54 protein-coding genes are annotated in these 55,426 nt (G+C 72.0%); 23 read left to right on the plus strand and 31 right to left on the minus strand.

Going from position 1 to position 55,426, the window contains the following annotated elements; all coding sequences use genetic code 11:
- Positions 1-361: 361 nt before the first annotated feature.
- The 3 genes from ACZ499_RS35870 to ACZ499_RS35880 form a co-directional block, all read right to left on the minus strand.
- Entirely contained in the window at positions 362-604 is a 243-nt protein-coding gene (locus tag ACZ499_RS35870; protein ID WP_468680851.1) for a chaplin, read from the minus strand.
- A 169-nt stretch (positions 605-773) separates the two neighbouring features.
- Positions 774-1,415 carry a response regulator gene (locus tag ACZ499_RS35875; RefSeq protein WP_468680852.1) on the minus strand — a complete coding sequence of 214 codons (642 nt, stop codon included), beginning with the start codon at positions 1,413-1,415 and terminating at the stop codon, positions 774-776.
- Complete coding sequence (locus ACZ499_RS35880; protein ID WP_468680854.1) at positions 1,408-2,553, minus strand: GAF domain-containing sensor histidine kinase; 1,146 nt, start codon at positions 2,551-2,553, stop codon at positions 1,408-1,410. The genes ACZ499_RS35875 and ACZ499_RS35880 overlap by 8 nt, the downstream gene beginning before the upstream one ends.
- A 229-nt stretch (positions 2,554-2,782) precedes the next feature.
- Between ACZ499_RS35880 and ACZ499_RS35885 the strand changes: the two genes are divergently transcribed.
- From ACZ499_RS35885 to ACZ499_RS35895, 3 genes are all read left to right on the plus strand, one after another.
- Complete coding sequence (locus ACZ499_RS35885; protein ID WP_468680856.1) at positions 2,783-3,481, plus strand: SDR family NAD(P)-dependent oxidoreductase; 699 nt, start codon at positions 2,783-2,785, stop codon at positions 3,479-3,481.
- Positions 3,482-3,509: 28 nt separating this feature from the next.
- The gene (locus tag ACZ499_RS35890) at positions 3,510-4,640 is read left to right on the plus strand and encodes an S-adenosylmethionine:tRNA ribosyltransferase-isomerase (RefSeq protein WP_468680857.1); all 1,131 of its coding nucleotides are present in this window, start codon (positions 3,510-3,512) and stop codon (positions 4,638-4,640) included.
- Between the two features lie 274 nt (positions 4,641-4,914).
- On the plus strand, positions 4,915-5,622 hold the full coding sequence (locus ACZ499_RS35895; protein WP_468680859.1) for a transglycosylase SLT domain-containing protein: 708 nt from the start codon (positions 4,915-4,917) through the stop codon (positions 5,620-5,622).
- A gap of 74 nt (positions 5,623-5,696) precedes the next feature.
- On the opposite strand, the gene ACZ499_RS35900 is transcribed toward ACZ499_RS35895, so the two are convergent.
- On the minus strand, positions 5,697-8,276 hold the full coding sequence (locus ACZ499_RS35900) for an ABC transporter ATP-binding protein/permease (RefSeq protein WP_468680861.1): 2,580 nt from the start codon (positions 8,274-8,276) through the stop codon (positions 5,697-5,699).
- Positions 8,277-8,544: 268 nt separating this feature from the next.
- Between ACZ499_RS35900 and ACZ499_RS35905 the strand changes: the two genes are divergently transcribed.
- The gene (locus ACZ499_RS35905; RefSeq protein ID WP_468680863.1) at positions 8,545-10,122 is read left to right on the plus strand and encodes a streptophobe family protein; all 1,578 of its coding nucleotides are present in this window, start codon (positions 8,545-8,547) and stop codon (positions 10,120-10,122) included.
- 683 nt (positions 10,123-10,805) lie between these two features.
- Positions 10,806-12,062, plus strand: coding sequence for a phosphoserine phosphatase SerB (gene serB / locus ACZ499_RS35910; RefSeq protein WP_468680864.1), 1,257 nt, complete (start codon positions 10,806-10,808; stop codon positions 12,060-12,062).
- A 210-nt stretch (positions 12,063-12,272) separates the two neighbouring features.
- Here the strand turns inward: serB and ACZ499_RS35915 are convergent, their stop codons facing one another.
- The 4 genes from ACZ499_RS35915 to ACZ499_RS35930 all read right to left on the minus strand — a co-directional run bounded on the left by ACZ499_RS35915 (position 12,273) and on the right by ACZ499_RS35930 (position 14,662).
- Positions 12,273-12,791 carry a SixA phosphatase family protein gene (locus ACZ499_RS35915; protein WP_468680866.1) on the minus strand — a complete coding sequence of 173 codons (519 nt, stop codon included), beginning with the start codon at positions 12,789-12,791 and terminating at the stop codon, positions 12,273-12,275.
- 77 nt (positions 12,792-12,868) lie between these two features.
- On the minus strand, positions 12,869-13,075 hold the full coding sequence (locus ACZ499_RS35920; RefSeq protein ID WP_468404903.1) for a hypothetical protein: 207 nt from the start codon (positions 13,073-13,075) through the stop codon (positions 12,869-12,871).
- Between the two features lie 167 nt (positions 13,076-13,242).
- Entirely contained in the window at positions 13,243-13,359 is a 117-nt protein-coding gene (locus tag ACZ499_RS35925; RefSeq protein ID WP_257582640.1) for an SGM_5486 family transporter-associated protein, read from the minus strand.
- A gap of 4 nt (positions 13,360-13,363) precedes the next feature.
- Positions 13,364-14,662, minus strand: a complete 1,299-nt coding sequence (locus tag ACZ499_RS35930) for a CynX/NimT family MFS transporter (RefSeq protein WP_468680869.1) — start codon at positions 14,660-14,662, stop codon at positions 13,364-13,366.
- A gap of 92 nt (positions 14,663-14,754) precedes the next feature.
- Between ACZ499_RS35930 and ACZ499_RS35935 the strand changes: the two genes are divergently transcribed.
- The gene (locus ACZ499_RS35935; RefSeq protein WP_468680871.1) at positions 14,755-15,429 is read left to right on the plus strand and encodes a FadR/GntR family transcriptional regulator; all 675 of its coding nucleotides are present in this window, start codon (positions 14,755-14,757) and stop codon (positions 15,427-15,429) included.
- A gap of 67 nt (positions 15,430-15,496) precedes the next feature.
- Here ACZ499_RS35935 and ACZ499_RS35940 read toward each other — a convergent pair whose 3' ends face one another.
- From ACZ499_RS35940 to fabG, 3 genes are all read right to left on the minus strand, one after another.
- The gene (locus tag ACZ499_RS35940; protein ID WP_468680935.1) at positions 15,497-15,907 is read right to left on the minus strand and encodes a hypothetical protein; all 411 of its coding nucleotides are present in this window, start codon (positions 15,905-15,907) and stop codon (positions 15,497-15,499) included.
- Positions 15,908-16,100: 193 nt separating this feature from the next.
- Complete coding sequence (fabI, locus tag ACZ499_RS35945; RefSeq protein WP_371651849.1) at positions 16,101-16,868, minus strand: enoyl-ACP reductase FabI; 768 nt, start codon at positions 16,866-16,868, stop codon at positions 16,101-16,103.
- A 4-nt stretch (positions 16,869-16,872) separates the two neighbouring features.
- Positions 16,873-17,589, minus strand: coding sequence for a 3-oxoacyl-[acyl-carrier-protein] reductase (gene fabG, locus ACZ499_RS35950; RefSeq protein ID WP_385540871.1), 717 nt, complete (start codon positions 17,587-17,589; stop codon positions 16,873-16,875).
- 146 nt (positions 17,590-17,735) lie between these two features.
- Between fabG and ACZ499_RS35955 the strand changes: the two genes are divergently transcribed.
- From ACZ499_RS35955 to tyrS, 3 genes are all read left to right on the plus strand, one after another.
- On the plus strand, positions 17,736-19,298 hold the full coding sequence (locus ACZ499_RS35955) for a TldD/PmbA family protein (RefSeq protein ID WP_468680874.1): 1,563 nt from the start codon (positions 17,736-17,738) through the stop codon (positions 19,296-19,298).
- Positions 19,299-19,413: 115 nt separating this feature from the next.
- Complete coding sequence (locus tag ACZ499_RS35960; RefSeq protein ID WP_468680875.1) at positions 19,414-20,811, plus strand: metallopeptidase TldD-related protein; 1,398 nt, start codon at positions 19,414-19,416, stop codon at positions 20,809-20,811.
- 56 nt (positions 20,812-20,867) lie between these two features.
- A complete protein-coding gene (tyrS, locus tag ACZ499_RS35965; RefSeq protein ID WP_468404913.1) occupies positions 20,868-22,136 on the plus strand; it encodes a tyrosine--tRNA ligase in 1,269 nt (422 codons plus the stop codon).
- A gap of 63 nt (positions 22,137-22,199) precedes the next feature.
- On the opposite strand, the gene ACZ499_RS35970 is transcribed toward tyrS, so the two are convergent.
- On the minus strand, positions 22,200-22,475 hold the full coding sequence (locus ACZ499_RS35970) for a GlsB/YeaQ/YmgE family stress response membrane protein (protein ID WP_067157421.1): 276 nt from the start codon (positions 22,473-22,475) through the stop codon (positions 22,200-22,202).
- A 212-nt stretch (positions 22,476-22,687) separates the two neighbouring features.
- Between ACZ499_RS35970 and ACZ499_RS35975 the strand changes: the two genes are divergently transcribed.
- Positions 22,688-23,062, plus strand: a complete 375-nt coding sequence (locus ACZ499_RS35975) for a DUF3099 domain-containing protein (RefSeq protein WP_385540879.1) — start codon at positions 22,688-22,690, stop codon at positions 23,060-23,062.
- Between the two features lie 177 nt (positions 23,063-23,239).
- Complete coding sequence (locus tag ACZ499_RS35980; protein ID WP_101387680.1) at positions 23,240-23,488, plus strand: hypothetical protein; 249 nt, start codon at positions 23,240-23,242, stop codon at positions 23,486-23,488.
- On the opposite strand, the gene moaA is transcribed toward ACZ499_RS35980, so the two are convergent.
- The 3 genes from moaA to ACZ499_RS35995 all read right to left on the minus strand — a co-directional run bounded on the left by moaA (position 23,471) and on the right by ACZ499_RS35995 (position 26,609).
- Positions 23,471-24,460, minus strand: coding sequence for a GTP 3',8-cyclase MoaA (gene moaA, locus ACZ499_RS35985; protein ID WP_468680880.1), 990 nt, complete (start codon positions 24,458-24,460; stop codon positions 23,471-23,473). The two genes, ACZ499_RS35980 and moaA, sit on opposite strands and share 18 nt — an antisense overlap.
- Before the next feature lie 152 nt (positions 24,461-24,612).
- Entirely contained in the window at positions 24,613-26,247 is a 1,635-nt protein-coding gene (locus ACZ499_RS35990; protein ID WP_468680882.1) for a solute symporter family protein, read from the minus strand.
- Positions 26,244-26,609, minus strand: a complete 366-nt coding sequence (locus ACZ499_RS35995) for a DUF485 domain-containing protein (RefSeq protein ID WP_468680884.1) — start codon at positions 26,607-26,609, stop codon at positions 26,244-26,246. Before ACZ499_RS35995 ends, ACZ499_RS35990 begins: the two co-directional genes overlap by 4 nt.
- A 300-nt stretch (positions 26,610-26,909) precedes the next feature.
- Between ACZ499_RS35995 and ACZ499_RS36000 the strand changes: the two genes are divergently transcribed.
- Together ACZ499_RS36000 and ACZ499_RS36005 are read left to right on the plus strand one after the other, a co-directional pair.
- Positions 26,910-28,430: a S8 family peptidase gene (locus ACZ499_RS36000; RefSeq protein ID WP_468680887.1), complete on the plus strand. Its 1,521-nt coding sequence runs from the start codon at positions 26,910-26,912 to the stop codon at positions 28,428-28,430.
- Positions 28,431-28,504: 74 nt separating this feature from the next.
- On the plus strand, positions 28,505-30,043 hold the full coding sequence (locus tag ACZ499_RS36005; RefSeq protein WP_468680889.1) for a S8 family serine peptidase: 1,539 nt from the start codon (positions 28,505-28,507) through the stop codon (positions 30,041-30,043).
- Positions 30,044-30,181: 138 nt separating this feature from the next.
- On the opposite strand, the gene ACZ499_RS36010 is transcribed toward ACZ499_RS36005, so the two are convergent.
- Positions 30,182-31,225 (minus strand): zinc-dependent alcohol dehydrogenase family protein, encoded by a 1,044-nt coding sequence (locus ACZ499_RS36010; RefSeq protein WP_468680892.1) that lies wholly within the window; start codon positions 31,223-31,225, stop codon positions 30,182-30,184.
- A gap of 191 nt (positions 31,226-31,416) precedes the next feature.
- On the opposite strand from ACZ499_RS36010, the gene ACZ499_RS36015 reads away from it, so the two are divergent.
- The gene (locus tag ACZ499_RS36015; RefSeq protein WP_468680895.1) at positions 31,417-34,503 is read left to right on the plus strand and encodes an NACHT domain-containing protein; all 3,087 of its coding nucleotides are present in this window, start codon (positions 31,417-31,419) and stop codon (positions 34,501-34,503) included.
- Between the two features lie 3 nt (positions 34,504-34,506).
- Here the strand turns inward: ACZ499_RS36015 and ACZ499_RS36020 are convergent, their stop codons facing one another.
- From ACZ499_RS36020 to ACZ499_RS36040, 5 genes are all read right to left on the minus strand, one after another.
- A complete protein-coding gene (locus tag ACZ499_RS36020) occupies positions 34,507-35,229 on the minus strand; it encodes a VIT1/CCC1 transporter family protein (RefSeq protein ID WP_468680896.1) in 723 nt (240 codons plus the stop codon).
- Positions 35,230-35,254: 25 nt separating this feature from the next.
- Positions 35,255-36,484 carry an amidohydrolase family protein gene (locus ACZ499_RS36025; protein WP_468680898.1) on the minus strand — a complete coding sequence of 410 codons (1,230 nt, stop codon included), beginning with the start codon at positions 36,482-36,484 and terminating at the stop codon, positions 35,255-35,257.
- Positions 36,481-37,785 (minus strand): amidohydrolase family protein, encoded by a 1,305-nt coding sequence (locus ACZ499_RS36030; RefSeq protein WP_468680900.1) that lies wholly within the window; start codon positions 37,783-37,785, stop codon positions 36,481-36,483. Before ACZ499_RS36030 ends, ACZ499_RS36025 begins: the two co-directional genes overlap by 4 nt.
- A 99-nt stretch (positions 37,786-37,884) precedes the next feature.
- Positions 37,885-38,769 carry an SDR family NAD(P)-dependent oxidoreductase gene (locus ACZ499_RS36035; protein ID WP_468680901.1) on the minus strand — a complete coding sequence of 295 codons (885 nt, stop codon included), beginning with the start codon at positions 38,767-38,769 and terminating at the stop codon, positions 37,885-37,887.
- Complete coding sequence (locus ACZ499_RS36040; RefSeq protein ID WP_468680903.1) at positions 38,769-39,566, minus strand: acetoacetate decarboxylase family protein; 798 nt, start codon at positions 39,564-39,566, stop codon at positions 38,769-38,771. The genes ACZ499_RS36035 and ACZ499_RS36040 overlap by 1 nt, the downstream gene beginning before the upstream one ends.
- Before the next feature lie 183 nt (positions 39,567-39,749).
- Here ACZ499_RS36040 and ACZ499_RS36045 point away from each other — a divergent pair, with 183 nt between their 5' ends.
- The 6 genes from ACZ499_RS36045 (at position 39,750) to ACZ499_RS36070 (ending at position 45,313) form a co-directional block, all read left to right on the plus strand.
- A complete protein-coding gene (locus tag ACZ499_RS36045) occupies positions 39,750-40,391 on the plus strand; it encodes a TetR/AcrR family transcriptional regulator (protein WP_468680905.1) in 642 nt (213 codons plus the stop codon).
- 41 nt (positions 40,392-40,432) lie between these two features.
- Positions 40,433-41,419, plus strand: a complete 987-nt coding sequence (locus ACZ499_RS36050; RefSeq protein WP_468680906.1) for a DEDDh family exonuclease — start codon at positions 40,433-40,435, stop codon at positions 41,417-41,419.
- A gap of 53 nt (positions 41,420-41,472) precedes the next feature.
- Complete coding sequence (locus ACZ499_RS36055) at positions 41,473-41,706, plus strand: hypothetical protein (RefSeq protein ID WP_067160707.1); 234 nt, start codon at positions 41,473-41,475, stop codon at positions 41,704-41,706.
- Between the two features lie 187 nt (positions 41,707-41,893).
- Positions 41,894-42,682, plus strand: a complete 789-nt coding sequence (locus tag ACZ499_RS36060) for an SURF1 family cytochrome oxidase biogenesis protein (RefSeq protein ID WP_468680907.1) — start codon at positions 41,894-41,896, stop codon at positions 42,680-42,682.
- 89 nt (positions 42,683-42,771) lie between these two features.
- Positions 42,772-44,553, plus strand: a complete 1,782-nt coding sequence (locus ACZ499_RS36065) for a glycoside hydrolase family 15 protein (protein ID WP_468680909.1) — start codon at positions 42,772-42,774, stop codon at positions 44,551-44,553.
- Between the two features lie 4 nt (positions 44,554-44,557).
- Positions 44,558-45,313 (plus strand): SDR family oxidoreductase, encoded by a 756-nt coding sequence (locus tag ACZ499_RS36070; protein ID WP_468680911.1) that lies wholly within the window; start codon positions 44,558-44,560, stop codon positions 45,311-45,313.
- Here ACZ499_RS36070 and ACZ499_RS36075 read toward each other — a convergent pair.
- The 6 genes from ACZ499_RS36075 to ACZ499_RS36100 form a co-directional block, all read right to left on the minus strand.
- A complete protein-coding gene (locus tag ACZ499_RS36075; RefSeq protein WP_468680912.1) occupies positions 45,296-45,880 on the minus strand; it encodes a hypothetical protein in 585 nt (194 codons plus the stop codon). The genes ACZ499_RS36070 and ACZ499_RS36075 overlap by 18 nt on opposite strands.
- A gap of 23 nt (positions 45,881-45,903) precedes the next feature.
- Positions 45,904-46,482: an alkaline shock response membrane anchor protein AmaP gene (gene amaP, locus ACZ499_RS36080; protein WP_468680914.1), complete on the minus strand. Its 579-nt coding sequence runs from the start codon at positions 46,480-46,482 to the stop codon at positions 45,904-45,906.
- A gap of 3 nt (positions 46,483-46,485) precedes the next feature.
- Positions 46,486-47,226 carry a DUF6286 domain-containing protein gene (locus ACZ499_RS36085; RefSeq protein WP_468680915.1) on the minus strand — a complete coding sequence of 247 codons (741 nt, stop codon included), beginning with the start codon at positions 47,224-47,226 and terminating at the stop codon, positions 46,486-46,488.
- Positions 47,223-47,603, minus strand: a complete 381-nt coding sequence (locus ACZ499_RS36090; RefSeq protein ID WP_468680937.1) for an Asp23/Gls24 family envelope stress response protein — start codon at positions 47,601-47,603, stop codon at positions 47,223-47,225. The genes ACZ499_RS36085 and ACZ499_RS36090 overlap by 4 nt, the downstream gene beginning before the upstream one ends.
- 99 nt (positions 47,604-47,702) lie before the next feature.
- Positions 47,703-47,900 (minus strand): hypothetical protein, encoded by a 198-nt coding sequence (locus ACZ499_RS36095; protein ID WP_468404957.1) that lies wholly within the window; start codon positions 47,898-47,900, stop codon positions 47,703-47,705.
- Positions 47,901-47,951: 51 nt separating this feature from the next.
- Positions 47,952-48,452: an Asp23/Gls24 family envelope stress response protein gene (locus ACZ499_RS36100; RefSeq protein ID WP_468680917.1), complete on the minus strand. Its 501-nt coding sequence runs from the start codon at positions 48,450-48,452 to the stop codon at positions 47,952-47,954.
- A 94-nt stretch (positions 48,453-48,546) separates the two neighbouring features.
- Here ACZ499_RS36100 and ACZ499_RS36105 point away from each other — a divergent pair, with 94 nt between their 5' ends.
- The gene (locus ACZ499_RS36105) at positions 48,547-49,149 is read left to right on the plus strand and encodes a nucleopolyhedrovirus P10 family protein (protein ID WP_468680919.1); all 603 of its coding nucleotides are present in this window, start codon (positions 48,547-48,549) and stop codon (positions 49,147-49,149) included.
- Positions 49,150-49,826: 677 nt separating this feature from the next.
- Here ACZ499_RS36105 and ACZ499_RS36110 read toward each other — a convergent pair.
- The 4 genes from ACZ499_RS36110 to ACZ499_RS36125 form a co-directional block, all read right to left on the minus strand.
- Positions 49,827-50,618 (minus strand): enoyl-CoA hydratase/isomerase family protein, encoded by a 792-nt coding sequence (locus tag ACZ499_RS36110; protein ID WP_385540567.1) that lies wholly within the window; start codon positions 50,616-50,618, stop codon positions 49,827-49,829.
- Between the two features lie 119 nt (positions 50,619-50,737).
- Positions 50,738-50,959, minus strand: a complete 222-nt coding sequence (locus ACZ499_RS36115; protein ID WP_067157635.1) for a helix-turn-helix domain-containing protein — start codon at positions 50,957-50,959, stop codon at positions 50,738-50,740.
- A 347-nt stretch (positions 50,960-51,306) separates the two neighbouring features.
- Complete coding sequence (locus ACZ499_RS36120) at positions 51,307-52,905, minus strand: ABC-F family ATP-binding cassette domain-containing protein (protein ID WP_361389500.1); 1,599 nt, start codon at positions 52,903-52,905, stop codon at positions 51,307-51,309.
- Positions 52,906-53,112: 207 nt separating this feature from the next.
- Entirely contained in the window at positions 53,113-53,799 is a 687-nt protein-coding gene (locus ACZ499_RS36125; protein WP_468680921.1) for a hypothetical protein, read from the minus strand.
- 98 nt (positions 53,800-53,897) lie between these two features.
- Here ACZ499_RS36125 and ypfJ point away from each other — a divergent pair, with 98 nt between their 5' ends.
- Positions 53,898-54,791: a KPN_02809 family neutral zinc metallopeptidase gene (ypfJ, locus tag ACZ499_RS36130; RefSeq protein ID WP_468680923.1), complete on the plus strand. Its 894-nt coding sequence runs from the start codon at positions 53,898-53,900 to the stop codon at positions 54,789-54,791.
- A gap of 117 nt (positions 54,792-54,908) precedes the next feature.
- Positions 54,909-55,298 carry a VOC family protein gene (locus ACZ499_RS36135; RefSeq protein ID WP_468680925.1) on the plus strand — a complete coding sequence of 130 codons (390 nt, stop codon included), beginning with the start codon at positions 54,909-54,911 and terminating at the stop codon, positions 55,296-55,298.
- Positions 55,299-55,426 lie beyond the last annotated feature (128 nt).

A 55,426-nucleotide genomic window follows, 5' to 3' on the forward strand; every position in this document is an offset into this window, starting at 1 on the left:
GCCTCCCCTCCTGCCTCCGTGGGGGGGGGTGGGGGCCTCGTCCCTCCTCCGCTGCCCCGCCCCCCCCTTCACCCCTGTTGGGGGCCCCCCCCCCCCCCCCACCCCGCTTCGGGGCTCCGCCCCGGACCCCCGTTCGTCTGCAGGGCGTCTGTGGCTGGTCGCGCAGTTCCCCGCGTCCCTGAAGACCGGCACCTCCAGCCCCTCCGGCGTTCGAGGAGTGGGGTGCCCCTTTAGGGGCGCGGGGCTGTGACATTGCGCGGCCCCGCCGCGTGGGCGCGACCAGCCCCCACCGGGCCCGCAGACAAACACGGGGGCCGGGGCGCAGCCCCTGGCGGGGTGGGGGCACACGAGCGCTTCGCGGTCAGGAGTTGGAGGACTCGTTACCGAAGGCCGGGTTGAGTACGCCGATCACGTTCACCGAGTTGCCCGTGGCGTTGACCGGGACCTGGACCGGCGCCTGGATCAGGTTGCCGGAGACCACGCCCGGGGAGCGCTCGGCCTTGCCGTCCGCGTTCGCTCCGTGCGCGGCGGCGGCACCGGCACCGGCTGCGACGATTCCTCCGGCGACCATGGCGACGGCGGCGGCCTTCTTCAGGTTCTTCACTTCAGGTTCCTCCTGGTCTCGCTGCGACGGTCCGCCGCAGCACGTCCTGGAGAACGCCCACCGGTCGCCGGGGATACGCCGGATGGGTGACATATACCCGATGGTATGAATCTCTCACTGGAGCGTGACGATCCGTATTTACGGACCTTCACCTTTATCCGGCGCCCCGTCAGTCCGTCAGGCCGTGGCGGACCGCCCACAGGGCGGCCTGGGTGCGGTCCGCCAGGTCCAGCTTCATCAGGATGTTGGAGACGTGTGTCTTCACCGTCTTCTCGGAGAGGACGAGTGCTCGGGCGATCTCCCGGTTCGAGCGGCCGTCCGCGATCAGGCCCAGGACCTCGCGCTCGCGCTCGGTGAGCGAGGTGCCCCGGCCCTGGCCGCCGCCCGCGTCGTCCTGGGAGAGCAGCGCGCCCGCGACCTCGGGCTGGAGCAGCACGTGTCCCGCGTGCACCGAGCGGATCGCGCCGGCCAGTGCCTCCGGGTCGACGTCCTTGTACACGTAGCCCGCCGCGCCCGCCCGCAGCGCGGGCACCACCGTGCGCTGCTCGGTGAAGCTGGTGACGATCAGCACCTTCGCCGGGTTGGCCAGCGCGCGCAGCTTGCGCAGCGCCTCGATGCCGTCCATGCCGGGCATCTTCACGTCCATCAGGACGACGTCCGGCTTCAGCTCCTCGGCGCGGGCGACCCCCTCGGCCCCGTCGGCGGCCTCACCGACGACCTCTATGTCGTCCTGGACCTCCAGGAACGTCCGCAGGCCGCGGCGGACCACCTGGTGGTCGTCGACCAGGAGGACTTTGATGCTGTCAGCCACCTGGCACCTCCATCTCGATCGTGGCGCCCTCTCCGGGCGCCGATTTCACGATGAGCCGGCCCCCGACGCCGCTCGCCCGGTGCCGCATCGACACCAGGCCGAGGTGACGGCCGGCGCGGCGGACCGCACGGGGTTCGAATCCGCGGCCGTCGTCGACGATCCGCAGGGCGGCGCCCTGGCCGCGTCGTATGAGGACGACCGAGACGTGCTCGGCGTCCGAGTGGCGCAGGGCGTTGTGCAGGGCCTCCTGGGCGACGCGCAGCAGCGCCTCCTCCTGCGCGGGCGGCAGTGCCCGTACTCCACAGTTCTCGAAGGTGACCTCGGCGCTGTGGGCGCGGTCGAGGACCTGGATCTGGGTGCGCAGGGTGTTGACCAGGCCGTCTTCTTCCAGGGCGGCCGGGCGCAGTTCGACCACGGCCGCGCGCAGTTCGTCGGCGGCCTCGGCGGCGAGCGCGGCGACCTGCTGGAGCTCGTCCTTGGCGCGCGCGGGGTCACGGTCCACGAGGGCGGTGGCGGCCTGGGCGGTGAGCCGGAGCGAGAAGAGCTTCTGGCTGACCGCGTCGTGCAGCTCGTGGGCGAGGCGGGTGCGCTCCTCGGTGATGGTGAGCTCGCGGCTGCGCTCGTAGAGCCGGGCGTTGGTCAGGGCGATCGCCGCGTGCTGGGCGAGGATGCCGAGCAGTTCGGCGTCGTCCTCGGTGAAGCCGCAGCCGCCCTCCGGCTTGGGGCAGCGCTTGTTGGCGAGGAAGAGCGTGCCCAGCGTCTCTTCGCCGTCGCGGATCGGCACGCCCAGGAAGTCGGACATGTCGGGGTGCGCGGCGGGCCAGCCGCCGAAGCGGGGATCCTTGCGGACGTCGGCGATCCGCTCCGGCTTCTGTTCGTTGAGCATCGCCGCGAGGATGCCGTGCTGGCGCGGCAGCGGGCCGATCGCCTTCCACTGCTCGTCGCTGACGCCGTCGACGACGAACTGCGCGAAGCCGCCGTGGTCGTCGGGGACGCCGAGTGCCGCGTACTCCGCGTCGAGCAGGTCGCGGGCCGACGCGACGATCGTCTTGAGGACGTCGCGCACCTCCAGATGCCTGCTCATCGCGAGCAGTGCGGTGCTCACGGCGGCGAGGCCGGAGCTCGGTCGGTGGCTCATGGGATCACCGTACCCGTGGGTTGTGACGGCCCGTATCCGCCTGTGGACGGCGGTCGGCTGGGTCCCGGGGACTAGGTCGAAGTGCCTTGGGCGGCTGGGGCGGGCGGCTGAGGCGGCGGGGGCGGGCGGGGAGTGACGCTGGGGCTGTCGGCGGACCTCGGCTCGCGCGGCCGACGCGCACCGCCGACGCGGGACAGTGACGCAGCGGACTGCGAGGGGACGGAACATCATGCCGGTAGCGATCATCACGGGGGCTTCGAAGGGACTCGGGCGGGCGCTCGCGAGGGCACTGGCCGCACGCGGCTGGGACCTCGTCCTGGATGCCAGAACGGCGTCCGTACTGAAGGAGACCGCCGACGCGCTCGACGGACACGGGACGAAGGTCGTGGCGCTCGCCGGGGACGTGACGGACGCCGTGCACCGCCGGGCGCTGGTGGCGGCGGCCGGGGAGCTGGGCGGGCTCGATCTGCTGGTGCACAACGCGAGCGCGCTCGGCGCCGAGCCGCTGGTGGCGCTGGAGCGGCAGAGCCTGGACGGGTTCCGGGTGGCCCTGGAGACCAATGTGGTGGCGGCGCTCGGGCTCGTACAGGAGTCGCTCGGTCTGCTGCGGGGCTCGGGGGCGGGGGCGGTGCTGGCGGTGAGTTCGGACGCGGCGGCCGAGGCCTATGCGTCCTGGGGAGGGTACGGGGCGTCCAAGGCGGCGCTCGACCAGCTGGCGGCCGTGCTCGCGGTGGAGGAGCCGGGGCTGCGGGTGTGGGCGGTGGACCCGGGCGATATGCGGACTGATCTGTACCGGGCGGCCGTGCCGGGCGACGAGGAGGAGCGGCCGGAGCCGGAGACGGTGGTGCCCGGATTCCTGAGCCTGATCGAGCGCCGCCCCGCGAGCGGGCGGTACGCGGCTCCCGCGCTGGTGGAGGTTGCCAGGTGAGGCGGAGCCCTGGCGGAACGGGGCCGCGATGACGGCGGACAACGCCATCCGGGTGCCCGAGGAGCTGATGGCCTCGGTGCCCGCCGAGGTGCGCGGCTCGGGGCGGGACGACGTGCGGCTGCTGGTGTCGCACGGCACCGAGGTCTCCCATCACGCGTTCCGGGAGCTGGCCGGGCAGCTGCGGGCCGGGGACGTCCTGGTCGTCAACACGTCGGCGACCATGCCGTCGGCCGTGGACGGCACGGTGGCCGGCGAGCGGGTGGTCGTGCACTTCTCGACGCTGGGCCCGGACGGGCGCTGGTCGGTCGAGCTGCGCACCCCGGAGCCGTCGGGCAGCACCCGCCGGCGGACCGGTACGCGCGCGTGGACGACGGTGGCGCTGCCGGGCGGGCGGTGCCTGGCCCTGGAGGAGCCGCTCAGCGCGGCCGGGGACCGGCTGTGGTGGGCCCGTACGGACACCCCGGACGTGCCGCGGCTGCTTGCGCGGTACGGGCGGCCGATCCGGTACGCGTACACCTCGGGCGACCAGCCGCTCTCCGCGTACCAGACCGTCTTCGCGCTGCCCTCGCCGGACGGGGTGGGCTCGGCGGAGATGCCGAGCGCGGCGCGGCCCTTCACGGTGGAGCTGGTCGCGGAGCTGGTGCGGCGCGGGGTGCGGTTCGCGCCGATCACCCTGCATACGGGGGTGGCCTCGGCGGAGGCGCACGAGCCGCCGTATCCGGAGCGGTTCGAGGTGCCGGTGTCCACTGCACGGCTGGTGAACGAGGCCCGGGCGGGGAGGAAGCGTGGCACGCGAAGCGCTTCCTTGAAAGGGCGGTGGCGGGCGACGGGTGGGCGGATCGTGGCGGTGGGGACGACCGCGGTGCGGGCCCTTGAGTCGGCCGCCGGGGTGGACGGGGTGGTGCGGCCCGCGTCGGGGTGGACGGATCTGGTGGTGACGCCCGGGCGCGGGGTACGCGTGGTGGACGGGCTGCTGACCGGGCTGCACGAACCGGAGGCCTCGCACCTATTGATGCTGGAGGCGCTCGCGGGGCGGGCGGCGACAGGCGCCGCGTACACCCAGGCGCTGAGCGGGCTCTACCTCTGGCACGAGTTCGGCGACGTCCACCTCATCCTTCCGGACGAGGGTCGTCACACACCGAATTGCTCCTGCAACTGATGGTGAGACTGTTGTGTGGCCGATGTGAGCCCGCGCATAGGACGCACATCACTTACGAAGCGGCGTAGTGGATCCATAAAGGCCCTGTGAGCGGGGTGAGCGGGGGCGGGAGGCGCTTTTTTCCGGCCCCTGATCCACTATCCAGGTTCGTACGTCACACCTTTGCCACAGGATTTTGCGGCCGCTAAGAATGGCTCCCGTCGCACAGCGCTGCGGCTCCCCGCCGCGGCGCTTTCGTGTGCCGTCCCCGTCATTCGGAAGAGGTCCCACAACCATGCCCGAGTCCAGCAACCCTGGTCCCAGTCGTCTGAACAAGACGCACAAGATCTCGATTGCCGGTGTCGCCGCTCTCGGCGCCGCCGCCCTCGCCTTCTCGGTCCTGCCGGGCAGCGGCGAGTCGGGTACCGCCGTGGCCGCCGAGCCCGTCGCCTTCTCCGTGACCGCCGCCGGCACCAACGCGAAGGCCGTCGAGGCGAGCGTCGCCAAGCAGCACGTCACCGCCGTCAAGCAGGCCAAGGCGAAGGCCGCGGCCGACGCGAAGGCCAAGGCCGAGGCGGAGGCGAAGGCCAAGGCCGCGGCGAAGGCCAAGGCCGCGGCCTTGGCGAAGAAGCGCGCGGCCGACGCCGCCGCGAGCCGCGCCGCCGCCCGCAAGCCGGTGTACACCAACAACCTGGACGGCTGGATCAAGCAGTCCCTGGACATCATGAAGTCCAAGGGCATCCCGGGTTCGTACAACGGTCTGTACCGCAACATCATGCGCGAGTCGACCGGCAATCCGAACGCGATCAACGGCTGGGACATCAACGCCATCAACGGCGTCCCGTCGAAGGGCCTTCTTCAGGTCATCCAGCCGACGTTCAACGCGTTCCACGTGTCCGGCACGTCGACCAACATCTACGACCCGGTCGCCAACATCACCGCCGCGGCGAACTACGCGGCCGACAAGTACGGCTCGATCGACAACGTCAACAGCGCCTACTGACAGACGCCGACGGCACACGAAAGGGCGGCACCCCGTGCGGGGCGCCGCCCTTCGGCGTACGTGCGGGGCCCGCGCTACTTGCGCATGACCTCCGGCTCGTGGCGGCGCAGCAGGCGCGCGACCGCGAAGCCGCAGATGACACCGAGGGCGATCAGCACGGTGATGTTGATGCCCCACTGGGCCACCGAGTGCTTCCACAGCGGGTCCAGGTCGGTGGGGTTGTTCTGGTCCCACGGCGGCATCAGGTGCGCGAGGTCCAGGGTCGTACCGGCGCCCGCGATGGCCCAGCGGGAGGGCATCAGCCAGGCGAACTGCTCCAGGCCGATCGAGCCGAAGACCTTGAAGAGGATGCCGGTGAAGACGACCTGCACGATCGCGAACATGACCAGCAGCGGCATGGTCTTCTCGGCGGTCTTCACCAGCGAGGAGATGACCAGGCCGAACATCATCGAGGTGAAGCCGAGGGCGATGACCACCAGGCAGATCTCGATGGCCGGCGGCATGATCAGGCCCTCCTTGGGGAGGTCCCGGGTGGAGAAGCCGATGCCGCAGATGATGACGCCCTGGATGGCGGTGATCACGCCGAGCACGATGACCTTGGACATCAGGTACGCCGAGCGGGAGAGGCCGGTGGCCCGTTCCCGTTCGTAGATGACCCGTTCCTTGATCAGCTCTCGTACGGAGTTGGCCGCGCCCGAGAAGCACATGCCGACCGCGAGGATCAGCATGATCGTGCCCGCGTCGCCGTTGAACTTGCTGGACCCGGTCGGCGGGGCGAGGCCGAACTTCGCCGGGATGACCACGCTGACCGCGCCGAGGACGGCGGGCAGGATCACCATCAGGCCCAGGAAGCCCTTGTCGGAGGCGATGACCGACGAGTACCGCCGGATCAGCGTCCACAGCTGGGCGCCCCAGCTCTGCGGCTTGGGCGGGCGCATCTGGTTGGGCGCCGGCATCTGGACCGACTGGGCGGCCACGGCGTCGATGTCCGCGGCGTACATCTGGTAGTGCTGCGAGCCCTTCCAGCGGCCCGCCCAGTCGTAGTCGCGGTAGTTCTCGAAGGCGGAGAAGACGTCGGCCCAGGTGCCGTATCCGAAGAAGTTCAGCGCCTCCTCGGGCGGACCGAAGTACGCCACCGAGCCGCCCGGCGCCATCACCAGGAGCTTGTCGCAGATCGCCAGCTCGGCCACCGAGTGGGTGACGACGAGGACGGTGCGGCCGTCGTCGGCGAGCCCGCGCAGCAGCTGCATGACATCGCGGTCCATGCCCGGGTCGAGGCCGGAGGTCGGCTCGTCCAGGAAGATCAGGGACGGCTTGGTCAGCAGCTCCAGGGCGACGGAGACGCGCTTGCGCTGGCCACCGGAGAGGGAGGTGACCTTCTTCTCCTTGTGGATGTCCAGCTTGAGCTCGCGCAGCACCTCGTCTATGCGCTGCTCGCGCTCGGACTCGGTGGTGTCGGCGGGGAAGCGCAGCTTGGCCGCGTACTTCAGCGCCTTCTTGACGGTCAGCTCCTTGTGCAGGATGTCGTCCTGCGGGACCAGACCGATGCGCTGGCGCAGCTCGGCGAACTGCTTGTACAGGTTCCGGTTGTCGTAGAGGACGTCGCCCCGGTTGGCGGGCCGGTAGCCGGTGAGCGCCTTGAGCAGGGTGGACTTGCCGGAACCCGAGGGGCCGATGACCGCGATGAGGGACTTCTCCGGGACGCCGAAGGAGACGTCCTTGAGGATGTCCTTGCCGCCGTCGACCGTCACCGTGAGGTGGCGGGCCGAGAAGGAGACGTCACCGGTGTCGACGAACTCCTCAAGGCGGTCGCCGATGACGCGGAAGGTGGAGTGACCGACGCCGACGATGTCGTTCGGGCCGAGCAGCGCGGAGCCGCCCTTGGCGATCGGCATGCCGTTGACGTACGTGCCGTTGTGCGAGCCGAGGTCGCGGATCTCCGTGCGGCCGTCGGGCGTCGAGTGGAACTCGGCGTGGTGGCGCGAGACCTGGAGGTCGGAGACGACCAGCTCGTTCTCCAGCGCACGGCCGATGCGCATCACCCGGCCCAGCGCCACCTGGTGGAACGTGGTGGGGCTGCGGTCGCCGTAGGCCGCCGACGCGCCCGCTCCCTGGCCGGGGCCCTGCTGCTGCGGGACCTGGGCCTGCGGGGCCTGCTGCTGCGGGACCTGGGCCTGCGGGGCCTGCTGCTGCGGGGCCTGCTGCCACGCCTGCTGCGGGACCTGCTGCTGCGGCGCCTGCTGCTGGGGCTGCTGCGGCGCCCAGCCGCCCGCTTGGGGCTGCTGCTGCGGCGGGGCCTGCTGCGGTGCCTGTTGGGCGGCGGGCGCGCTGTACGCGGCCGCTCCGGCCGGGGCCGCCGCGGCGGACCCGGTGAGATTCAGCCGCGGGCCGTCCGTCGCGTTGCCCAGGTGCACCGCGGAACCGGGGCCGATTTCCATCTGGTGGATCCGCTGACCCTGCACATAGGTGCCGTTGGTGCTGCCGTGGTCCTCGATGACCCAACTACGCCCGCCCCAGCTGATCGTGGCGTGCCGCCACGAGACCCTGGCGTCGTCGATCACCATGTCGCCCTGCGGATCACGTCCGAGGGTGTACGACCGGGACGCGTCGAGCGTCCAGGTCCTGCCATTCAATTCCAGTACGAGTTCCGGCACTCCATGCCCCACTTTTTGTCCCCCGAGCAATCCCCCGATACAGGGAGTCTAGGGATGGCGAACATCGTGGGGAACTATTTCAGGCCCGGGCTCGTATCCGAAACCCGGCCCTTGTGAATAACGTGCACAGACCTGTTGCAGTCGAGCAACAGGTGTGTACGCGCGCGCCGTTGACTCAGGAGAAACGCGCCCGGAAAGTAGTAAGCACCCATGACTGCCTATGGATCATGCGTGAATGGGACAACTTGGACCAATCCCGGGGGGCCTGATGAGCATGGGCGACAGGGGCGGGAAGAGGGTCTCCGGGGGGCTCGGGACCCCGGGTGCGACCGAGGCCCGAGGGGCGCCCGGCGGCATTGCCTGGACCGATGTACTGCTGGCTTCGATCGCCTCGGTCAGCTGGGCGCTGGTCGGGATGGCGGGCGTGGCGGCCCTGGGGCTGCATCTGCTCGGCGCCGACGCGGCCGGGGCGCTGGGCCCGATGACGGCCGCCGTCGTGGTGCTCGGGGCGGGCGGATCCGTCACCCCGTCAGGCGATGTCTCGGCGTTCGGCCTCACCGGCGCGCAGGCGAAGACGGCCGTCGAAATCACGCCACTGGGGGTGTCGCTCGCCGGGGCCGTGCTGCTCGCCTTCTTCTTCCTGCGCTCACTGCGGGCAGCGGGCGCGGTCCTGCCCGGGGCGGAGCTCGCCGCGCGGGCGGGCGGCGTCGTGGTGCTGTTCGTCGGGGTGGTGGCGGGGCTCGCCTGGGCCGGCCACGACCTGGTCACCATCGACGGGGGCTCGCTCGGCCTCGACACGGGGAAGTCGCCGGGCGGCGGCGGGGTGTCCATCCCCGGGCTCGGCGACCTGGGCGATCTCGGGGACATCGGCGGGCTGCTGCCGGACCGGCTCGGCAAGCTCGTCGACGCCAAGGCGCAGGTCGGCTTCACCGTGAACACGGCGGACTCGCTGGCGGGGGCGGTGCTCTGGGTGCTCGGGGTGCTGCTGATCGCGCTGCTCGCCTCGCGGCACTCCCCGCTGCCGCGCGGCTGGGAGTGGGTGCACCGGGTGGTGCGGCCGGCCGCGTCGGCGCTGGTCGCGGTGGCCCTGGTGGCGGTCGTGGCGGGGCTCGCGGCGGCCGCGTACGCGATGGTGGGCGACGGCCATCCGGGGCGCATCGCGGGCGCCGCGCTGCTCGGTGCGCCGAACGGGGTGTGGCTGGCGCTTCCACTCGGCCTGTTCGTCCCGTGGAACGGTCATGCCACGGGGGCGCTGGTGAAGGTGCTGCCGGACCCGCTGGACAAGCTGCTCGGCTTCAAGGACGACCAGCGCGTGAGCCTGGGGCGGCTGGCCGAACTCGACGGGCGCGTATGGCTGTTGGCGGTCGCCACGGGCGTGTTGATGCTGTACGCGGGGGTGCTCGCGGCGGCGCGCACGCCGGTGCGGGGGCTGTCGGCGGGCGCGTTCGCGGTGCGGTGCGCGGTGGCGCTCGGGGCCGTGACGGCGGTCGCGCTGCCGCTGATGGTGTGGCTGACGGGGGTGTCGGCGGACGCGTCGCTGTCCGTGCTGGGGTTCAACGCGTTCGGGGCGGGGGTGGAGCTGCACGGCAACGCGGGGCTCGCGGTGGTTCTGGGGGCGGGGTGGGGGGCGGTCGCGGGGGGCGTGGGGGGGCTTCTGGCGTACGGGGTGGGGGCTGCGGGGCGGCGGGTGGGCGTGCTGGCCGGGCCCGCGCCCGTTTCGGGGCCGGGGCCTTCTGCGGATGAGGTGTACGGGCGGGCGGGCCCCTACAGCCCCTCCCCCGTGTACCGGCCGTCGCACGAGGAGACGAATCCGTATTTGCGGGGGCCGGGGGATGGGGTGGGGTGAGTTGCCTGGTGGGCTGCCCCTCCCCGCCCCTTCCCCGAGCCCTCCGGGGGTGGGGGGAGGGCTGGGGTGGGTGGGTTTCCCTGGGGGCTGCGCCCCCGGCCCCCTCGCGGGGCCCCCGGCCCCTGCACCCCGCTTCGGGGCTGCGTCCCGGACCCCCGGCACGGGGTTGGGTGGGTTACCGGGGCGGCGCCCCCGCACCCGCCTTCGGGGCTGCGCCCCGGCCCCCCGTTCGTCTGCGGGCCGTCTGTGGCTGGTCGCGCAGTTCCCCGCGCACCTGAAGGGGCCCGCACCTCAAACGCCGGGGGCGGCTGAATGTGCGGGTCCCGCTCCTCGCACGCCCGGGCGGCCGGGCGGCCGGAGTTACCCAAGGGGCGCGGGAAACCGTGCGACCAGCCCCCACCGGCCCACAGACAAAGCCCACACCTCCCGAAGGGCTCCGCGGGGAACTGCGCGACCAGCCCCCACCGGCCCGCAAACGAAGCCCGCACCCCCCCGAAGGGCTCCGCGCGGCCAGCTCCTTCCCACCCGCAGACGAACCCGCAACCAATCCAACCCCCACCCCACCCCTGAGTGACCACCAGGTTTCGCTCCGCTGTCAATTTGGGCCGGGGCCGTGACACAGCTGTCCGGTGGGCGGGACAGGGGGTCGGGGCCCGGCGGCGGGCCTATACGGTGGGAGCACCATGAGCGCTTCTCAGCCCCCTCGCCCCGCTGGTCACAGCGGTGACGCCCCCCTCCCGGGCGCGGACATGCCGACCCTGCTCGTCAAGATCTTCGGGAAGGACCGGCCCGGGATCACCGCCGGGCTCTTCGACACCCTGGCCGCCTACTCCGTCGACGTCGTCGACATCGAGCAGGTCGTCACCCGTGGCCGTATCGTCCTGTGCGCGCTCGTCACCGAGCCGACCGTGAGCACGGAGGGCGAGCTGCGGGCCACCGTGCACAGCTGGGCGGAGTCGCTCAGGCTCCAAGCCGAGATCATCTCCGGTACCGGCGACAACCGGCCGCGCGGCAGCGGGCGTTCGCACGTCACCGTGCTCGGGCACCCGCTCACCGCCGAGTCCACGGCGGCCATAGCGGCCCGGATCACCGCGACCGGGGGCAACATCGACCGTATCTTCCGGCTCGCCAAGTACCCCGTGACGGCCGTCGAGTTCGCCGTCTCCGGCACCGAGACCGAGCCGCTGCGCACGGCGCTGGCCACCGAGGCCGCAGCCCTCGGCGTGGACGTCGCCGTCGTCTCGGCGGGGCTGCACCGCCGCGCCCAGCGGCTGGTCGTCATGGACGTGGACTCCACACTCATCCAGGACGAGGTCATCGAGCTCTTCGCCGCGCACGCCGGGTGCGAGGACAAGGTCGCCGAGGTCACCGCCCAGGCGATGCGGGGCGAGCTCGACTTCGAGCAGTCACTGCACGCGCGCGTGGCGCTGCTCGCGGGGCTCGACGCGTCCGTCGTGGACAAGGTCCGCGCCGAGGTGCGGCTCACCCCCGGCGCGCGCACCCTCATCCGTACGCTCAAGCGGCTCGGCTACCAAGTCGGCGTGGTGTCCGGCGGGTTCACCCAGGTCACCGACGACCTGCGGGAGCGGCTCGGGCTCGACTTCGCCTCCGCCAACACCCTGGAGATCGTCGACGGCAAGCTCACCGGGCGCGTCACCGGGGCCGTGGTCGACCGGGCCGGGAAGGCGCGGCTCCTGCGCGAGTTCGCGGCCGAGGCGGGCGTCCCGCTCGACCAGACCGTGGCGATCGGCGACGGGGCCAATGACCTCGACATGCTCAACGCGGCCGGTCTGGGCGTCGCGTTCAACGCCAAGCCGGTGGTCCGCCGGGCCGCCGACACCGCCGTGAACGTGCCGTTCCTGGACACCGTCCTCTACCTCCTCGGCATCACCCGCGAAGAGGTCGAGGCCGCCGACGGGCTCGTGGACGAGCCGCACTAGGGCCTGTCCGGCGGATCTGGTCGCCCGCGAGATGCCTCCGCCTCGCGTCCCAGACAAGATCCGCCGGACAGGCCCTGGTCGCGTACGGCCAGCCGCGTACAGCACAGGAAGGCCCCGGTAGCGTTCTCCGCTCCGGGGCCTCTTCTTCACGTATGAGTCGTACGGGTGGTACGGGTGGTACGGGTGGTACGGGTCGTACGACCATATGGTTCACATGTGCGGTGCCCAGAAGTCCGTCAGCCTGCCGACGCCGGGCTCCACCGTCTTCCACGAGCCGTCGAACGCCACCACCGCGAACGCGGCGGTCGGGAAGCCGCTGCGGTTCATCCTCGGCAGCACGTCCCCCTCCGCCTGGCCCGCCAGCGCGTCGGCGAGCGCGTGCATCCCGGGGTTGTGGCCGACCAGGAGGACGTTGTCGACGTCGTCCGGCGTCTCGTTCAGGAGGGCGATCAGCTCGCCGAGCGAGGCCTCGTACAGCCGCTCCTCGTACACGGTCCTGGGGCGGTGCGGCAGTTCCTGCACGGCCAGCTTCCAGGTCTCGCGGGTACGGGCCGCGGTCGAGCAGAGAGTCAGGTCGAAGGCGATTCCGGTCTCGGCGAGCCTGCGCCCGGCCACCGGGGAGTCCGTGCGGCCGCGGTCGGCGAGCGGCCGGTCGTGGTCGGACACCTCGGGCCAGTCGGCTTTCGCATGCCGGAGGAGGGCGATCCTGCGGGGAGTGTCGACGCTCATGCCAAACAGCTTCGCACGGATCACGCCATCGGGCGCAGGGTCCCGGTGCGCTCTCGCGGCAGGGTTGACAAGGGTGTTCACCGGGACAGCGTGTGCTGAATACGGTCCATGAGGTGGCTGATAGCGGGGTCTGTTCCAGCGGCCTCGGCGTCGTGCGAGCCCGTGATGAGCACCAGCAGCACGACGAAGGCGACGGTGGGGAGCGCGACGGCCCACCAGGGCAGCCGGAAGTCAGCGCGGACGGTGGCCGGCTGGGTGGACTGGGTGTGCGTACGGGCCGACATGGCCGCCTCCGTAAAACCGTAAAGGTGAAGTACCTGGTCTCGCTGACGTACTTCGAACCTACGGAAGGGGGCGCCCGGGGCCCATCGGGTGACCCACCCACTTACCCCGGGGCTTTTCCCCCTAGGGGTTAGGGGGGCCAGCACCACCATCGGCGCGTCGGTGCAGGTCAGGGGGAGGCGATCGTCGCGATCACGGCGATGACCACCGTTATCGCCAGCATCGCGCCGAGCACGATGAGGAGTTTCTTCTGACCGTTCTGGGGGTTCGGGTCGAGCACAGGCATGCCTTCAGTCTCGCATCCCCGCTTCGTCCTCCACCGTCCGGTCCCTGCCCGCCAGCGACCCGACGACGATCTGCGGCACCATCAGGCCCGCCATCAGCGCGATCGGCAGGCCCCAGCCGCCGCTGCTGTCGTAGAGGGCACCGACCAGAGTGGGGCCGGGGATGGAGATGAGGTACCCGGTGGACTGGGCGAAGGCGGAGAGCCGCACCACTCCTGTGCCGGTCCGGGTGCGCATCCCGATCATGGTGAGGGCGAGCGGGAAGGCGCAGTTGGAGATGCCGAGGAGGACCGCCCAGGCCCAGGCGCCGGCGGCGGGGGCGAGGTAGAGGCCCGCGTAACCGGCGAGGCCGCAGGCGCCCAGGGCGGCGACGATCGGGCCCTGGTTGCGCATCCGGGTGGCGACGCGCGGGATGACGAACGCCAGCGGCACGCCCATCACCATGGTCACCGCGAGCAGCACGCCCGCGGTCCCGGCCGACACCCCGGCGTCCCGGAAGATCTGCGGCATCCAGCCCATCGTGATGTAGGCGGCGGTGGCCTGGAGGCCGAAGAAGCAGGCGAGCGCCCAGGCCGTACGGCTGCGGGTGATCTTGAAGGCGGGAGCCTCGGCATCCCCGCGGGCGGCCGAGGGCTGTCCGGCCGGCCGGTCCGAGCGGTCGCGGACGAGCAGCAGCCACGGCAGCACGGCGACGACGGCGAGGAGCGCCCACACGCTCAGCCCGGCGCGCCAGCTGCCGCCGAGCACATCGGTGACCGGGACGGTGGCGGCGGCGGCCAGGGCGGTGCCGAGCGCGAGGGCCATCGAGTACAGGCCGGTCATCGAGCCGACGCGGTCCGGGAAGTACCGCTTGACGATCACCGGCATCAGCACGTTGCTGACGGCTATGCCCATCAGGGCGAGCGCGCTGGCCGCGAGGAAGCCCGGGGTGCCGCCGGCGAACGGCCGCAGCAGCAGGCCCGCGGCGATCGCGACCATGCCCGCGCAGACGACCACGGCGGGGCCGAAGCGGCGGGCGAGGCGGGGGGCGAAGATGCCGAACACGGCGAAGCAGAACGGCGGTACGGAGGTGAGGACACCGGCGACGCTTCCGCTCATGTGCAGCCCGTCGCGCACTTCTTCGAAGAGCGCGCCGAGGCTGGTGATGGCCGGGCGCAGATTGACCGCGGCGAGGACGAGGCCGACGAGCACGAGGCGGATGGTCCACGGCGCCGGTCCGCCCGTGCGCCCGCCCGTGAGGGCTTCCTGGGAGGTGTGGGGCGTGGTGCCCGGCGCGGGGCTCAGGGTGCGGGTCTCGTCGGCCATGGGCCCATCATAGAATCATGGGATGATTGGTTGTCCAATCACTTGGGCCTGCCCTCACTACAATCTGGGCGACTCTCACTACAAGGAGCGGCATGACGCTGAGCTCTCCCCGGCGGTCCGCCCTCGCCGACCAGGTGATCGCGCAGCTGCGCAACCAGATCACCTCGGGCGAGTGGCCGGTGGGATCGCGCATCCCCACCGAACCCGAGCTGGTCGAACAGCTGGGGGTGGCGCGCAACACGGTCCGCGAGGCGGTCCGGGCGCTCGCGCACAACGGGCTGCTCGACATCCGCCAGGGCTCGGGCACGTACGTGGTGGCGACGAGCGAGCTGGCGGGCGTGATGCACCGGCGTTTCGCCGACGCAGATCCCCGCCATGTGGCCGAACTGCGCTCCACCCTGGAGTCGTCGGCGGCCCGCCTTGCGGCCGAACGGCGTACGGCACGCGATCTGGCGCAGCTGGACGCGCTGCTCGCACGGCGCGAGGAGGCTTGGGCGTCGGGCGACTCGGAGGCGTTCGTGGCCGCCGACGCCACGCTGCACCTGGCGATCGTCGCGGCCTCGCACAACGACGTCCTGACCGAGCTCTACGCCGACCTCGGCGACCTCCTGCGCGACTGGCTCCGCGACGACGTGGGCCGCGAGCTGCGGCCGGAGAACCACATGGACCACGCCCGGCTGGTCGAGGCGATCCGGGCGGGCGACGCGGAATCCGCTGCCGCGGAGGCCGCGGGCCATGCGTTCGTCTGCCTGAGCGATCGCATCTGAGTGCTTCGCCGCGCGGGGGCTTTCGGCTGCGGGTTGTCTGTGGCTGGTCGCGCAGTTCCCCGCGCCCCTAGGGGGTGCTCGGCACCGCACCACGCCGGCGCTCCGGCGTCGGCAGCGCCCCCGGCTTCTCATGGGTGACCCACACCGCCCGCACCTCCTTCCAGCAACGGTCGGTGAGCCGCACGGTCTGGGCGGGCGCTACCTCCACCGGGGCCGCGTCGGCGTCGATGTCCCACCAGCGGGCGCACTCGGTGTGCAGCCGCACCCGGTCGATGTCGGGGTACGGGTTGTGGCAGTACGCGATGACGTGCGAGCCCCGCACCGAGGTGCGGCAGTCGGCCCCGAAGGGCTCGGGCGCCGCGGCCGGGGCGGGGTCGTCCGAGGTGGCGGCCCGTACGACCGAGGGGGCCGCGAGTGCGGCGAGGGCCGTGAGCAGGAGCGCCACCAGGGCGACGGCTCGGCGCTGGGCCGTTCGCAAGGGCCGCACCGCCCCACCTCCTCCCCGGCCGACTGCCCGACTTGTCCGCTTCGCTCAGTCTGCGGGGAGTTGACTCGATACGCACGACGGCCGCCTCCCCCCGCCGGAGCGGGGAAAGGCGGCCGTCGTGCGTATCGGGTAAGGGCGCCCGCCGCAGCGGGGTCTCGCACCGGTCATGACGCCGTCAGGCGTCCTACGCGCCCATCATGTGCACGCCGCCGTCGACGTGGACGATCTCGCCCGTCGTCTTCGGGAACCAGTCCGAGAGCAGGGCCACGACGCCGCGGCCGGCCGGCTCCGGGTCGGCCATGTTCCACTCCAGCGGGGAGCGGGTGTTCCACACGTCCGCCAGCTCCGAGAAGCCCGGGATGGACTTGGCGGCCATCGAGCCGATCGGGCCCGCCGAGACCAGGTTGCAGCGGATGTTCTCCTTGCCCAGGTCGCGGGCGAGGTAGCGGGAGGTCGCCTCCAGGGCGGCCTTCGCCGGACCCATCCAGTCGTACTGCGGCCAGGCGAACTGCGCGTCGAAGGTCAGGCCGACGACCGCGCTGCCGGAGCTCATCAGCGGGCGGCAGGCCATGGTCAGCGACTTCAGCGAGAACGCCGAGACGTGCATGGCCGTCGACACCGAGTCGAACGGGGTGTTGAGGAAGTTGCCGCCGAGGGCGTCCTGCGGGGCGAAGCCGATGGAGTGGACGACGCCGTCCAGACCGCCGAGCTCCTCCTTGACGAGGTCCGCCAGCCGGTCCAGATGCTCCTGGTTGGTCACGTCGAGCTCGATGACCTTGGCGGGCTTGGGGAGCTTGCGGGCGATGCGCTCGGTGAGCGTGGGCCGCGGGAAGGCGGTCAGGATGACCTCGGCGCCCTGCTCCTGAGCCAGCTTCGCGGTGTGGAAGGCGATGGAGGACTCCATCAGCACACCCGTGATCAGAACGCGCTTGCCGTCGAGAATTCCGCTCATGTGATCAGTGACCCATGCCCAATCCGCCGTCAACCGGGATGACGGCACCAGTGATGTACGAGGCGTCGTCCGAGGCGAGGAAGCGGACCGCGGCAGCGATCTCCTCGGGCTGCGCGTAGCGGCCCAGCGGTACCCCGGAAAGGATCGAGGTGCGCTGCTCGTCGGTGAGCACCTTGGTCATGTCGGTGTCGACAAAACCGGGTGCGACGACGTTGAAAGTGATGTTGCGGGAGCCCAGCTCGCGCGCGAGGGAACGGGCGAACCCGACGAGACCGGCCTTGGAGGCCGCGTAGTTGGCCTGGCCGGGCGAGCCCATCAGACCGACGACGGACGAGATCAGGACGACACGGCCCTTCTTGGCGCGCAGCATGGCGCGGTTGGCGCGCTTCACGACCCGGAAGGTGCCGGTGAGGTTGGTGTCCAGAACCGAGGTGAAGTCCTCCTCGGACATCCGCATCAGCAGCTGGTCCTTGGTGACTCCGGCGTTGGCGACGAGCACCTCGACGGGCCCGTGGGCCTCCTCGATCTGCTTGAAGGCCTGATCCACCTGCTCGGTGTCGGTGATGTCGCACTTGACGGCGAGGAACCCCTCCTCCTGGAGGGCGTCCGGCTCTCCGGAGCGGTAGGTGATCGCGACCTTGTCGCCCATGGAGGCGAAAGCGCGGGCGATGGCGAGGCCGATGCCCCGGTTTCCTCCGGTGACGAGAACCGAGCGGCTCAACGGATCACCCTTTCGATAGCGGTTTCGTACTTCCGCAAACTATCGGTACCGGCCGTTGTACGGGGAATCGACCTGTGACAGTGGCGTACGGAAAGCGCTGTGGGGTCCCTACAGAAAGGGATAGGCAGGCGGCCCCGAACCGCGACATGATCAGGTCGACCGGTCTCACACGACAGGAGACATCCGTGCCTCATTCCATCGACGCAGCCTTCACGGCGCTGCCGCTGCGGGCGCTCGCCGACGCCGCGCTGGCGCGCGCCCGTGCGCTCGGCGCCGACCATGCCGACTTCCGCCTGGAGCGGGTGCGCAGCGCGGCCTGGCGGCTGCGCGACGCCCGGCCCTCGGGGTCCTCCGACACCACGGACCTCGGTTACGCGGTCCGGGTGGTGCACGGCGGCGCCTGGGGCTTCGCCTCCGGCGTCGACCTCACCATGGACGCCGCCGCCAAGGTGGCCTCGCAGGCCGTGGCGATGGCGAAGCTCTCGGCGCAGGTGATCGCGGCGGCGGGCTCCAAGGAGCGCGTGGAGCTGGCCGACGAGCCGGTGCACGCCGACAGGACCTGGATCTCCTCGTACGAGATCGACCCGTTCTCCGTACCGGACGAGGAGAAGAGCGCGCTGCTCGCCGACTGGAGCGAGCGGCTGCTGGGGGCGGACGGGGTGGCGCACGTCGACGCCTCGCTGCTCACCGTCCACGAGAACAAGTTCTACGCGGACACGGCGGGCACCGTCACCACCCAGCAGCGGGTGCGGCTGCACCCGCAGCTCACCGCGGTCGCCGTGGACGGCAAGACCGGCGAGTTCGACTCGATGCGCACGATCGCGCCGCCGGCGGGGCGCGGCTGGGAGTACCTCACGGGCACCGGCTGGGACTGGGACTCCGAGCTGGAGCAGATCCCGGCGCTGCTCGCGGAGAAGATGCGGGCGCCGAGCGTGGAGGCCGGGTCGTACGACCTGGTGGTGGACCCGTCGAACCTGTGGCTGACCATCCACGAGTCGATCGGCCACGCCACCGAGCTGGACCGGGCGCTGGGCTACGAGGCGGCGTACGCGGGCACCTCCTTCGCCACCTTCGACCAGCTGGGCAAGCTGGCGTACGGCTCGTCGGTGATGAACGTGACCGGTGACCGCACCGCCGAGCACGGGCTCGCGACCATCGGGTACGACGACGAGGGCGTCGAGGGGCAGTCCTGGGACCTGGTGAAGGACGGCACGCTGGTCGGCTACCAACTGGACCGCCGCATCGCCAAGTTGACGGGCCTGGGCCGGTCGAACGGCTGCGCCTTCGCGGACTCCCCCGGGCACGTCCCCGTCCAGCGCATGGCCAACGTCTCGCTCCAGCCGGACCCGGGCGGGCTCTCCACGGAGGACCTGATCGGGGGCGTGGAGCGCGGGATCTATGTGGTCGGCGACCGCTCGTGGTCGATCGACATGCAGCGCTACAACTTCCAGTTCACCGGTCAGCGGTTCTTCCGCATCGAGAACGGCAGGCTGGCGGGCCAGTTGCGCGATGTCGCCTACCAGGCGACGACGACCGACTTCTGGGGCTCGATGGAGAAGGTCGGCGGCCCGCAGACGTATGTGCTCGGCGGCGCCTTCAACTGCGGCAAGGCCCAGCCGGGCCAGGTGGCGGCGGTCTCCCACGGCTGCCCCTCCGCCCTCTTCCGGGGCGTGAACATCCTCAACACCACGCAGGAGGCGGGCCGATGACTCGCGGGACGCGCCGCACCGCCCCCGGCTGGGGGTCCGGGGGCCCGCAGCGGCAGCTGCTGATGTCACAGACCCCGGGACAGCACAGTCTCAACACCACGCAGGAGGCCGGGCGATGAGCTCCCGTACGACCGTCAAGCCGCACGAGATCGTCGAGCGGGCGCTCGCGCTGTCCACCGCCGACGGGTGCGTCGTCATCGCGGACGAGCAGTCCTCCGCCAATCTGCGCTGGGCCGGCAACGCGCTGACCACCAACGGCGTGACCCGCGGCCGCACCCTCACCGTGATCGCGACCGTCGACGGGGCGCAGGGCACGGCCTCGGGCGTGGTGTCCCGGTCCGCCGTGACCGCCGACGACCTGGAGCCGCTGGTCCGGGCGGCGGAGGCGGCGGCGCGCGGCGCCGGGCCCGCCGAGGACGCCCAGCCGCTGGTCGAGGGCGTGCCGGTGGCGGCCGACTTCACCGACGCGCCCGCCGAGACCTCCTCGGCGGTCTTCGCGGAGTTCGCCCCCGCCCTCGGCGAGGCCTTCGCCCGGGCCCGCTCGGGCGGGCGCGAGCTGTACGGCTTCGCCAACCACGAGATGACGTCCTCGTACCTGGGCACGTCGACGGGCCTGCGGCTGCGCCACGACCAGCCGACCGGCACGCTCGAACTCAACGCGAAGTCGCCGGACCGGGCACGTTCGGCCTGGGCCGGGCGCTCCACCCGCGACTTCAAGGACGTCGACCCGGGCGCCCTGGACGAGGAGCTCGCCGTCCGGCTCGGCTGGGCCGAGCGCCGTATCGACCTGCCCGCGGGCCGGTACGAGACGCTGCTGCCGCCCACCGCCGTAGCCGATCTGCTGATCTACCAGCTGTGGTCGTCGAACGCGCGGGACGCCACCGAGGGCCGGACCGTGTTCTCCAAGCCCGGCGGCGGCACCCGGCTCGGCGAGACGCTGGCGCGGCTGCCGCTGACGCTGCGCAGCGACCCGAACGAGCCGGGTCTGGAGTCCGCCCCGTTCCAGCTGGCGCACTCCTCCGGCGACGACGCCTCCGTCTTCGACAACGGTCTGCCGCTGGCCCCCACCGACTGGATGCGGGACGGCAGGCTGGAGCGGCTGATCACCACCCGGCACAGCGCCGCGCTCACTCAGCTGCCCGTGACGCCGTCGATCGGCAACCTGATCCTGGAGGGCGGTGGCGAGCGCTCCCTTGAGGACATGGTCGCGGCCACCGAGCGGGGCCTGCTGCTGACCTGCCTCTGGTACATCCGCGAGGTGGACCCGGCGACGCTGCTGCTCACCGGGCTGACCCGGGACGGCGTCTACCTCGTCGAGAACGGCGAGGTGGTCGGCGAGGTCAACAACTTCCGGTTCAACGAGTCCCCGGTGGACCTGCTGTCGCGGGCCACCGAGGCCGGGCGGACCGAGAAGACCCTGCCGAGGGAGTGGAGCGACTGGTTCACCCGGGCCGCGATGCCGGCCCTGCGGGTGCCGGACTTCAATATGAGCTCGGTCAGCCAGGGCGTCTGACCCCCATAGACTGACTGCTGCACATCCACACACCTGAGCCGAGGAGACGTACGACCGTGACGGACATCGTCGATGAGCTGCAGTGGCGCGGGCTGATCGCCCTCTCCACTGACGAGGACGCACTGCGCAAGGCGTTCGCGGACGGTCCCGTCACGTTCTATTGCGGCTTCGACCCGACCGCGCCCAGCCTGCACCTCGGCAACCTGGTGCAGATCCTGACCATGCGCCGGATCCAGCAGGCGGGCAACCGCCCGCTGGGCCTGGTCGGCGGGGCCACCGGTCTGATCGGCGACCCCAAGCCGAACTCGGAGCGCACGCTCAACGCGCCCGAGGTCGTCGCGGGCTGGGTCGAGCGGCTGCGCGGGCAGATCGAGCGGTTCCTCGACTTCGAGGGCCCGCACGCCGCGACCATGGTCAACAACCTGGACTGGACGTCGGGCCTGTCGGCCATCGACTTCCTGCGTGACATCGGCAAGTACTTCCGGGTCAACAAGATGATCGCGAAGGAGGCGGTCGCCCGGCGGCTGAACTCCGACGCGGGCATCAGCTACACCGAGTTCAGCTACCAGATCCTGCAGGGCATGGACTTCCTGGAGCTGTACCGGCGGCACGGCTGTGTGCTGCAGACCGGCGGCAGCGACCAGTGGGGCAACCTCACCGCGGGCACCGACCTGATCCACCGGGTCGCCCCGGAGGCCGAGGTGCACGCGCTGGCCACCCCGCTGATCACCAAGGCGGACGGCACCAAGTTCGGCAAGACGGAGTCCGGCACGGTCTGGCTGGACCCCGAGCGCACCACGCCGTACGCCTTCTACCAGTTCTGGCTGAACGCGGACGACCGCGATGTCTCCAAGTTCCTGCGGATCTTCAGCTTCAAGTCCCGCGAGGAGATCGAGGAGCTGGAGCAGCTCACCGAGGAGCGCCCGCAGGCGCGCGCCGCGCAGCGCGCGCTCGCCGAGGAGCTGACGACGCTGGTGCACGGCGCCGACCAGTGCGCGGCGGTCGTCGCCGCGTCGAAGGCGCTGTTCGGGCAGGGCGAGCTGGCGGACCTGGACGAGGCCACGCTGGCCTCCGCGCTCTCCGAGCTGCCGCACGCCGAGGTCGCCGAGGCCGGTCTGGTGGTGGACCTGTTCGCCGCAGTGGAGCTGGTGGCGAGCAAGTCGGCGGCCCGGCGCACGGTGAAGGAGGGCGGCGCCTACGTGAACAACGCGAAGGTGACGTCCGAGGACGCGGTGATCACGGCCGACGATCTGCTGCACGGCCGCTGGCTGGTGCTGCGCCGGGGTAAGAAGAACCTGGCCGCGATCGAGGTCAAGGGCGCCTGACCTGCGCATACGGTAGACGGCGAGGGGGCGGTTCCGTTACGGGGCCGCCCCCTCGCCGTACCGTCAGGCCCGCTGTTTGTTGCCCCGCATCGCCATGTAGAGCATGTCGCCGAGGAAGACGATGACGACCGCCGCCGCGATCTGGAGGCCGTGCCGGCCCCAGTCGATGCCCTTGGTCTCGGCGATGCCGATCGCCCGGGCGATCGAGTTGCCGACCACACCGCCGATGATGCCGAAGATGGTGGTCAGCCAGAGCGGACTGTGCTGCTTCCCCGGAAGGATCGCCTTCGCGATGAGACCCAGCACGAATCCCACGATGATCGCCCACAACCAGCCCATGGCTGCCTCCTCGTTCGCTCGGCATGAGCAGTCGCAGTCAGTGTTGACCCGTCCGCCGTACGACGCATGTCGGACTCGTCCGTACGTAGTACGGATCGGATCAATCACGCGGGCCGGACCGGCCCCGGTCTCGAACCCGGCGGATACCGGGCGTACCGTGTGAACAGTCCGGACCGGGGAGAGTCCGGTGTGGAGTCGGGTGGTGGAGCTTGATGCGGAAGCGGAGCGGAGCCGAGGTCTTCCGGATCACCGGGGCCCGGCAGGGTCTCGCCGAGGACGTGCGGGGGCGGCAGCGCCGCTATGTGATCTCGATGTCGATCCGTACGGTGTCGGTCGTGCTGACGGCCGTCCTGTGGAACATCGAACGCCCGGTCGCAATCGTGACCCTGGTGCTGGGAGCCCTGCTCCCTTATGTGGCTGTGGTGCTCGCCAACGCCGGGCGGGAGAACGTGCCTTCACTGCCGTCGACGTACATCCCCGCGCCGTCACGGCCGATGCTCGGGGCGGCTCCCGCGGGAGGTCCGGCGGAATCCCCGGAAGCCTCCGGGAGCCCTGACCACGAACCGTGGTCACGCGAGCAGACCTGATCCGTCACCGTCTGCAAAGCTCAAGAAAAGCTCAGATCAATCATGAAGTTACGGTGCACCACATCGGGTCCCCCGTGACATACTGCGTAAGCGCTCCGCATCCCCCGTCGGAGCGACGGACCGACGCCGGGCAGCTCCCCCCGTGGCTGCTCGGCGTCGCCATGTCACCCCCAGTTCATGGCGCAGAATGTATCCGTGAGTGACGAGATCGCCGACGAGGCGCCCACGTGTTCCGCCAAGGGCTGCCGCACCGCGGCCATATGGGTCCTGGCATGGAACAACCCGAAGATCCACACGCCGGAGCGGCGCAAGACCTGGCTCGCGTGCGACGAACACCGCGAGCACCTCTCCCAGTTCCTGGGCGTACGCGGGTTCCTCAAGGACGTGGTGCCACTGGCCGAGTGGGAGTCAGCCGCCGATCGCTGACATCGGGCGGTCGGGCTGGAGGAAAGCCGGGTCGTCCAGACCGGATCCGGCCTTCTTTCCCCACATCGCCAGCCGCCACAGCCGGGCGATCTCCTCGTCCGGAGCGCCCGAGCGCAGGGCCGCGCGCAGGTCGGACTCCTCGCGCGCGAAGAGGCAGGTGCGCACCTGGCCGTCGGCGGTGAGCCGGGTCCGGTCGCAGGCCGAGCAGAACGGGCGGGTCACCGAGGCGATGACGCCGACCCGATGGGGTCCGCCGTCCACCACCCAGCGCTCGGCGGGTGCGGAGCCCCGCTCGTCGTCGCCCTCGGGGGTGAGCGTGAACCTCGTACGCAGCGAGGCGAGGATGTCACCGGCGGTGATCATGCCGTCGCGCTTCCAGCCGTGCTGGGCGTCGAGCGGCATCTGCTCGATGAACCTCAGCTCGTATTCGTGCTCCACGGCCCAGGCCAGCAGCTCGGGGGCCTCGTCGTCGTTGAGCCCGGGCATCAGGACCGCGTTGACCTTGACCGGGGTGAGCCCGGCGGCGCGGGCGGCCTCCATGCCCTCGATGACGTCCTTGTGGCGGTCGCGGCGGGTGAGGGTCTTGAAGACCTCGGGGCGCAGGGTGTCGAGGGAGACGTTGACCCGGTCGAGACCGGCCGATTCCAGCGCGGCCGCGGTGCGCTTCAGGCCGATGCCGTTGGTGGTGATCGACATCCGGGGACGGGGCTCCAGGGCCGCGCAGCGCTCCACGATGCCGACCAGGCCCGGGCGCAGCAGCGGCTCGCCGCCGGTGAAGCGGACCTCGGTGATGCCGAGCTCGGTCACGGCGATGCGGATGAGGCGGACGATCTCGTCGTCGGTGAGCAGGTCCGGCTTGGCCAGCCACTGCAGGCCCTCTTCCGGCATGCAGTACGTACACCGCAGATTGCAGCGGTCCGTGAGTGAGACACGCAGGTCAGTGGCCACACGGCCGTATGTGTCGATGAGCACTGTGGGCCCCCTCCCCCGATTACCGGTTGGTGTATGCAGCCGAGCCTACGCGAGAGGGGTGACAACCGCGGGGGCCGTTTGACACGAGGTGCGACGCGGCCGCGTCGTAGGACCCTACGACGCTGCCGCGGCTCGTCCCCGTACGGAACGCGCTAGTGGGCACCGACTCCGGTGAGGGACTTGACCTCCAGTTCCGCGTACTTTCCGGCGTCCGGCTCCTCCTTCGAGAGCAGCGATCCGATCAGGCCGAGCAGGAAGCCCACGGGGATCGAGATCAGGCCGGGGTTCTCCAGCGGGAACCAGTGGAAGTCGACGCCCTTGAACATCGACGTCTTCGGGTTGCCGGAGACGACCGGCGAGAACAGCACGAGCACGACCGCCGTGGTCAGACCGCCGTAGATCGACCACAGCGCGCCCTGGGTGGTGAACCGCTTCCAGAAGAGGCTGTAGAGGATGGTCGGCAGGTTGGCGGAGGCGGCGACCGCGAAGGCGAGTGCCACCAGACCGGCGACGTTCAGATCGCGGGCGAAGGCGCCGAGCACGATGGCGACGGCCCCGATGAAGACGGTCGCCCAGCGCGCGGCCCGGACCTCCTCCTTCTCGGTCGCCTTCCCCTTGCGGATGACGTTGGCGTAGATGTCGTGCGCGAAGGAGGACGACGAGGCGAGGGTGAGGCCCGCGACGACCGCGAGGATCGTGGCGAAGGCGACCGCCGAGATCACCGCGAGCAGGATCGCGCCCCCGTTGGAGCCGCTGCCGCCGCCGATCTCCAGGGCCGCCAGTGGCGCCGCGGTGTTGCCCGCCGGGTTGGAGGCGATGATGTCGCCCGGTTTGAGCAGCGCGGCCGCGCCGAAGCCGAGCACGATCGTCATCAGGTAGAAGGCGCCGATGATGCCGATCGCCCAGTTCACCGACTTACGCGCGGCCTTGGCCGTGGGGACGGTGTAGAAGCGGATCAGGATGTGCGGCAGGCCGGCCGTGCCCAGCACCAGGGCGATGCCGAGCGAGATGAAGTCCAGCTTGGAGGTGCCGGTCTTGCCGTACTTGAGGCCGGGCTCCAGGAAGGCGCTGCCCTTGCCGCTGTTCTTGGCGGCCGTGCCGAGCAGGTCCGAGAGGTTGAAGTTGAACTTCAGCAGGATGAGGAAGGTGATCAGGATGGTGCCCGCGATGAGCAGGACCGCCTTGACCATCTGCACCCAGGTGGTGCCCTTCATCCCGCCGATCGTCACGTACACGATCATGAGCACGCCGACCAGGGCGACGATCAGGACCTTGCCCGCGTCGCTGGTGATGCCGAGCAGCAGCGAGACGAGCACACCGGCGCCGGCCATCTGCGCCAGCAGGTAGAAGATCGAGACGACGATGGTGGAAGTGCCCGCGGCTGTGCGCACGGGACGCTGGCGCATCCGGTACGCGAGCACGTCGCCCATGGTGTAGCGGCCGGAGTTGCGCAGCGGCTCGGCGACCAGGAGCAGCGCCACCAGCCAGGCGACCAGGAAGCCGATCGAGTACAGGAAGCCGTCGTAGCCGAAGAGCGCGATGGCTCCGGCGATGCCGAGGAAGGACGCGGCGGACATGTAGTCGCCGGAGACCGCCAGGCCGTTCTGGAAAGCGGTGAACTGGCGGCCGCCCGCGTAGAAGTCGGCCGCGCTCTTGGTCTGGCGGCCCGCCCAGACGGTGATGACCAGGGTCGCGACGACGAACACCGAGAAGAGCGTGATGATCAGCGGCCGGTGCTCGCTGGTGGCGGTCGCCGCGAGCGGGAGGTGGGCGTACGGGGCGCTCATGCGTCGGCCTCCATGCGGGACTTGATCGCCTCGGCACGGGGGTCGAGCTTGGCGACCGCGTACCGCGAGTAGAGCCAGGCGATGAGGAAGGTGGTGAGGAACTGGGCGAGACCGAAGACGAGCGCCACGTTGATGTTGCCGAACAGCTTGTGGCCCATAAAGCCGCCCGCGTAGTTGGACAGCAGGACGTACAGCAGGTACCAGGCGATGAAGGCGACCGTCAGCGGGAACGCGAACCGGCGGTGTGTGCGGCGCAGTTCGGCGAATTCCTCGCTCGCCTGCACCTCGACGAACTTCTCGGTGGGGGGCTGGGCGGGGCGCGTGTCGATACCGCCTTCGGGCGGTGGCACGTCGGTGGCCACGGAGTCTCCTCGCGATGCGGGTGCGGTGGGGATGGACGTCAAGGGGGACCTCACTGTCGGGGACGGGGTGATGGTGGTCCCCCTGACAACGGCACGGAGGGCGGCGCGTCTCGGTTCAGACCGGTCGTTTTTCTCGGCACCCTTTCCCGGCGCCGCCTTCACGGCGTTCGCACAACTTCTCGGACCAAACCGCCCGAACTCGTTGATGGGCCCGCATGATCAGCGATAGCTTCGCTGGTCATGTACCCGTCCATCCGTGACCCGCGGTTGGACGGCTCTCACGGATGATGTGGAGAACCCATGGCTCATCTGGGATCCGGACGGCGACGGGCCCTCGTGCTCCCCGCCGGCCTGGCGCTCACGGCCTCGCTCGGCTTCCTCCCGGCGGGCACGGCGTCGGCCGCACCGGCCCCCGCCGCGGACGGACCGGACCTCTCGTACGTCGTCAACACCACCGGCGGGCACGGTACTTCGGCCCGGGTGCAGAAGGCGATAGCGAAGGCGGGCGGCACGGTCGTCGTCTCGTACGACCGGATAGGCGTGGTCGTCGTGCACTCCACGAACCCCGCGTTCGCCCGGGAGATACGCCGGGCCAGGGGCGTCACCTCCGCCGGTGCCACCCGTACGACGCCCCTGAAGGCGCAGGCCACCACCGAGGAGGGCACCACCCAGGCCCTCACCCCGGCCGAGGCCGCCAAGGCGAAGGCGGCGGCCGCACCCGGCCAGGAGCCGCTGGAGGCCAACCAGTGGGACCTGCGGGCGATCGGCGCCGACAAGGCCGCCAAGATCTACCCGGGCAGCCGCCGGGTCACCGTCGGCGTGATCGACACCGGGGTCGACGACACCCACCCGGACCTCGCCCCGAACTTCTCCGCCTCCCAGTCGGCCAACTGCGTGGGCGGCGTCGCCGACACCTCGCCGGGCGCCTGGCGGCCGTACGTGGGCGGCAGCGACCACGGCACGCACGTCGCGGGCGAGATAGCCGCGGCCCGCAACGGGATCGGCGTCGCCGGGGTCGCGCCCGGCGTCAAGGTCGCCGGGATCAAGGTCGCCGAGCAGGGCAGCGGGCTGTTCTTCACCGAGGCGGTGGTCTGCGGGTTCGTCTTCGCCGCCGAGCACCACATCGACGTCACCAACAACAGCTATTACGTGGACCCCTGGTACTTCAACTGCAAGGCCGACCCGGACCAGAAGGCACTGCTCGACGCGGTGACCCGGGCGAGCAGGTACGCCGAGCACAAGGGCGTCCTCAACGTCGCGGCGGCGGGCAACGAGAACTACGACCTGTCCAAGCACGCCATCACCGACACCACCAGCCCGGACGACCAGCCCGCGCCGCACCCCACGGTGACCGTGGACCCGGCCAAGTGCCCGGACATCCCGGCCCAGTTGCCGGGTGTCGTCACGGTCGCGGCGACCGGGGTGCAGAACGTGAAGTCGTACTACTCCAGCTACGGCCTGGGCCAGATCGACGTGGCCGCGCCCGGCGGTGACAAGTACCAGATCCCGGACACCCCGGACAAGAACGGGCGGATCCTGGCGACGCTCCCGGGCGGGCAGTACGGCTACAAGCAGGGCACGTCCATGGCCACGCCGCACGTCGTCGGCGTCGCCGCGCTCCTGAAGTCCAAGAACCCGTGGGCGTCCCCGGCCGAGCTGCGGGAGATGCTCAAGGAGCAGGCCGACAACCCCGGCTGCCCCACCGGCCTGTACGACCCGGACGGCAACGGCGTCCAGGACTCCACCTGTGAGGGCGGCAAGCGCGTCAACGGCTTCTACGGCCGGGGCGTCGTCAACGCGCTGAGCGCGGTCACCGAGTAAGCGGCGCGGCGGTTCTCCGCAGCCACCGCACCTTCCGTACGTACCGAGACATCCGTCAGCCACATGGAGACCCCATGACGTTGCACTTCTCCCGTACGCACCGCGCCCTCGCCGTATCCGTCGGCATGGCGACCATCACCGCGCTCGCGGTCCTGCCGGGCACGGCGTCGGCCATGCCGGCCGGCGGTGCGGCCACCAAGGCGGCCCCGGCCGCCGCCTCGCCCTCGCTCAGCTATGTCGTCAACCTCCGCAGGGGATACGGGCACGCGGACCGGGTCAGAAGGGCCATCGAGGCGGCCGGGGGCACGGTCGTCCAGTCCTACGACCGGATCGGCGTGATCGTCGTCCACTCCGCCGACCCCGGCTTCGCGACGGCCATGCGGGCGGTACGGGGAGTGGAGTCGGCCGGGGCGACCCGGACCGCGCCGCTGCCCGCGCAGACGACGACCGACGTCGGCACGCCCAAGACGCTCAGCGCCGAGGAGGTCCGGGCCGCCACCGCCGGGGCCGCGGCCGGCGAGGACCCGCTGGAGCCGCTCCAGTGGGACCTGAAGGCCATCAAGGCCGACAAGGCCCACGAGAAGACCCTGGGCAGCTCCAGGGTGACGGTCGGCGTCATCGACACGGGCGTGGACGACACCCACCCGGACATCGCGCCCAACTTCGACCGCGCCAAGTCGGTGAGCTGCATCGGCGGCAAGCCGGACACCACCGACGGCGCCTGGCGGCCGTTCACCACCGGCGGCTCCCCGCACGGCACGCACGTGGCGGGCGAGATAGCCGCGGCCAAGAACGGCGTCGGCGTCACCGGTGTGGCGCCCGGCGTCAAGGTCGCCGCCATCAAGGTCTCCACCCAGGGCGGCAGCTTCTTCTACACGGAGGCCGTCGTCTGCGGCTTCATGTGGGCCGCCGACCACGGCATCGACGTCACCAACAACAGCTATTACACCGACCCCTGGTACTTCAACTGCAAGACCGACCCGGACCAGAAGGCCCTGGTCGAGGCGATCACCCGGGCCAGCCGGTACGCCGAGTCCAAGGGCACGGTGAACGTGGCGGCGGCGGGCAACGAGAGCTACGACCTCGCGGCCGACTCGATCACGGATCCGGCCAGCCCGAACGACTCCACGCCGGGCGACCGGACCGTCGACCCGAGCAAGTGCTTCGACATCCCCACGCAGCTGCCGGGCGTGGTCACGGTCGCCGCGACCGGGGCCAAGGGCCTGAAGTCCTCGTTCTCCAACTACGGCCTTGGCGTGGTCGACGTGGCGGCGCCGGGCGGCGACTCGACCGCCTACCAGCCGCCGCAGGCCCCGGCCACCAGCGGTCTGATCCTCGGCCCGGTGCCCGGCGGCAAGTGGGCCTACATGGCGGGTACGTCGATGGCGACCCCGCACGTGGTGGGCGTGGCCGCGCTGCTCAAGTCCGCGCACCCGCATGCGCCGGCCTGGAAGATCAAGGAGCTGCTGAAGGAGGGCGCCGACGCGACCGCCTGCCCCGACCCGTACGACATCGACGGGGACGGGAAGGCTGACGCGGTCTGCGAGGGCGGCCGGCATCACAGCGGGTTCTATGGGGCGGGGGTTGTGAACGCCCTGCGCGCGGTGCGGTAGCGCTCCGCGGGGGCGCGGGGATTCGGCTGCGGGCCGTGTGCGGCTGGTCGCGCCCACGCGGCGGAGCCGCCGATGTCACAGCCCCGCGCCCCTCAGCGGTCGCGGGGCCGCAGCACCGGTCCGCGAGCCCCCCGGTCCCTACGGCTTGATCAGCACCTTCAGGGCCGTGCGCTCGTCCATCGCCTTGTAGCCGCCGGGGACGCCGTCGATGCCGACCGTCACGTCGAAGACCGGGGACGGGTCGATCGCGCCGGACAGGACGTCCGGCAGCAGCTCGGGGATGTAGGCGCGGACCGGGGCGACGCCGCCGCGCAGCGCGATGTTGCGGTCGAACATGACGCTGAGGTCGAGGCCGGTGCCGCTGCCGTGCGGGACGCCGACGTAGCCGATGGCGCCGCCGTCGCGGGTGATCTCGACGGCGGTGCGCATCGACTGCTCGGTGCCGACCGCCTCGATGACCGCGTGCGCGCCCTGGCCCCGGGTCAGCTCGCGCACCGCGTCGACGGCGGCCTCGCCGCGCTCGGCGACGACGTCCGTGGCGCCGAAGGTCCGCGCGATGTCCGTACGGGCCTGGTGGCGCCCGAGAGCGATGATCCGCTCGGCGCCGAGCCGCTTGGCCGCCAGGACGCCGCAGAGGCCGACGGCCCCGTCACCGACGACGGCGACCGTGGAGCCGCGCCGCACGCCCGCGCCGACGGCCGCGTGGTGGCCCGTGCCGAGCACGTCGGAGAGGGCGAGCAGGGCGGTGAGCAGGTGGTCGTCGGAGGCCGCGGCGGCGGGCAGCCTGACCAGCGTGCCGTCGGCGAACGGCACCCGGACCGCCTCGCCCTGGCCGCCGTCGGAGCCCACCGAGCCCCAGAACCCGCCCTGCGGGCAGGACGTCTGGAGTCCCTCGGCGCAGTACTCGCAGTTGCCGTCGGACCAGACGAAGGGCGCGACCACGAGGTCCCCGGCCCGGAACCCGTTCACCTCGGAGCCCGCCTCCTCGACGACGCCGAGGAACTCGTGCCCGATCCGCTGCCCGGGCTGCCGGGCGGACTCGCCCCGGTAGGCCCACAGGTCGCTGCCGCAGATACAGGCCCGCAGCACCCGCACGACCGCGTCGGTGGGGAACCGGACCACGGGGTCGGGCACGTCCTCCACCCGGATGTCGTGGGCGGCGTGGATGACGGTGGCGCGCATGGGGCAGGTCCTTGCTGGTCGGTACGGGGATGGTCCGGATCCGGCCATACCGGGGGTCCGGTTCTCACCGTACGCCTGTGCGGAGAGGGGGTGCGCGGCGAGAGAGGCGGGCATCCCCCGGAAGCCGGGACGGCTGCGGGCGTAGGATTCCCTCCTCCGGGGCTCTGGGGAGGTCAACTGCCGTGACAGGCATGGAAGTCGCGCTCCTACGGCTGGCGGGCACCGTGGTCTCCACCGTCGCCAAGTCCCTCCTGAGCCCGAAGCCCGGCGCGGGCCTGGTGTCCGCCCCCGTCCGTCCGCTGCCGAGGCCCGCGTCGCCGGAGCGGCTGGCGAAGGTCCTCGGGCGGCGTCCGACGGACGCGTACGGCTCACTGCCGGAGCACGAGCGGACGGCGGCGGCCGATGCCGTGGCGGACGCGTTCGCGGCGGCGGGCGAGATCACGCCGGAGCGCCTGTTCTCGCTCGACCTGGACCCCGAGCGGCTGCGCGCCGCACTCCACCGCCCTCACCCGGGCCCGGGTGAGGGCCTGTACGAGGAGTTGCTGGGGCTCTGCTGCGCCCATGTGGTGGAGCAGCTGACCGCGCACCCCGCGTTCGCCGCGCGGGCGGCGGTGGAGCAGGTGCGCGCGGCGGGTCGGACGTATGGGCTGGTGGCAGACGTACGCGACCGGCTCGGCCCGCGACCGGAGGCGGCGGCACTGAGCTTCGAGGGGTGGTATGCGGCTTATGTCGCCGAGACCCACAGGCGCCTCGAACTGTTCGGGCTGACGCTGGGGCGCTCGCGCGGCGAGTGGGCGCTGGACACGGCCTACATCAGTCTCGCGGTGAGCGGCGAGCGCGGGGGCTTCGGCCTGGCCCGGGGCGACCAGGTACCGGTCAAGGCCGAGCAGGCGCTCGCGGGCGCCGACCGCCTGGTGCTGCGGGGACCTGCGGGCTCCGGCAAGAGCACCCTGGTGCAGTGGCTGGCCCTCAACGCCGCCCGGCGCACCTTCACCGGGGAGCTGGCGGACTGGAACCGGTGCGTCCCCTTCGTGCTGCGGCTGCGCGCCTTCACCCAGGCCGACGCGCTCCCGCTGCCTGGCGAGTTCCTGCGGGCGGCCGGGGTGCCGCTGCACGGGGCGGCGCCCGCCGGGTGGGTGGAGCAGGTGCTCGCCGGCGGCCGCGGGCTCGTGCTGGTGGACGGGGTGGACGAGGTCCCGGCGCGACTGCGCCACCGTACCGAGACCTGGCTGAAGTCGCTGATCGCCGCCTTCCCCAACGCCCGGTACGTCGTCACCACGCGCCCCTCCGCCGTGCCCGTGGACTGGCTCTCCCGGCAGGGCTTCACGGCCCACTCGCTGCTGCCGATGGACCGGGACGACATCCGCGGGTTCATCGGGCACTGGCACGAAGCCGCGCGCGGCGAGTGCCTGAGCGATGTCGAACGCGCGCAGCTCGCGACGTACGAGACCTCGCTGCGGCAGGCGGTCGGCAGCCGCCGCGACCTCGGGCGGCTGGCCACCAACCCGCTGATGTGCGCCCTGCTGTGCGCGCTCAACCGGGACCGCCGGATGCAACTGCCGCGCGCCAGGAAGGAGTTGTACGACGCGGCCCTGGACATGCTGCTCGTACGGCGGGACACGGAGCGCGAGATCGCGGGCGTGGAAGGGGTCGAGCTCACCCGCGAGGAGCAGACCGCGCTCCTCCAGCGGCTCGCCTACTGGCTGATCCGCAACGCCCAGGTCGAGGCCGAGCAGGGCGAGGCCATGGAGATGATCGCCGACTGGCTCACCGCGATGCCGCAGGTACGGGGTACGCCGGAGCAGGTCTTCGCGCATCTGCTGATCCGCAGCGGCCTGCTGCGCGAACCGGCCCCCGGGACGGTGGGTTTCGTGCACCGCACCTTCCAGGACTACCTGGGCGCGAAGGCGGCGGTGGAGTCCCGCGACTTCGGCGTGCTCGCGGCCAACGCGCACGACGACACGTGGGACGACGTCGTCCAGATGGCCGTCGGCCACGCGCGCGCGGACGAACGGGCCCGTTTGCTCAAGCAGTTGCTCCGCCGGGCCGACCGGGCCCCGAAGCTGCGGCACCGGCTGGTGCTCCTTGCGGCGGCCTGCCTTGAGCACGCGCCCGAGCTCGACCCGGCGATCCGGGAGTCGGTCCAGACCCGGACGCGGGAGCTGATCCCGCCTCGCAGTCTGGACGATGCGGAGAAGCTGGCGAAGGTGGGGGAGCTGGTGCTTGAGCTGCTGCCGGGACCGGACGGGCTCGACGAGTACGAGGCGGGGGCGGTGGTGCGGACGGCGGCGGCTATCAGGGGGGATGCGGCGTTCGAGGTGATTTCGCGGTTTCGGGGGGATGGGCGGGGGCGTGTGGCCGACCAGATCTCCAGCGCCTGGGGGGCGTTCGATACCGAGGAGTACGCGCGGGAGGTGCTGGCGGCACGGCCCTGGGACGGAGTTTCGCTGACCGCCACGACTCGGCAGGAGATGCGCGCCCTGCGACTGGTTCCTGGCGCGCGGCGCATCCGGGTGTCGGGCAACCACACCGACCTCACGCCGCTGACCGAAGCCCAGGAAGCGGAGTACGTCTTCATCTACGGCAGCATGGATCTCACGGATCTCACTCCCCTGGCCTCGCTCCCCCGGCTCAGGGAGGTGGGTCTGAGCCGGTGTACGGCACTGCGGGATCTCACACCGATCGCCAAGCCGGACCTTGAGTCCATCTCCCTCTACATGCTCGATCCGGAGCTCTCGCTGGAGCCGCTCCGGCAGGCGACCGGGCTCACAGGCGCCTATATCGGCCATCCCGCGCTCATCGAGAGCCTCGCCGAACTGCCCCTGGGCCCCCGGCTGTCTTCGCTGGTACTTGAACGTCAGATCCGGTACGCGAGTCTCGACGGGATCGAACGCTGGCCGCTCCTCATCGATCTGACGCTTGCCGGACAGTCGCAACTGCGGGAACTGTGCCGGATGCCGGACGTGCTCGGCCGGCTCACACACCTGGGCCTCCACGAGCTCGCCTCTCTCGATCTCGGTGTGCTGAGGGGGGCCGCTCGGCTCAAGCGTGTGGTCCTCAACCAGTGCGAACTTCTGGCCGGTCTTGATGCGTTGCGCGAGCTTCCCCGATTGACAGAGGTGTACTTCGCGAGAGTCACAGCCGCCGGAGCACCGCTCGATCTTTCGCCGCTGGCAGATCTGCCCCCGCTCACGATCAACGTGCCCGACGACATGCCCCTCGTCGGCGCCGACCACATCCCCCCGGAACGCCTCAAGCGCACCCGCACCCGCCCCTGACCCTCACACCCCCGCCGCCCCCAGCGCCGTCCCCGCCGCGTACGTCACTCCCATGGCCACCGCGCCCCCGGCCATGTTGCGCAGTACCGCCGCGCCGGCCGGGGCCGAGCCCAGGCGGGCGCTGCCCCAGCCGGTGAGGGCCAGGGCGGCCAGGACCGAGGTGACCGTCACGTACAGGCGGACCGAGGACGGGGGCAGGACGATGGCCAGGAGGGGGAGCAGGGCTCCGGCCGTGAAGGCCAGGAAGCTGGCGCCCGCCGCGTGCCAGGGGTTGGCAAGCTCGTCGGGGTCGATACCGAGCTCCACGCGCGCGTGCGCGCGCAGGGCGTCGCGCTCGGTGAGCTGCTGCGCCGCCTCCCGCGCCACCTCGGCGCTGAGGCCGCGGTCCTCCAACAGGCCGCTCAGCTCCTCCAGTTCGGCCTCCGGATCCTCGCGCAGCTCGCGCCGCTCCTGCGCCAGGGCGGCCTTCTCGGAGTCCCGCTGGGTCGACACGGAGACGTACTCGCCCGCCGCCATCGACATCGAGCCGGCAAGGAGCCCGGCGAGGCCCGCCGTCAGCAGGGCGGAGCGGTCGTCGGTCGCGCCCGCCACGCCGACGACGAGGCCCGCCGTGGACACGATGCCGTCGTTGGCGCCGAGGACCGCCGCCCGCAGCCAGTTCAGGCGCGTGCCGAGGGCGCCCCGGTGGGCCTCGTCGTGGCCCCCGGCCGTCTCCGCTTCCGTCATGCGGCGAAGGGTCTCATCCGCCGCCTCACCACACCCGTACCGACCCACCCAGCGCGAACACCGGGCTCGTCGCGTCCGCCGGGATCTCCTTCAGCGGCTCGGCGATCTCCTCGACGGTCGGGCCCACCCTCGCCGCGATCTTGTCCAGGAAGGGCAGGTCGAAGCCGTACACCCGGGCCGCGTTGCCGCCGGTCATCCGCGCCACCTCCTCCCTGGGCAGCCCCGCGTAGGCGATCCGCAGGCCCTCTCGGGAGTAGGGGGTGGTGCCCTCGTCGTGCGGGTAGTCGCTGCCCCACATGATCTTGTCGAGGCCGATCCGGTCGCGCAGCGGCACCTCGTGGGGGCGCATGAAGCTGGCGCCCACATAGCAGTTGTCGCGCCAGACCCGGCTCGGCCCCGCGCCCATCGACTCCGCGAGGCCCGCGCCGAACTTGGACTCCGCCGTCGCCGCCCGGGTCGCCGCCGACACCAGGCGCTCGTGGTAGTAGTCGAGCATCTCGATCACGCCGGGGATCCAGCCCGAGCCCTGCTCGGTGAGGATCAGCTTCAGCGCCGGGTGGTGGCGGAACGCGCCGCCGAAGATCAGGTGCCACAGGGCCCGGTGCGAGAACCAGGTCGTCTCCACCATGAAGACGGCCCGCGCGGCCGGTTCCTCGCCGAGCGGCGGCGACGCGGAGCCGCCGTGGTGGTTGACCGGTACGTCGAGGTCGGCGCAGGCCGCCCAGATCGGGTCGTAGACGGCCGAGTACAGCTCGGGGACGCCCGAGCCCGGCGGGGCGCCCGGCAGCAGGATGCCGCCGGTCAGGCCCGCCTCCTTCACCCGGTGGATCTCCGCCACCGCCGCGTCGACGTCGTTCAGCAGGATCTGCGCCACGCCCGCCCTTCGGCCCGGCACCAGCGCGCAGAAGTCGGCCAGCCAGCGGTTGTGGGCCCGCAGGCCCGCCCAGCGCTGGTCGAGCTCCTCCCGCGTCGGCGCGGGCGCCATCAGGGAGGCCGAGGGGAAGAACGGCGGGATGGTGTTGGGAAATACCACCTCCGCGACGATCCCGTCCGCCTCCAGCTCGGCCACCCGCCGCTCGGAGTTCCAGTTGCGGTCGGCGGTGTCGGCGAGCAGGTCCTCGTACGGATTGACGTAGGTGGCGGCCCAGGCGTCGAAGTCGTCGTGGTGGCGCTTCTCCAGGTACGGCTTGTAGTCGAGGAGGTCGGCGCCCGCGTGGCAGTCGGCCGAGATCACCGTGTACCGGTCGGCCGTCATGACACCCCCAGGACCGGGAAGTCGTGGTCGGTCAGCCAGTGCCGGCCCACCTCGCGCGACCGCGCCCAGGACGCCTCGACCGCCGACTGGTCCTCGCTCTGGCCGAGTTCGGCCGGCGTCGGGCCGATACGCCGGGCCAGCGGGGCCAGTTTCGCTGTGTCGAAGCCGAAGACCTCCGCCGCCGCCAGGCCCAGCATCCGGCGCGTCTCCGCCACCGGGATGTCGTGGAAGGTCCTGCGCAGCCACTCCCTGGTGTGCGGCCAGGTGCCCTCCGGGTGCGGGAAGTCGGAGCCCCAGAGGATGTTGCCGACACCGATCTCGTAGCGCTGGGCCAGCTCGCGCCGTTTGGTGTTGGTGGCGCAGACGAAGATCTGGCGGTCCAGGTACTCGCTGGGCGGGCGCTTGAGCTCCGCGAACGGCGAGAGCTTCTTGCCGCCGTGCGCGCCCAGGTACAGCCGGTCCATGAACCACAGCAGGTTCGGCAGCCACCAGCAGCCCGACTCCGCGACCCCGAAGCGGAGTCCGGGGTGGCGCTCGAAGACACCGGACCAGAGCAGGAACCACAGCGGCCGGGCCGGCCACCAGGTGACCTCGCTGACGTAGATGCCGAGGTGGTCGCCGTACTCGTGGCGGGGCGCCGCTCCCGAGTGGGTGACGACCGGCATCCCGGTCTCGGCGGCCGCCGCCCAGACGGGGTCGTAACGGCGGTCGTGGTACGGGGCCTTGTCCACCCACATCGAGGGGATCATCAGCGCGCCGAGCCCGGACTCCCTGGCCCGGTGGATCTCCGCGACCACGCGCGCGACGTCGCCCGTCACCGGCAGCAGGGCGACCCCGCAGTGCCGTTCGGGATTCTGACCCACGAACTCGGCGAGCCAGCGGTTGTGCGCCTGCGCGCCCGCCATCCCGAGGTCGGGGTCCTGGTCGCCGGAGAGGCCGAGGCCCACCCCGAAGGGCGCGGCGGTCCGGCTGTCGACGGCGTCCGCGTCGGGGAAGACGACCTCGGCGGCCACCCCGTCCCCGTCGAGCTCCTTGAGCCTGCGGGCGGCGTCCCAACCGCCCTTCAGGCCCTCTTCGTTTTCGGCGAACCACTTGTCCGCGAAGGCCTCGTTGCGGACGCCCAGCCGGGTCATCTCCTCGCGGCGGCGGTCGCGCCCGTCGAGGAAGCCGTCGAAGTCCCGGTGGAAGCGGGAGTCGAGATAGGGCCGGTACTGCTCGGTGGGGAGCCCGGCGTGGCAGTCGGAGGAGATGATCAGGTACGGGTCGTTCTGTGCGCCTTGCGACCTGCTGCTCTTCGGCATGGCGAAATCCCTCAGTCCAGAATGCTGCTTTCCCGGGGGACAACCCCCGGACCCCCAGCCGGAAGCCCGAGTCGGCGCGTCGGCGAGAGTCGCAGCGGGTCAGTCGAGAACGAAGTTCTCCAAGTACGACGGATTGGCCCGGTCCAGCATCGACTGCGACCTCGCCCTGATCTGGCGGTCGCTGTGCTCGCTCGGCGGGAGCATCCAGAAGCGGTCGGCCCGGATGCCGTCGACGACCGCCTCGGCGACCTCCTCGACCGGGGTGAACTCGACCTCGTGCCCGGCCGCCCGCATCGCCGCCTCCCACTGGCCGAGGCTGCGGTAGGGCGCCTTGCGCGGGCGCTCCTTGGCGTAACGGTCGGGGCGGTTGCGGTGCGACTCCCACAGTCCGGTGCGCAGCATGTGCGGCCCGGGGAAGAGCACGGACGCGCCCACGCGCGCGTGCTCCGCCTTCAGGTGCGCGTAAAGCGACTCGGTCATGGTGACGACGGCCGCCTTGGTGACCGCGTACACGGAGGCGGTGGGCAGCGGCGCGATCCCGCCGTCGCCCGACGAGGTGTTGACGACATGGCCCGGCTCACCGGAGGCGATCATGCGGGGCACGAAGGCCTGGATGCCGTGGAAGACGCCCCACACGTTGACGGCGAAGGCCCACTTCCAGTCGTTGACCTCGTGCTCCCACATCCGGCCCTCGGCGCCCGAGCCGACGCCCGCGTTGTTGCACAGGACGTGGACGGCCCCGAACGTGTCGTACGCCGCGTCCGCCAGCTGCTGTGCGGACGCGCGCTCCGAAACGTCGACCACGCGCGCGTGGACCTGCGCCCCGTCCTCGCGCAGCGACTGCGCCGCCTTCTCCAGGGCCGTCTCCTCGACGTCCGCGAGGACCACATTGAGCCCCTCGGCCGCGAACCTGCGGGCCATGGCGAGCCCGATCCCGCTCGCCGCGCCGGTGACGACGGCGACCTGCCCCTCGGTGAGCCGCATCACACGCTCCCCGCCGGCGGGCCGTCGAGGATCTGCTGCGGGTCGTCGTAGCGCTGGTGGATGTACGGCAACAGGGCCTGGGCGCTGACCCGTTCGGCCACCCGGCCCCGCTGGTCGGTGGTCTTCTCGCCGATCGTGATCTCCACGACGCGCCGGACCGGGAGGTCCGCGACCGGGTCGTACATGGACTCGCGCAGCACCACGTCACCGGTGATCCGCTCCAGCTTGCGGACCTTCTCGTTGCGTACGCAGTACACGAGCACCGGGTCCGCGTCGAAGCCCTCGCCGTCCACGGCGGGCAGGAACTTGAAGTAGAAGTCGATCTTCTCCACCGGCTCCGGCAGCGGCAGCGCGCTGTCGACCGCGCCGCGCACCTCTACGAAGGCGATGCCGTGCCGGGCGAGCGCGGCCCGGACGACCAGGCCGTCCCGCTCGACGGTGACCTCGCCGAGCTTCTTCGGCTCGCCGAACACCTCGCGCCCGCCGATCAGCGCCCGCTCATGGGTCATCGGCATCACCAGCGGGTACCAGCCGGGCTGCCCGTCGTGCACGGCGGAGACCGCCACCGAGCCCGCGCCGAGCGGATAGCCGGGCAGGTCGACCCGGCTGATGTTGGCCCGTACGAGTGAATCCCCGGCGGGCTTGAGCGGTGGCGGCAGCACCGCCGCCACCGCGTCGGGATCGCTCTCCCAGACGGCCACCACACCGGTGGACCAGATGTCGGGGAGGCGGGAGCTCGCGGTGCGCGCGGCCCGGATCTCGTCCTCGGTCCGCGCTCCGTACCGTACGCGTGCCATGGCGTACCACCCTTCCTGGGTCGTGCCTCGCAGTGCGTTCCCCCGGGGTCTGTAACACAGTTACACCCAGGCCGATGAAGGTAAAGAGCCGTGCGGAAAAGAGCCGCGCGGAGCGGGAAAGAGCCGTGGGGACGAGAGCCGCGCCGGGAGGTGGGCCGTGCGGGAAGGGGAGCCGGGAGCGCCATGACGCGTGCGTCGCTCAGCCGCGAGGAGGTGCTGGCCGCGGCCGGCACGCTGGTCCGCCTGCACGGCCCGGCCGCCCTCACCATGCGCGCGCTCGCCGCCGAGCTCGGCACCGCCGTCACCTCGATCTACTGGCACGTCGGCAATCGCGAGTCGCTCCTGGACGCGCTCGTCGAGCGGACCGTGGAGGAGCTGGGCGAGATCGCGCCGCGCGGGACGACCCCCGCCGCCCGGATCGTCTCGGTCGCCCGGACCCTGCGCCGCGAGCTGCGCGCCCGGCCGCACCTGATCGCGATGGTCCACGAACGCGGCCTCACCGAGCGGATGTTCCTCCCCGCCCAGCAGGCCCTCGTCCACGAGATGCACGCGGCCGGGCTGCGCGGGGGCCCCGCGGCCGACGCGGTCCGGGCCGTCCAGTTCCACGTCGTCGGCCATCTGCTGGTCGAGCGCAACCGGGAGCGCGCGCCCGCGCAGCACCCGGACGAGGAGGAGCTGTGGCACGCGCCGGCACCCCGGGCCGCGGAGCACGATCCGGCGCTCGCGCGGGCGCTGGCGCGGCCGGTGGACGAGGAGCGCCTCTTCACCACCTCTGTACGCGCGCTCGTGGCGGGCCTGTTGGCAGCCGGGGAGCCGGCGGGCTGACCGGCCGCCGCCCGCGTTGTCAGTGCGGCCCCGTATTCTCTGTGACCATGCTCGACGACCGTACGACAGCAGCAGCAACGTGGCCGGCCGCCTACCCACAGGGGTACGCGGTCGTCGACGTGGAGACCACCGGCCTCGCCCGCGACGACCGGATAGTGTCGGCTGCCGTCTACCGCCTGGACGCCCAGGGCAACGTCGAGGACCACTGGTACACGCTGGTCAACCCCGAGCGCGACCCCGGTCCGGTGTGGATCCACGGGCTGACCACCGACGTCCTGGCGAGCGCGCCGCTCTTCCCGGACATCGCCGCGGAGTTCGCCGAGCGTCTGGACGGCCGGGTCCTGGTAGCGCACAACGCGATCTTCGACTGGCAGATGATCTCCAGGGAGTACGCACGGGCGAAGCGCACCGCGCCGGTGCGCCAGCGGCTGTGCACCATCGCGCTCTCCAAGGAGCTCGACCTGCCGCTGCCCAACCACAAACTGGAGTCGCTGGCCGCGCACTACGGAGTGGTGCAGCAGCGCGCGCACCACGCGCTGGACGACGCGCGCGTGCTGGCCGAGGCGTTCCGCCCGAGCCTGCACGAGGCGGCGCGGGTCGGGGCGCGGCTGCCGCTCCTCGAATGCCGCCCGCTCACCGAGTGGTCCGACGGCCCGGCCACCCCCCGCATCGGCTACCAGGCCACCGGTTCGTACGGCCGGAGCTCCAGCTGGCGGCCCGCACGCAAGCGCCCGGTATGTCCGCACCCCAACCCCGGCCGTTACGAAGTGGACAAACCACTCAAGCAGGGCATGCGGGTGGCGTTCTCCGGCGACACCTCCATCGACCGGGAGCTCCTGGAGGACCGCGCGGTCGAGGCCGGGCTGCACGTGGCGACCAGCGTCTCCCGGCTGACCAGCCTGCTGGTGACCAACGATCCGGACTCGGCGACCTCCAAGACCGTGAAGGCGAAGTCGTTCGGCACCCCGGTCGTCGACGAGGCGGCCTTCACCCAGCTGCTGCGGGACGTGGCTCCGGCAGACGGGTGACCGTATGGCGTGCCGCCCGCCGTTGCGGCGCGGTGCGCCGCACCCTGTGGCGCATGGCACGTTGTGAGGTCTGCGGAAACGACTACGGGATGTCCTTCGAGGTGCACGCGCAGGGCGTGGTGCACGTATTCGACTGCTTCTCGTGCGCCATCCACCGCATGGCGCCCATCTGTGAACACTGCCGGGTCCAGATCATCGGCCAGGGCGTCGAGGTCGAGGGGCACTGGTACTGCGGCGGGCACTGCGCCCGAGCGGAGGGCCGGGTGGGCATCGTCGACAAGGTGTGACCCGGCCGCATCTGCCTCGCCAGGGCCTTCGAGGCGGCCTGCTCGCCCGGTTCCCCGTTCTACGGGGGTGGTCCGCGACAGACCCCCGACGGTACGAGTCGGTCGTACGCTCCCCGCCGGTGCGGGGGTCCGGCCCCCGGCGGTACCCACTGCCGGGGGGTCTTTCGCCACGTTGTACCGTCGATGCGTGTACCGCTTCCTGTTGTCCCGGCAGTGGGTGCTCGTCACCCTCCTCGCCCTCGTTCTCATCCCCACGATGATCGAGCTGGGCTTCTGGCAGCTGCACCGCCATCAGCACCGCGTCGCGCAGAACACCGTCATCGCGGACAACGTGAAGGCCAAGCCGGTCCCGGTGACCGCGCTCACCTCCCCCGGCCACACCGTCCCGCACGCCCAGTACTGGCGCCGGGTCACCGCCACCGGCACGTACGACACCGCCCACGAGGTCGTGGTGCGCCGTCGGACCGCCGCCGACGGGCGCGTCGGGTACCACGTCCTCACCCCGTTCGTCCTCGACAGCGGGCCGACCGTGCTGATCAACCGCGGCTGGGTGCCGGACAACGGCAGCCAGACCGAGTTCCCGCAGATCCCGGCCCCGCCCAAGGGCGAGGTCACGGTCACCGGGCGGCTGATGGCCGACCAGACGACCGCGGCCAGCGGCATCAAGGACGTCAAGGGCCTGCCGCCCCGCCAGGTGATGCTGATCAGCAGCGCCCAGCAGCAGAAGGCGCTCGGCCGCCCGGTCCTGGGCGGCTACATAGAGCAGACCGCGCCCGAGTCCGGCGACTCCCCCGAACTGATCCCGGCCCCGGACCACTCCTCGATCGGCCCGCACATGGCGTACGCCGTGCAGTGGTGGCTGTTCACCGCCGGGGTCCCGGTCGGCTGGGTGATCCTGGTCCGCCGCGAGAAGCGGGACCGGGCCGAGGCGACGGCGAAGGCCGGGGCGGCGGAGCCCGCACCGGCGACGGCCTGACCGGGCCGTCGCCCGGCGATCCGTACCGTCCGGTCCTATTGACGTACTGGCCTGATTGACAATTCCGCCGGGCGGGAAGACGCCTGAGCGTGACGCGACGTATCCAACGCATCGAGGACTACGCCCTCATCGGCGACCTCCAGACCGCCGCCCTCGTCGGCCGGGACGGCTCCATCGACTGGCTCTGCCTGCCCCGCTTCGACTCGGCGGCCTGTTTCGCGGCGCTGCTCGGCGACGACGACAACGGCCACTGGCGGATCGCCCCGGCGGGCGCCGGGGACTGCACGCGCCGCGCCTACCTCGACGACTCGCTCGTCCTGGAGTCCGTCTGGGAGACCCGCACCGGCACGGTCCGCGTCCTCGACTTCATGCCCCAGCGCGACACCTCCCCCGACGTCGTACGGATCGTCGAGGGCGTCAGCGGCAGGGTCGAGATGAGCTCCGTGCTGCGGCTGCGCTTCGACTACGGCCGGGTGGTGCCCTGGGTGCGCCGCGCCGACGGCCACCGGGTCATGGTCGCCGGCCCCGACTCGGTCTGGCTGCGCACCGAACCCCCCGTCAAGACCTGGGGCCAGCAGATGAGCACCCGCTCGTCGTTCACCGTGGGCCCCGGCGAGAAGGTCGCGATGGTGCTGACCTGGCACCCCTCCCACGAGCCCCGGCCGGCGATACTCGATCCTTTCGAGTCGCTGGAGCAGAGCCTGGCGGACTGGCGCGAGTGGGCGGACAAGTGCCGCTGCACCGGCCCCCACCGGGACGCCGTCGTCCGCTCCCTCATCACCCTCAAGGCCCTCACCTACGCGCCGACCGGCGGCATCGTCGCCGCCCCCACCACCTCGCTCCCCGAGGAGCTCGGGGGCGTGCGCAACTGGGACTACCGCTACTGCTGGCTGCGCGACTCGACGCTGACGCTGGGCGCGCTGATCTCGGCCGGCTACCTCGACGAGGCGGCGGCCTGGCGCGACTGGCTGCTGCGCGCGGTCGCGGGCGACCCGGCCGACCTCCAGATCATGTACGGCCTCGGCGGCGAGCGCCGGCTGCCGGAGACCGAACTGCCGTGGCTGAGCGGCCACTTGGGCTCAGCCCCGGTCCGGATCGGCAACGCCGCCGTCAGACAGCTCCAGCTCGATGTGTACGGGGAGGTCATCGACTCCCTCCATCTGGCCCGTACCGCGGGCATGGCCGCCAAGCCGCACGCCTGGAACGTCGAACTCAGCCTGCTCGGCTTCCTGGAGTCCCGCTGGCGCGAGCCGGACGAGGGCCTGTGGGAGGTGCGCGGGGAGCGCCGCCACTTCGTGCACTCCAAGGTGATGGCGTGGGTCGCCGCCGACCGCGCGGTGCAGGCCCTGGAGTCCAACCCGTCCCGGCGCGGCGACGCGGAGCGCTGGCGGCGGATGCGGGACGAGGTGCACCGGGAGGTGTGCGAGAAGGGGTTCGACGCCGAGCGGAACACCTTCACCCAGGCGTACGGGTCCCAGGAGCTGGACGCGGCGACGCTGCTCATCCCCCGGGTCGGGTTCCTGCCGGGCGACGACCCGCGGGTGATCGGGACGGTGGACGCGGTACGCGCCGAGCTGGGCCACGACGGCTTCGTGCGCCGCTACAGCACCGAGGGCACCACGGTGGACGGTCTGCCCGGCGACGAGGGCACCTTCCTGGTCTGCTCGTTCTGGCTGGCCGACGCGCTGCGGCTGACCGGCCGCGAGAAGGAGGCGCGGGAGCTGTTCGACCGGCTCCTCGCGCTCCGCAACGACGTCGGGCTGCTGGCCGAGGAGTACGACCCGGCGGCCGGCCGGCAACTGGGCAACTTCCCGCAGGCCTTCAGCCACATCGGACTGGTGGCGACCGCGATGGGACTGGAGGCAGGATAGGCGCATGGATCTTGGACTGAAGGACCGCGTCTACGTCGTCACCGGTGCCTCCCGGGGCCTCGGCCTCGCCTCGGCGCGGGCGCTCACGGCCGACGGCGCGAAGGCGGTGCTCAGCGGCCGCGACGAGAAGGCGGTGGCGAAGGCCGCCGAGGAGCTGGGCCCGAACGCGCTGGGCGTGGCCGTCGACAACGCGGACACCGGCGCGGCCGCCCGTCTGATCGCCACCGCCCGCGAGCGGTTCGGCCGCTTCGACGGCGTGCTGATCAGCGTGGGCGGCCCGCCGCCCGGCTTCGTCGCCGACAACACGGACGAGCAGTGGCGCTCGGCCTTCGAGTCGGTGTTCCTGGGTGCGGTACGGATGGCGCGCACGGCGGCGGAGGAGCTGGACGAGGGCGGCGTGATCGGCTTCGTCCTGTCGGGTTCGGTCCACGAACCGATCCCCGGCCTGACCGTCTCCAACGGCCTGCGCCCCGGCCTCGCGGGCTTCGCCAAGTCCCTGGCGGACGAGCTGGGCCCGCGCGGCATCCGGGTGGTCGGTCTGCTCCCGGCCCGCATCGACACCGACCGCGTCCGCCACCTGGACGCCCTCTCCGGCGACGCCGAAGCCGCCCGTACGGCCAACGAGGCCCAGATCCCGCTGCGCCGCTACGGCACCCCGGACGAGTTCGGCCGCACGGCCGCGTTCCTGCTCTCGCCCGCCGCGTCGTATCTGACGGGCCTGATGCTGCCGGTGGACGGCGGGTCACGGCACGGCTTCTGAGGCGACACCGAGGCGGGGGTGGCGCTCCACTCCCGCCGGCGGTACGAACACCCCATGAAGGAACCGGAGTTCACGGCGGGGAGTCGCCACTACGACGAGGCGCTGGCCGCTTCGGCCGACATCCTCGCCATGGCCGAGGAGCTGGCCGCCGCGCAGCCGGACACCTACCGGCCGGACCTGGCCGCGGCGCTGGGAAGTCACGGCGCTCTGCCGGCCCGGGCCGGGCGGCGCGAGGAGGCGCTTGCGCCCATCGAGCGGTCGGTGGCCGTCCACCGGGAGCCGGCGGCCCCGCACCCCGACGCCCACCGCGAGCCGCCGGCGGCCTCGCTCGGCGCCCTGGCCGGGCTGCTGGCCGCGCTGGAGCGGTACGCGCCCGCCCGGGAAGCCGCCGAGGAGAGCGTCGAGCCACGCACGGCTGGCCCGGGAGGACCCCGCCGTCCATCTCCCGGCGCTGGCGGCCGGGTTGAGCGGGCTCGCCGCGCTCCTCGACGCCCTCGGCGAGCCGCGTGCCGCGCGCAGGGCGTCGAGGCGGGCCGCACGGATCCGCCTGCGGCTGGCACGGGACATCGGCGGGCCACTGTGGCCCGGGGTCAACTCACCCGCTGCGCCCGGTGCTTGACCCCGCGCAGCCGCACCTCGGCCGGGAGCGCGGCGAGGCCCGCCGAGTCGCGGGCGTGGGCGAGGGCCTCCGAGGTGAGTCGGGAGAGGGCTTCGACGGGGGCCGCGTGGGGCTCCAGGAGGAGGGCGACGCGAGCCGTCGGTGTGGTGCGGCGGCCGTGCAGGGTCACCTGGGCGCGGGCCACACCGGGCAGCGACTCCGCCTCGCCCGCCAGGACCGTCTCCATGGCGCGGCCGCGCAGCAGCGCGCCCTCGCCGTCGCCCGAGTCCACCAGGACCTCGGCCAGCCGCGCCCGGCGCAGCTGGGCGAAGAGCCACCACAGGGCGAGCAGGACGAGTACGGCCAGCGCCGCGATGACCGTCGGCCACCACCAGCCGTGGTGGTGCCAGCGCTCCCGGCGGGCCCGGTCGAGCAGTACATCGTCGGTGCCCTGCCAGGGCCACCACGACGGGACCGAGAGACCGGCCCCGGCCGCGAGGACCGCACCGCCCGCCGCCACCAGGATCAGCCCGACGAGGCCGATCAGCACCCGGTTCACCGTCCTGAGCATGGGTCACCTCTTCCTGGCGGCACGGCCCACGTGCACGGAGAGCCCGGGCTGTCCGGCGAGCCCGAGCTCCTTGATGCCCGCGCCCAGCGCGGCGTCCAGATCGGCCCGTACGTCGTCGAGCTCGCGGAAGTGCGAGACGGCCCGTACGGCGACCTTTGCGCGGCCCATCCTGACCCGCACCGACTGCACACCCGGGACCTCCATCGCCCGGTCCCGCAGCACCAGCGCGGCGGCGGAGCGGTCGAGCCCGGCGCGGACCTCGGCCGAGGCGCGCCGCATCGGCAGCACGTCGCGCAGCCCCGGCGTCACCGCGAGCACGATCAGCCAGATCCCGACGGCCACCACGACGCCCGCACCGGTGAGCACCACCGTGTCGTCCACGGCGTGCCGGGCCGGCCAGTCGGCGAGCCGACGGCGCCAGTGCATCGCGGGGCGGTCCGCGCGTACGGCCGCGATGTCGTACAACAGGGGGCCGGACACGGCCAGTACGGCCAGGGCGACCAGTATGGCGGGCACCCGCCGCACCGACCAGAAGCGCCCGGCCCGCCCACCCTCGTCCTCGGCGAGGACCGGCACGGGGTCATAGGCGGCGGACGACTGCGACTGGTCGAGCCCGCCGTCGGGGTCCTTGCCGGAGCCCTCGGCAGGGTCCTTCTCCATGACGACGGGGAGGCGCCGGGTACCGCTCGCGCCACTCGTTCCACTGGACGGGTCGTGCCCGCCCGGCTCGCTGGGCTCGCTCATGTGATCCTCCCCCGGTCCGCCGTACCGGTGTGCGCCGAGTGCAGACGCTCGATCTGCACCGCCACCTCGGGCACCTCCATGCCCGCCAACGCCCTTACCCGCTCGGCCACTTGCCGACGCACGGCACCGCACTGGGCGCCGAGATCGGAGGGGTAGCCGAGCTCCAGGCTGACCCGCACCCGGGCCACGTCCTGGTGCACCGTGACCGCCGCGTGGGGCACGGTCCCGCCCTCGGGGAGCGCGCCCAGCATCTCGCGCGCCGCCTGTGCGGCGATCTTCGCCACGACCCGGTCGGCGATACGGGTCGCTCCTCGCTCGGCGGGCGCGATACGGCGGGGTGCGCCGGCCGGCCCGGGGCCGAGGGGGTCCTGCGTGATGGCGGGGCCGTCCTTGCCCCGGGCGCCGGTTCTCCCCCGGCCGGGCCGCGCCTCACCGGACCCGGACGCCGCCGTCGACGACACCGTCATGAGTCCGCGTCACCGCCGCCGGTCGCCGCGGTCGCGGTCCCGGGGGCGGAAGAAGTCGCCGGGTTCGAGATCGCCGTCCATGAACCTGCCCACCACGAATCCGATCGCGCCGAGCGCCGCGACCAGCAGGAACGCCCCGAAACCACCGAAGTATCCGGCGAAGCCGAGCGCCATGCCGGCCACCATGCCGATCACCGCCATGCTCATTCTGAGCTCCTCAGTCGCTTTTCAGTCGGGGGCCGGGGCCTCACCGGGGCCTCACTGGAGCCGGGACTCCGGCTCGTCCTCTTCCTCATCCGGAAGTTTCACGTCGCTCACCGCGATGTTGACCTCGACGACCTCCAGCCCCGTCATCCGCTCCACGGCCGCGATCACGTTCTCCCGTACGACACGGGCCACCTCCGAGATCGACACGCCGTATTCGACGACGATCTCCAGGTCGAGAGCCGTCTGGACCTCGCCGACCTCGGCCTTCACCCCGCGCGCCACTGCCGATTTGCCGCCACCGGGCACCCGGTCGCGCACCGCGCCGAAGGTACGGGACAGACCGCTGCCCATCGCATGGACGCCGACGACCTCGCGGGCCGCGAGCCCCGCGATCTTCTCCACCACGCCGTCGGCGATGGTGGTACGGCCGCGTGTGCCGGGGTCGCCACCGCCGCGCTTCGCGGTGGAGCTCTTTCTGGTACCGCCCTCGGCGGTGTCCCTGCCGCCCGGGCCGGACGGTCCGGGGCTGCTGCGTTCCACGGTGTCACTCATGGCGTTCATCCCTTTCGGCTTCCCCCTTCCCCCCCGCTGCCCACACTAAGTGCGGTTGCCCCGTCTCGCGCCAGGGATGCGGCAGGCTGGAGCAATGACGCCAGACGTATGGAGCACGGAGGTACGGCGCCGGCTGGCCCTGGGCAGGCTGCTGCCTCTCGGGGACGCGGCGGACGGCGCATGGGTGACGGAGCGGGCGGCGGGGGCGGTGCTGCGGGCGGCGTGCGCGTCGGTGCCGGGCCTGGCGGTCACGTCCCTGCGCCTCGCGCTCGCCGACCCGGCGGCGGCCGGGGTGCCCGCGGTTCCGCCACCGCCGAGCGGGCTGCCGCCGGGGGATGTGCGGGCGGTGGTGGAGGTGGCGGTGTGGGGTGACGGCCGCCCTCGGACGGAGGAGGTGCGGGAGGCGATGCTGTCGGCGTCGTCCGCGCGTCTGGGCCTGCGCCTGTCCCGGGTCGACATCCGGGTGACGTCCCTGCTGGACGCCCCCGCATCCTCGTCTCCCCCGGATCCCCCACCCGGAGTACGCCCCGGGCCCCCGCTCTCCGTCCCCGGCGTGGCGTACGTGACGTCGGAGCTGGCGGGTGCGGAGTGTCTGGAGGTGGCGGTCGCGCCGGGGTACCGGGCGGTGGAGGTGGTGCGGGAAGTTCGGGGGGTGGTGGGGGGTGGGGTGGCGGTGCTGGTGACGTGGGTGGGGTGACGTTTCCCCACCCCGCCCCTTCCCGTAAGCCCTGGGCGGGCGGCCGGGTGGTGGGCTGAGGCGGGCTGCTGGGGGCTACTGGGGGCTGCACCCCCAGGCCCCCGGTTCGCCTGCGGGCCGGTGGGGGCGGGTCGCGCAGTTCCCCGCGCCCCTGAAGGCAGAACGGGGCCCGGCCCACATTGCAGCCACTCCGGCGCTTGAGGAGAAGGGCAGGGGCCGCAGGCCCCGCCCCTCTAGGGACGCGGGGAACTGCGCGACCAGCCACAGTTGACCCGCAGACGGACGGGGCCCGGGGCGCAGCCCCGAAGGCGGGTGCGGGGGCGCAGCCCCCGGTAACCCACCGTGCCGGGGTCCGGGGCCGGAGCCCCGAGAGCGGGGTGCAGGGGGCGGAGCCCCCGCCAAAACCGGGTCCGGGGGCGCTCCCTGGGGCGCAGGCCCCGCCAAACCAGGTCCGGGGGGGCGCTCCCTGGGGTGCAGGGGCGCAGCCCCCGGTAACCCACCCACCCCCGCGCCGGGGTCCGGGGCGGAGCCCCGAAAGCAGGGTGCAGGGGCGCAGGCCCCACGAGCGGGTGCAGGGGCGCAGCCCCGCCCGGGGTCCGGGGGCGCAGCCCCCGGGAAACCACCTCAACCCCCACCCACCCCCGGAGGGTTAAGGGAACGGGCGGGGTGGGGGGAAATCAGTCCGCGAGGCCCGCCAGGGATCGCAGGCGGCGCGCCTGAGCGCCCCGCTCCGCGACCCGCTGCTCCTCGTACGACCGCCCCGACGCCCCCCGCAGCAACGCCTTCGTCTCGATCACCGCATCCCGCGGCGCAGCCAGCAGCGCCCCCGCCAAGTCACGTACGGAAGCGTCCAGCTCCGCCCCCGGCACCGCGAGGTTCGCGAGCCCGATCCGCTCGGACTCCTCCGCTCCGACAAAGCGGCCGGTCGCGCAGATCTCCAGGGCGCGGGCGTAGCCCACCAGGCTCACCAGGGGGTGGGTGCCCGTCAGGTCCGGCACCAGGCCCAGGCTGGTCTCGCGCATGGCGAACTGCACGTCGTCGGCGACGACGCGCAGGTCACAGGCGAGCGCGAGCTGGAAGCCCGCACCGATCGCGTGGCCCTGGACCGCCGCGATCGACACGATGTCGTTGCGGCGCCACCAGGTGAACGCCTCCTGGTACTCGGCGATGACCCCGTCCAGCTCCGCGTCGGAGCCGCGCGCGAGGTCGATGAAGGACGGCTCGCCGTCGAAGCCTTCGGGAGTGAAGGCCTGGCGGTCGAGCCCCGCAGAGAAGGACTTGCCCTCTCCCCGCAGCACAACGACCCGGACGGTGCCGGGCAGCTCCTGACCGGCGGCAGCCAACGCCCGCCACAGAGCGGGAGACTGGGCGTTGCGCTTGTCCGGGTTGGTCAGGGTCACCGTGGCGACTGCGTCGTCGACGGTGAGCCGGACGCCGTCCTTGTCGAGTACGGGGTCGGGCGAAGCCATGGGGCGCCTCCGGGTCGGGTGCGGTCAAATAAGTGACTGCACAGTAACTACCCGGCCGACCGTGCGGCCGACCGGGTGGCAACCCGACCCGGCGAGCCCATGGATCCGCCCGGCCCCGGTCAGGCCGAGGCGGTCTTCTTGCCGCGTGTCGCTCCGCCGCGTCCGCGCAGTACCACCCCGGACTCGCTGAGCATCCGGTGGACGAATCCGTAGGAGCGGCCGGTCTCTTCGGCCAACGCCCGGATGCTCGCACCGGAGTCGTACTTCTTCTTCAGGTCTGCCGCGAGCTTGTCGCGCGCGGCACCGGTTACCCGGCTGCCCTTCTTCAGAGTCTCGGCCACCCGTGCCTCCTCATGGGAAGTGCGCTCTGGACTTCTCATGATCACCCCTCCCGGGCTTCCTGGCCACCCATTCGGCAAGGTCCGTGCAACCGGGTTTCGGCGCAGGACGGCGCGAGACGGGGCCGGAATCACAAATTCCGCACGGCCACGGAACCGCCCCGGATTCGAGCGCGGCAAGAACGCGCTGGTCAGGGGTGTGTTCGGGGTCACACTCCGGAATCAGTCCGTCCCGTACCCACCGGATCTTGATCCCGTGCATGACACGCCGGGGTACGAGACGCACTCACTCAGATTGAGGATCACACGTAAGCCGAATGATCCATAGGGAGTGGATCAGTCGCCCCGGATCAGGCGAGGGCGACCAGATCCGCGTAGTCGGGACCCCACAGGTCCTCGACCCCGTCGGGCAGAAGAATGATGCGCTCGGGCTGCAGAGCCTCGACCGCGCCCTCGTCGTGCGTCACTAGAACGACCGCGCCCTTGTACGTACGCAGCGCGCCCAGGATCTCCTCGCGGCTTGCCGGGTCGAGGTTGTTGGTCGGCTCGTCGAGGAGCAGGACGTTGGCGGACGAGACCACCAGCGTGGCCAGGGCCAGCCGGGTCTTCTCGCCGCCGGAGAGCACGCCCGCCGGCTTGTCCACGTCGTCGCCGGAGAACAGGAACGAGCCCAGCGTCTTGCGGACCTCGACCAAGTCCAGGTCGGGTGCCGAGGAGCGCATGTTCTCCAGGACCGTGCGGTCCGGGTCGAGCGTCTCGTGCTCCTGGGCGTAGTAGCCGAGCTTGAGGCCGTGGCCCGGGGTGACCTCGCCGGTGTCCGCCTTCTCGGCCCCGGCGAGCAGCCGCAGCAGGGTCGTCTTGCCGGCGCCGTTCAGACCGAGGATGACCACCCTCGATCCCTTGTCGATGGCCAGGTCGACGTCGGTGAAGATCTCCAGGGAGCCGTACGACTTGGACAGGCCCTCCGCGGTCAGCGGGGTCTTGCCGCAGGGCGCCGGGTCCGGGAAACGCAGCTTGGCGACCTTGTCGGAGACCCGTACCGCGTCCAGGCCGGAGAGCAGCCGCTCGGCGCGCTTGGCCATGTTCTGCGCGGCCACCGTCTTGGTCGCCTTGGCGCGCATCTTGTCGGCCTGCGAGTTGAGGGCCGCGGCCTTCTTCTCGGCGTTCTGGCGCTCGCGCTTGCGGCGCTTCTCGTCGGCCTCGCGCTGCTGCTGGTAGAGCTTCCAGCCCATGTTGTAGACGTCGATCTGGGAGCGGTTGGCGTCCAGGTAGAACACCTTGTTGACGACCGTCTCGACCAGGTCCACATCGTGGGAGATCACGATGAAGCCGCCGCGGTACGTCTTGAGGTAGTCGCGCAGCCAGACGATCGAGTCGGCGTCGAGGTGGTTGGTCGGCTCGTCGAGGAGCAGGGTGTCGGCGTCCGAGAACAGGATGCGGGCGAGCTCGACACGGCGGCGCTGACCGCCGGAGAGGGTGTGCAGCGGCTGGCCGAGCACCCGGTCGGGCAGACCGAGCGCGGCCGCGATGGTGGCGGCCTCGGCCTCGGCGGCGTACCCGCCCCTGGTGAGGAACTCGGTCTCCAGGCGCTCGTACTTCTTCATCGCCTTCTCGCGCGTGGCGCCCTTGCCGTTCGCCATGCGCTCCTCGTTCTCGCGCATCTTGCGCAGCACCTCGTCGAGGCCGCGCGCGGAGAGCACGCGGTCACGCGCGAGGACGTCGAGGTCGCCGGTCCGGGGGTCCTGCGGCAGATAGCCGACCTCGCCGGAGCGGGTGATGGTGCCGCCGGCCGGGATGCCCTCGCCGGCCAGGCACTTGGTGAGGGTGGTCTTGCCGGCTCCGTTGCGGCCGACGAGACCGATGCGGTCGCCCTTGGCGACTCGGAAGGACGCGTTCTCGATGAGGATGCGGGCGCCGGCGCGCAGCTCGATGCCGGTGGCGGTGATCACGGAAATACTCCAGGGCGGTATGGACGGCGGACGGACGGGGGTCGAGGAGCGTCGACGCCGCCTAATGCACAAGGAGAATTGCCATGGGCCAATTCTAGCGGGGGTGTGCAACTGCTTTAACGTGCGGTGATCTCTTACGAGAGATGCCCCCCGGGCGCGCTGACGACCCGCGCGGGGGCGGCCCGGGCACCGGTCGGCCGCGCGGCCTCACGCGCCCCGGGCGGCGCCCACGCGCGCGGGGAACTCGTTGCCCAGCGGGGTGCGGCCGGGGGCGATGCGCCCGAGGGCGTCCACCGCCACCACCTCCTGGGTCCACACGTCCCGGTCGCGGCAGGGCTGGGCGACGAGCAGAACGCCCTCCACGCGCGCGATGCGGCCCGGGTCGAAGGCGCACTCCCGCCGGGCGGGCAGCATCCAGCGCAGATCCCCGTCGGCGGTGCGGTACGCGGCGATGCGCTCGGGGGTGACGACGGCGAGCATCCCCGCCGGAGCCAGCTGCTGGAGCACGCCCGCGGCCCGGCCGGGGCGCCCGGCGAGCCAGCCCGCGAGGCCCGGGACGGCCCGGTGCCAGCGGACCGCGTCGACCGAGAGCACACGCGCGGTGTCGGTGACCATGCCGTCGCTCCACAGCGCGAAGGCATGCCCCGGCGCCGTGCGCACCGCTAGCGGACGGCGCCCCTCGCGGCGGTACGTCCAGCTGCGCGCCCCGCTCCTCGGGTCGTACGCCTCGACGGCCGCGCCCCGCACCCGTACCGCCGGGCGGGCCGGCGCGGCGGCGGGCAGCACGGTGAGGCGGTCGCCGTAGGGGGCGGGCCGGGCGTGCTGTGCCTCGGTGACCAGGGGAAGGGCCAGTACGGCGGCGACGGCGACCAGCGCGAGACGGTTCCGGTCCATGAGGCGCCGAGCGTATCGGCCACCGTGTCAAAAAGGGCGCAACGCAATGAACTGTTTGATACTCAGGGCGACAACGGGTGACGGAGGGTGGTGAGCCCGTGCAGTTCGACGACGACGCCGATCTGGACGCGTCCGAGGTCAAGGATGTGCGGGGCAGCCGGGTCCCCGGCGGCAGGGCCACCATCGGCGGCGGCATCGTCGGACTCATCGCGCTCGTACTCGGCCTGCTGTTCGGGGTCGGCCCCGAAGAGCTGGGCCTCTCCTCCGGCGACTCCACCCCGGCGACCTCGGTGTCGGCCCAGGGGCAGGTGCGGGAGAGCTGCCGCAAGGGGCGCGACGCCAACACCAAGGAGGACTGCCGGGTCCTCGCGGTGGTCAACAGCGTGCAGGACTACTGGTCGCAGGAGTTCCCGCGCCGGGGCGGCCGCTACTCACCCGCGCAGACCGTCTTCTTCACCGGCCGGGTCCCGACCGCGTGCGGGACGGCGACCTCGACGGTCGGGCCGTTCTACTGCCCGGGCGACCGGCAGGTCTATCTGGACCTCGGGTTCTTCGACGACCTGCGGACCAAGTTCGGCTCCACCGGCGGCCCGTTCGCCCAGGCGTACGTGGTGGCGCACGAGTACGGGCACCACGTCCAGAACCTGATGGGCACCCTCGCCCGGTCGCAGAACGGACAGCAGGGCGCGAACAGCAACGCCGTGAAGGTCGAGCTCCAGGCCGACTGCTACGCCGGGGTGTGGGCGCACCACGCCACGACGACCCCGGACCCCAGGACCGGAAGGCCGCTGCTGACCCGACTGACCGACCAGGACATCAAGGACGGCCTGGACGCGGCGGCGGCCGTGGGCGACGACCGGATCCAGGCGAGGTTCCAGGGCCGGGTCACCCCGGAGTCCTGGACGCACGGCTCGGCCCAGCAGCGCCAGCAATGGTTCTCCACCGGCTTCGGCACGGGCGACATGGGCCGCTGCGACACCTTCGCGCGCTGAGCCGGCGCGCCGGCCGCACACGGCCTGGCGCTGTCCGAGGGGCGTTGTCGGTGCCGGGTGCAAGACTGAGATCCAGGTCACATCGAGGCAGGCCCACGAGTGGGACGGGAGTTCGTGATGAGTGTGTATCCGACGATTCTGTACGCGGACGCGAAGGCTGCGATCCGCCTGTTGAAGGACGCCTTCGGGTTCACGGAGACGAGTGTCTACGAGGACGCGGACGGCCTGGTGCTGCACGCCGAACTCGCCAGCGGCACCGGCATGGTGATGCTCGGCTCGAAGAGCCGGGGCGGCCTGTTCGCGGACGCCATGCGCGACGCGGGCCCGGTCGGTGTCTACGTGGTGGTGGACGACGTGGACGCGCACCACAAACGGGCGGTGGAGCACGGCGTGGAGATCCTCATGGAGCCCACCGACCAGGACTACGGCTCACGGGACTACATGGCACGCGACGCCGAGGGCAACGTATGGAGCTTCGGTACGTACGCCCCCGGCGCGGTCGGCTGACCCCCGCCAGGCCCTAGGGCCTGTCCGGCGGATCTTGTCTGGGACGCGGGGTCCTGGCACGCCCTCCCCCAAGGCCTCAAGGGCCAGGGGGGACCTGGGCCCCCAGTGGCGTTGTCGTAGGTTGCCGA

The sequence above is a fragment of the Streptomyces sp. NPDC031265 genome (assembly GCF_055570295.1).

What these genes read in the sequence shown, in the direction of transcription:
- ACZ499_RS35905 (WP_468680863.1), top strand. Translation starts at nt 8,545, where the DNA reads ATGAGCATGGGCGACAGGGGCGGGAAGAGGGTCTCCGGGGGGCTCGGG.
- fabI (WP_371651849.1), bottom strand. Translation starts at nt 16,868, where the DNA reads ATGAGCGGAATTCTCGACGGCAAGCGCGTTCTGATCACGGGTGTGCTG.
- ACZ499_RS36135 (WP_468680925.1), top strand. Translation starts at nt 54,909, where the DNA reads ATGAGTGTGTATCCGACGATTCTGTACGCGGACGCGAAGGCTGCGATC.
- ACZ499_RS36055 (WP_067160707.1), top strand. Translation starts at nt 41,473, where the DNA reads ATGGCACGTTGTGAGGTCTGCGGAAACGACTACGGGATGTCCTTCGAG.
- ACZ499_RS35935 (WP_468680871.1), top strand. Translation starts at nt 14,755, where the DNA reads ATGACGCTGAGCTCTCCCCGGCGGTCCGCCCTCGCCGACCAGGTGATC.
- ACZ499_RS35955 (WP_468680874.1), top strand. Translation starts at nt 17,736, where the DNA reads ATGATCAGGTCGACCGGTCTCACACGACAGGAGACATCCGTGCCTCAT.
- ACZ499_RS36045 (WP_468680905.1), top strand. Translation starts at nt 39,750, where the DNA reads ATGACGCGTGCGTCGCTCAGCCGCGAGGAGGTGCTGGCCGCGGCCGGC.
- ACZ499_RS36020 (WP_468680896.1), bottom strand. Translation starts at nt 35,229, where the DNA reads ATGACGGAAGCGGAGACGGCCGGGGGCCACGACGAGGCCCACCGGGGC.
- ACZ499_RS35960 (WP_468680875.1), top strand. Translation starts at nt 19,414, where the DNA reads ATGAGCTCCCGTACGACCGTCAAGCCGCACGAGATCGTCGAGCGGGCG.
- ACZ499_RS36070 (WP_468680911.1), top strand. Translation starts at nt 44,558, where the DNA reads ATGGATCTTGGACTGAAGGACCGCGTCTACGTCGTCACCGGTGCCTCC.
- ACZ499_RS35890 (WP_468680857.1), top strand. Translation starts at nt 3,510, where the DNA reads ATGACGGCGGACAACGCCATCCGGGTGCCCGAGGAGCTGATGGCCTCG.
- ACZ499_RS35930 (WP_468680869.1), bottom strand. Translation starts at nt 14,662, where the DNA reads ATGGCCGACGAGACCCGCACCCTGAGCCCCGCGCCGGGCACCACGCCC.
- serB (WP_468680864.1), top strand. Translation starts at nt 10,806, where the DNA reads ATGAGCGCTTCTCAGCCCCCTCGCCCCGCTGGTCACAGCGGTGACGCC.
- ACZ499_RS36125 (WP_468680921.1), bottom strand. Translation starts at nt 53,799, where the DNA reads ATGGACCGGAACCGTCTCGCGCTGGTCGCCGTCGCCGCCGTACTGGCC.
- amaP (WP_468680914.1), bottom strand. Translation starts at nt 46,482, where the DNA reads ATGCTCAGGACGGTGAACCGGGTGCTGATCGGCCTCGTCGGGCTGATC.
- ACZ499_RS36105 (WP_468680919.1), top strand. Translation starts at nt 48,547, where the DNA reads ATGACGCCAGACGTATGGAGCACGGAGGTACGGCGCCGGCTGGCCCTG.
- ACZ499_RS35980 (WP_101387680.1), top strand. Translation starts at nt 23,240, where the DNA reads ATGGCGCAGAATGTATCCGTGAGTGACGAGATCGCCGACGAGGCGCCC.
- ACZ499_RS35915 (WP_468680866.1), bottom strand. Translation starts at nt 12,791, where the DNA reads ATGAGCGTCGACACTCCCCGCAGGATCGCCCTCCTCCGGCATGCGAAA.
- ACZ499_RS36040 (WP_468680903.1), bottom strand. Translation starts at nt 39,566, where the DNA reads ATGGCACGCGTACGGTACGGAGCGCGGACCGAGGACGAGATCCGGGCC.
- ACZ499_RS36010 (WP_468680892.1), bottom strand. Translation starts at nt 31,225, where the DNA reads ATGCGCGCCACCGTCATCCACGCCGCCCACGACATCCGGGTGGAGGAC.
- ACZ499_RS36035 (WP_468680901.1), bottom strand. Translation starts at nt 38,769, where the DNA reads ATGCGGCTCACCGAGGGGCAGGTCGCCGTCGTCACCGGCGCGGCGAGC.
- ACZ499_RS36000 (WP_468680887.1), top strand. Translation starts at nt 26,910, where the DNA reads ATGGCTCATCTGGGATCCGGACGGCGACGGGCCCTCGTGCTCCCCGCC.
- ACZ499_RS35990 (WP_468680882.1), bottom strand. Translation starts at nt 26,247, where the DNA reads ATGAGCGCCCCGTACGCCCACCTCCCGCTCGCGGCGACCGCCACCAGC.
- ACZ499_RS36095 (WP_468404957.1), bottom strand. Translation starts at nt 47,900, where the DNA reads ATGAGCATGGCGGTGATCGGCATGGTGGCCGGCATGGCGCTCGGCTTC.
- ACZ499_RS35920 (WP_468404903.1), bottom strand. Translation starts at nt 13,075, where the DNA reads ATGTCGGCCCGTACGCACACCCAGTCCACCCAGCCGGCCACCGTCCGC.
- ACZ499_RS36100 (WP_468680917.1), bottom strand. Translation starts at nt 48,452, where the DNA reads ATGAGTGACACCGTGGAACGCAGCAGCCCCGGACCGTCCGGCCCGGGC.
- ACZ499_RS36005 (WP_468680889.1), top strand. Translation starts at nt 28,505, where the DNA reads ATGACGTTGCACTTCTCCCGTACGCACCGCGCCCTCGCCGTATCCGTC.
- ACZ499_RS35970 (WP_067157421.1), bottom strand. Translation starts at nt 22,475, where the DNA reads ATGGGCTGGTTGTGGGCGATCATCGTGGGATTCGTGCTGGGTCTCATC.
- ACZ499_RS35885 (WP_468680856.1), top strand. Translation starts at nt 2,783, where the DNA reads ATGCCGGTAGCGATCATCACGGGGGCTTCGAAGGGACTCGGGCGGGCG.
- ACZ499_RS36110 (WP_385540567.1), bottom strand. Translation starts at nt 50,618, where the DNA reads ATGGCTTCGCCCGACCCCGTACTCGACAAGGACGGCGTCCGGCTCACC.
- ACZ499_RS36015 (WP_468680895.1), top strand. Translation starts at nt 31,417, where the DNA reads ATGGAAGTCGCGCTCCTACGGCTGGCGGGCACCGTGGTCTCCACCGTC.
- ACZ499_RS36030 (WP_468680900.1), bottom strand. Translation starts at nt 37,785, where the DNA reads ATGCCGAAGAGCAGCAGGTCGCAAGGCGCACAGAACGACCCGTACCTG.
- ACZ499_RS35880 (WP_468680854.1), bottom strand. Translation starts at nt 2,553, where the DNA reads ATGAGCCACCGACCGAGCTCCGGCCTCGCCGCCGTGAGCACCGCACTG.
- ACZ499_RS36075 (WP_468680912.1), bottom strand. Translation starts at nt 45,880, where the DNA reads ATGTCCCGTGCCAGCCGCAGGCGGATCCGTGCGGCCCGCCTCGACGCC.
- ACZ499_RS36085 (WP_468680915.1), bottom strand. Translation starts at nt 47,226, where the DNA reads ATGAGCGAGCCCAGCGAGCCGGGCGGGCACGACCCGTCCAGTGGAACG.
- ACZ499_RS35895 (WP_468680859.1), top strand. Translation starts at nt 4,915, where the DNA reads ATGCCCGAGTCCAGCAACCCTGGTCCCAGTCGTCTGAACAAGACGCAC.
- ACZ499_RS35975 (WP_385540879.1), top strand. Translation starts at nt 22,688, where the DNA reads ATGCGGAAGCGGAGCGGAGCCGAGGTCTTCCGGATCACCGGGGCCCGG.
- ACZ499_RS35925 (WP_257582640.1), bottom strand. Translation starts at nt 13,359, where the DNA reads ATGCCTGTGCTCGACCCGAACCCCCAGAACGGTCAGAAGAAACTCCTC.
- ACZ499_RS36025 (WP_468680898.1), bottom strand. Translation starts at nt 36,484, where the DNA reads ATGACGGCCGACCGGTACACGGTGATCTCGGCCGACTGCCACGCGGGC.